The organism is Armatimonadota bacterium (genome assembly GCA_036504095.1).
Classification (GTDB): Bacteria; Armatimonadota; DTGP01; order JAKQQT01; family JAKQQT01; genus DASXUL01.
Window position 1 is genome coordinate 1 of the sequence record DASXVS010000064.1, and the last position, 45,476, is coordinate 45,476.

General features: G+C 62.4%; 35 protein-coding genes and 3 tRNA genes. 30 read left to right on the forward strand and 8 right to left on the reverse strand.

The window, feature by feature from the left end:
• Nucleotides 1–222 precede the first annotated feature (222 nt).
• From VGM51_14680 to VGM51_14690, 3 genes are all read left to right on the forward strand, one after another.
• On the forward strand, nucleotides 223–816 hold the full coding sequence (locus tag VGM51_14680; protein ID HEY3414283.1) for a sigma-70 family RNA polymerase sigma factor: 594 nt from the start codon (nucleotides 223–225) through the stop codon (nucleotides 814–816).
• 70 nt (nucleotides 817–886) lie between these two features.
• Nucleotides 887–1,432, forward strand: a complete 546-nt coding sequence (locus VGM51_14685) for a zf-HC2 domain-containing protein (GenBank protein ID HEY3414284.1) — start codon at nucleotides 887–889, stop codon at nucleotides 1,430–1,432.
• A 10-nt stretch (nucleotides 1,433–1,442) separates the two neighbouring features.
• Complete coding sequence (locus VGM51_14690; GenBank protein HEY3414285.1) at nucleotides 1,443–2,663, forward strand: polymer-forming cytoskeletal protein; 1,221 nt, start codon at nucleotides 1,443–1,445, stop codon at nucleotides 2,661–2,663.
• A 132-nt stretch (nucleotides 2,664–2,795) separates the two neighbouring features.
• Here VGM51_14690 and VGM51_14695 read toward each other — a convergent pair.
• Both VGM51_14695 and murJ read right to left on the reverse strand, forming a co-directional pair.
• Nucleotides 2,796–2,879, reverse strand: a tRNA-Leu gene (locus tag VGM51_14695).
• Nucleotides 2,880–2,952: 73 nt separating this feature from the next.
• Nucleotides 2,953–4,692: a murein biosynthesis integral membrane protein MurJ gene (gene murJ, locus VGM51_14700; GenBank protein ID HEY3414286.1), complete on the reverse strand. Its 1,740-nt coding sequence runs from the start codon at nucleotides 4,690–4,692 to the stop codon at nucleotides 2,953–2,955.
• Nucleotides 4,693–4,872: 180 nt separating this feature from the next.
• Here murJ and rpsT point away from each other — a divergent pair, with 180 nt between their 5' ends.
• Entirely contained in the window at nucleotides 4,873–5,148 is a 276-nt protein-coding gene (gene rpsT / locus VGM51_14705) for a 30S ribosomal protein S20 (GenBank protein ID HEY3414287.1), read from the forward strand.
• 798 nt (nucleotides 5,149–5,946) lie between these two features.
• Here rpsT and VGM51_14710 read toward each other — a convergent pair.
• Both VGM51_14710 and VGM51_14715 read right to left on the reverse strand, forming a co-directional pair.
• On the reverse strand, nucleotides 5,947–6,513 hold the full coding sequence (locus VGM51_14710) for a GNAT family protein (GenBank protein HEY3414288.1): 567 nt from the start codon (nucleotides 6,511–6,513) through the stop codon (nucleotides 5,947–5,949).
• A 7-nt stretch (nucleotides 6,514–6,520) separates the two neighbouring features.
• Nucleotides 6,521–6,985: a DinB family protein gene (locus VGM51_14715; protein HEY3414289.1), complete on the reverse strand. Its 465-nt coding sequence runs from the start codon at nucleotides 6,983–6,985 to the stop codon at nucleotides 6,521–6,523.
• 157 nt (nucleotides 6,986–7,142) lie between these two features.
• Here VGM51_14715 and rplS point away from each other — a divergent pair, with 157 nt between their 5' ends.
• From rplS to VGM51_14795, 16 genes are all read left to right on the forward strand, one after another.
• On the forward strand, nucleotides 7,143–7,505 hold the full coding sequence (gene rplS, locus VGM51_14720; protein ID HEY3414290.1) for a 50S ribosomal protein L19: 363 nt from the start codon (nucleotides 7,143–7,145) through the stop codon (nucleotides 7,503–7,505).
• A 52-nt stretch (nucleotides 7,506–7,557) separates the two neighbouring features.
• Nucleotides 7,558–8,298: a signal peptidase I gene (gene lepB, locus VGM51_14725; GenBank protein HEY3414291.1), complete on the forward strand. Its 741-nt coding sequence runs from the start codon at nucleotides 7,558–7,560 to the stop codon at nucleotides 8,296–8,298.
• A gap of 29 nt (nucleotides 8,299–8,327) precedes the next feature.
• The gene (locus VGM51_14730; protein ID HEY3414292.1) at nucleotides 8,328–9,413 is read left to right on the forward strand and encodes a ribonuclease HII; all 1,086 of its coding nucleotides are present in this window, start codon (nucleotides 8,328–8,330) and stop codon (nucleotides 9,411–9,413) included.
• Nucleotides 9,414–9,645: 232 nt separating this feature from the next.
• On the forward strand, nucleotides 9,646–12,711 hold the full coding sequence (locus tag VGM51_14735) for a type ISP restriction/modification enzyme (protein HEY3414293.1): 3,066 nt from the start codon (nucleotides 9,646–9,648) through the stop codon (nucleotides 12,709–12,711).
• A 315-nt stretch (nucleotides 12,712–13,026) separates the two neighbouring features.
• Nucleotides 13,027–15,186 carry an HD domain-containing phosphohydrolase gene (locus VGM51_14740; protein HEY3414294.1) on the forward strand — a complete coding sequence of 720 codons (2,160 nt, stop codon included), beginning with the start codon at nucleotides 13,027–13,029 and terminating at the stop codon, nucleotides 15,184–15,186.
• A 167-nt stretch (nucleotides 15,187–15,353) separates the two neighbouring features.
• Nucleotides 15,354–16,223, forward strand: coding sequence for a winged helix-turn-helix domain-containing protein (locus VGM51_14745; GenBank protein ID HEY3414295.1), 870 nt, complete (start codon nucleotides 15,354–15,356; stop codon nucleotides 16,221–16,223).
• 238 nt (nucleotides 16,224–16,461) lie between these two features.
• A complete protein-coding gene (locus VGM51_14750) occupies nucleotides 16,462–18,810 on the forward strand; it encodes a DEAD/DEAH box helicase family protein (protein HEY3414296.1) in 2,349 nt (782 codons plus the stop codon).
• A gap of 177 nt (nucleotides 18,811–18,987) precedes the next feature.
• Nucleotides 18,988–20,517 (forward strand): class I SAM-dependent DNA methyltransferase, encoded by a 1,530-nt coding sequence (locus VGM51_14755; protein ID HEY3414297.1) that lies wholly within the window; start codon nucleotides 18,988–18,990, stop codon nucleotides 20,515–20,517.
• Nucleotides 20,518–20,648: 131 nt separating this feature from the next.
• Nucleotides 20,649–21,716: a restriction endonuclease subunit S gene (locus VGM51_14760; GenBank protein HEY3414298.1), complete on the forward strand. Its 1,068-nt coding sequence runs from the start codon at nucleotides 20,649–20,651 to the stop codon at nucleotides 21,714–21,716.
• A gap of 927 nt (nucleotides 21,717–22,643) precedes the next feature.
• Nucleotides 22,644–22,874, forward strand: coding sequence for a preprotein translocase subunit SecE (gene secE, locus VGM51_14765; GenBank protein ID HEY3414299.1), 231 nt, complete (start codon nucleotides 22,644–22,646; stop codon nucleotides 22,872–22,874).
• Nucleotides 22,875–22,887: 13 nt separating this feature from the next.
• Nucleotides 22,888–23,427 (forward strand): transcription termination/antitermination protein NusG, encoded by a 540-nt coding sequence (gene nusG, locus VGM51_14770; protein HEY3414300.1) that lies wholly within the window; start codon nucleotides 22,888–22,890, stop codon nucleotides 23,425–23,427.
• A gap of 145 nt (nucleotides 23,428–23,572) precedes the next feature.
• Nucleotides 23,573–24,001 (forward strand): 50S ribosomal protein L11, encoded by a 429-nt coding sequence (gene rplK / locus VGM51_14775; protein ID HEY3414301.1) that lies wholly within the window; start codon nucleotides 23,573–23,575, stop codon nucleotides 23,999–24,001.
• Between the two features lies 1 nt (nucleotide 24,002).
• Entirely contained in the window at nucleotides 24,003–24,719 is a 717-nt protein-coding gene (gene rplA / locus VGM51_14780; GenBank protein ID HEY3414302.1) for a 50S ribosomal protein L1, read from the forward strand.
• 270 nt (nucleotides 24,720–24,989) lie between these two features.
• Nucleotides 24,990–25,517 carry a 50S ribosomal protein L10 gene (rplJ, locus tag VGM51_14785; protein HEY3414303.1) on the forward strand — a complete coding sequence of 176 codons (528 nt, stop codon included), beginning with the start codon at nucleotides 24,990–24,992 and terminating at the stop codon, nucleotides 25,515–25,517.
• Nucleotides 25,518–25,604: 87 nt separating this feature from the next.
• Nucleotides 25,605–25,979, forward strand: coding sequence for a 50S ribosomal protein L7/L12 (rplL, locus tag VGM51_14790; protein HEY3414304.1), 375 nt, complete (start codon nucleotides 25,605–25,607; stop codon nucleotides 25,977–25,979).
• Nucleotides 25,980–26,224: 245 nt separating this feature from the next.
• On the forward strand, nucleotides 26,225–27,466 hold the full coding sequence (locus VGM51_14795; protein HEY3414305.1) for an ammonium transporter: 1,242 nt from the start codon (nucleotides 26,225–26,227) through the stop codon (nucleotides 27,464–27,466).
• A gap of 91 nt (nucleotides 27,467–27,557) precedes the next feature.
• Here the strand turns inward: VGM51_14795 and VGM51_14800 are convergent, their stop codons facing one another.
• The gene (locus VGM51_14800; GenBank protein ID HEY3414306.1) at nucleotides 27,558–27,971 is read right to left on the reverse strand and encodes a hypothetical protein; all 414 of its coding nucleotides are present in this window, start codon (nucleotides 27,969–27,971) and stop codon (nucleotides 27,558–27,560) included.
• Between the two features lie 229 nt (nucleotides 27,972–28,200).
• Here VGM51_14800 and VGM51_14805 point away from each other — a divergent pair.
• The 7 genes from VGM51_14805 to VGM51_14835 all read left to right on the forward strand — a co-directional run bounded on the left by VGM51_14805 (nucleotide 28,201) and on the right by VGM51_14835 (nucleotide 33,824).
• A tRNA-Arg gene (locus VGM51_14805) sits at nucleotides 28,201–28,275 on the forward strand.
• Nucleotides 28,276–28,357: 82 nt separating this feature from the next.
• Nucleotides 28,358–28,433 (forward strand) — tRNA-Glu (locus VGM51_14810).
• Nucleotides 28,434–28,600: 167 nt separating this feature from the next.
• A complete protein-coding gene (locus tag VGM51_14815; GenBank protein ID HEY3414307.1) occupies nucleotides 28,601–29,506 on the forward strand; it encodes a DUF6599 family protein in 906 nt (301 codons plus the stop codon).
• A gap of 31 nt (nucleotides 29,507–29,537) precedes the next feature.
• Nucleotides 29,538–30,554: a DUF362 domain-containing protein gene (locus VGM51_14820; protein HEY3414308.1), complete on the forward strand. Its 1,017-nt coding sequence runs from the start codon at nucleotides 29,538–29,540 to the stop codon at nucleotides 30,552–30,554.
• Between the two features lie 96 nt (nucleotides 30,555–30,650).
• On the forward strand, nucleotides 30,651–32,480 hold the full coding sequence (locus tag VGM51_14825) for a 4Fe-4S binding protein (protein HEY3414309.1): 1,830 nt from the start codon (nucleotides 30,651–30,653) through the stop codon (nucleotides 32,478–32,480).
• Nucleotides 32,477–32,818: a hypothetical protein gene (locus VGM51_14830; GenBank protein HEY3414310.1), complete on the forward strand. Its 342-nt coding sequence runs from the start codon at nucleotides 32,477–32,479 to the stop codon at nucleotides 32,816–32,818. The genes VGM51_14825 and VGM51_14830 overlap by 4 nt, the downstream gene beginning before the upstream one ends.
• A gap of 10 nt (nucleotides 32,819–32,828) precedes the next feature.
• Nucleotides 32,829–33,824 (forward strand): aldo/keto reductase, encoded by a 996-nt coding sequence (locus VGM51_14835; GenBank protein HEY3414311.1) that lies wholly within the window; start codon nucleotides 32,829–32,831, stop codon nucleotides 33,822–33,824.
• 221 nt (nucleotides 33,825–34,045) lie between these two features.
• Here VGM51_14835 and VGM51_14840 read toward each other — a convergent pair whose 3' ends face one another.
• The 3 genes from VGM51_14840 to VGM51_14850 form a co-directional block, all read right to left on the reverse strand.
• Nucleotides 34,046–36,370, reverse strand: coding sequence for a hypothetical protein (locus VGM51_14840; protein HEY3414312.1), 2,325 nt, complete (start codon nucleotides 36,368–36,370; stop codon nucleotides 34,046–34,048).
• A gap of 102 nt (nucleotides 36,371–36,472) precedes the next feature.
• Entirely contained in the window at nucleotides 36,473–37,213 is a 741-nt protein-coding gene (locus tag VGM51_14845; GenBank protein ID HEY3414313.1) for an HAD-IA family hydrolase, read from the reverse strand.
• 160 nt (nucleotides 37,214–37,373) lie between these two features.
• On the reverse strand, nucleotides 37,374–39,971 hold the full coding sequence (locus VGM51_14850) for an alkaline phosphatase family protein (protein HEY3414314.1): 2,598 nt from the start codon (nucleotides 39,969–39,971) through the stop codon (nucleotides 37,374–37,376).
• A 187-nt stretch (nucleotides 39,972–40,158) separates the two neighbouring features.
• Between VGM51_14850 and VGM51_14855 the strand changes: the two genes are divergently transcribed.
• The 3 genes from VGM51_14855 (at nucleotide 40,159) to ltrA (ending at nucleotide 44,790) form a co-directional block, all read left to right on the forward strand.
• Nucleotides 40,159–41,682 (forward strand): recombinase family protein, encoded by a 1,524-nt coding sequence (locus VGM51_14855; GenBank protein HEY3414315.1) that lies wholly within the window; start codon nucleotides 40,159–40,161, stop codon nucleotides 41,680–41,682.
• 271 nt (nucleotides 41,683–41,953) lie between these two features.
• On the forward strand, nucleotides 41,954–43,240 hold the full coding sequence (locus VGM51_14860) for a hypothetical protein (protein HEY3414316.1): 1,287 nt from the start codon (nucleotides 41,954–41,956) through the stop codon (nucleotides 43,238–43,240).
• Nucleotides 43,241–43,263: 23 nt separating this feature from the next.
• Nucleotides 43,264–44,790: a group II intron reverse transcriptase/maturase gene (ltrA, locus tag VGM51_14865; protein HEY3414317.1), complete on the forward strand. Its 1,527-nt coding sequence runs from the start codon at nucleotides 43,264–43,266 to the stop codon at nucleotides 44,788–44,790.
• Nucleotides 44,791–45,476: the final 686 nt, after the last annotated feature.

A 45,476-nucleotide genomic window follows, 5' to 3' on the forward strand; every position in this document is an offset into this window, starting at 1 on the left:
CCCCCCGCTTATTTGTCAAGGATTTGATATATAAGACTTGCGTAGGTCATTCATCGTGCATGCCGGCAGTGATTCCTCGGCGCGGTACCGCAGGTGCCGCGCACGCCCGCCTTTGCCTACAATTCCATACGTATGGGATGGCGCAACCCCTGACACCCAACTCCCAACTCCCATTTTGAAACCTTCTTCCACAGTGAGGCGTATCGAGCAGTGGAGAGAGACATGACAACGGCGGCGGCCAGGCCGGCCGCGGAGGCGTTGCCCCAGGAAGACGCGATAGTTCGCGCGGCATGTGCCGGCAACCCTCGTGCGTTCAACGGTCTGGTGCAGCTCTATCAGCGACGGCTGTACAACTACACATACCGAATGGTCGGTAATGCGGACGACGCCTGCGACATCACTCAGGAGGCGTTCGTACGGGCATGGCGCAACATCGCTTCGTTCCGCGTGGGCGAGCCGATCGCACCATGGCTTTATCGCATTGCACACAACCTTTGCATCGATCATTTGCGCCGAAAGCCGAACACGCTGTCTCTCGATGTGGAAATGGAAGAAGGAAGGGACCCGGCGGATAAAACCGCTGACCCTGAAAGGTCCGCCCAGGATTGCGAAACGCGCCGCGTCATCAACGCCGCCATCGCGGACCTTCCTGAGAAATACCGCGCTGTGATGTTGCTTCGGCATGGCCGGGGGATGCCGCTCGAAGAGATTGCGGAATCGCTGAGCCTGCCGCTGAATACGGTGAAAGTTCACCTGTTCCGGGCCAGAGAACAAATGAGGACCCGGTTGCAGGGTGTTTTGGAGGTCGGAGAATGATGACGCGTTGGAGCGGAATCAGGCCAACCCGGAGCGTCATCAGATGGCCCGGCAACCTGGAGGTGAAGTCATGACGTGCGATCAGGCAACGTTCATGCTGGAGCGTCGCTGGGATAAGACGCTCACCGGCGAAGAAGAGCGGGCACTGGATTCCCATATCCAGGGCTGCGCGGTGTGCCGCACCGAGGCCGAAGCCATCGCCTTCGCCGATGCCACGTTTCTGCAGCTGCCGGAGTGCAAGCCCCCCATCGATATCGCCGCCGCCGTTTCGAAGCGCATCGCCGGCGAAGCCCCCGCGGAACCCAGACGGGCGTTGTTCTGGGGCGCCGTTTTCGCCATCGCCGCCGTCGCGGCGGCCATATGGCAGTTCGGTATCCCCATCCCCGCGGCCGTGTTCGCCAGCCCGTATTACGCCTCCGCGCACAGCATTTTCGCAACGGCCTCGGAAGCCGTGGTGCAATGGCTCCGGCCAATGATCTCCATCGCGCGATCTCTCAGCCCGGCGGCGCCCGCCATTCTCCCCGTACTGGGGGTGGCGGCGGCCGCTGAGACTGTGGTGCTGGGCCGCTGGCTGGTCCGCCGGACGCCGCAAGGGCAGCTGCCGGGTCGGGTATAGGAGCAAGACGATGAACAAGATGATCACTGTGTTGGCGTTGGGCGTGGCGCTGGGAATGCGCGCTCTGGCCCAGGATCCGGTGGCTCCTCCCGCCGCTCGAACCGATGCGCCGCCCTCCGCGGAACAGATCGACCGGCTCAACAAACAGCTGGAGGAAATGCGCAAACAACTGGACGCCACGCAGGCCCAGATAAAGACGCTGAAAGGCTCGAACGCCACTCCGGAAACATCCACCGTGGCCCCTGAAGCGCCCCCCGCTCCGCCGGCACCGCCGGCCCCCGCAGCCGTGAGGGTGACCAGGGATTCCGTAAGCCGTCTCGGCGGAAGCTACACCGTGGGCGAAGACGAAACCGTAACGGGTGACGCCCGCGTCGTAGGCGGCGAGCTCACCGTGGATGGGATCGTCCGCGGCGATGCTTCGGCGATCGGCGGATCCGTCAGGATCAACGGCGAAGTCGATGGCGACGCAATCGTCACGGGCGGCTCGATGTACCTCGGTCCGGACGCGGTGGTGCGCGGCAAGGTCTCCGTCACCGGGGGCAGCCTGAACCGCGAGGAAGGCTCGCAGATCGGCGGCAGCGTTCGCGTCACCGGCGGCTCAAACGCCGGCGGAGTGCCGGGACCGCGCGGACACCTTCACCCGTTCGAGTCCGACGGTGCCCTTTTCAACGGCCCCTTCCCGCTTCACCTGGCCCTCATGCTTCTCGTCGTGGGCGCATTGTTGTTGACGGCATGCCCCAAGCGGATCGACACCATCGGCCGGGCGTTCATCAACCAACCGATGTACAGCCTGCTCGTAGGCCTGGCGAGCATCCCGCTCGCGATCGTCCTGTTCTTCGTGTCCATCATCACCATCGTTGGACCGGTCCTGGTCACGTTCGCGATGATCGCGGCGTTCATCATGGGAATGGTGGCGATCTCCGTGATGCTGGGCCGGCGGATCGCATTGGGCAAGACCTACAGGAGCCGCCTCTTCCCGCTGATCGTCGGACTGGGAGTCTGGCTGCTCGCCAGCGCCGTCAGCCAATCCATCGGCCCCGCCTTGGCCGTGATGAGCATCGCTACTGCCGTGGCGACCATGATGGCCCTCGGCGCCGCCATCGGAACCGGCTGGGGCAAAACACCGGGCTGGCTGAAGAACCGCATGGAAGGCAACCGCGGCGGCACCCCCTGGGTGGACCCGAACTACACCTACGCCGGAACCCAGGACGCCTACAAAGACATTGCCTGAACCAAAGTAGAACGGGCGTCCCGCCCGTTTCAGACGGCAAGGGCAATCGGCACTCTGGCTAAACGAAGTGGGAGGTTGGAAGTTGGACTAAGCAAATCCAACTTCCAACCTCCCACTTCTCACTTCCAGCTTTGGTGGGCGCGAGAGGACTCGAACCTCCATGCCTTGCGGCACCAGCTCCTAAGGCTGGCGTGTCTGCCATTCCACCACGCACCCGTTCCCCTCTCGATTATACCAAACCGGCGGCGCAACGGGGAAATGGACCCCCCATCCGCATCCCGATCCTGCCCTACGCCGTCGCGCGCCGCCGCCCGAACCGGCCGGCGATCTTGTCGAACATGAACTTCGCCTCATCGACCTTCATGACCCACAGCATCACGGCATAAATCGCCAGGCCGACAGCCGCGCAGATGGTGACGATGGCGATGGTCGGCCCCGTGGTCATCACCGTGGTGGTGTCCGGCCTGTTCGGCGTCAGCAAGTGCGTCAGCAAAAGCCTGAGGCCGTACGCCGGCGCCGCCATGACGGCGGAGGCGAAAGTCACCTTGAGCAGGGAACTCACAATCAACATCCCGTTCATCCCGCCCAGCCGCTTCTGCAGTCGCCAGAAAAGCGCCAGCGCGAACACGGCCGCTGCCACCGTGGTCGATGCGGCCAGCCCGCGGTCCTGAAACCGCTGTACCACCGCGAGATTCATCAATACGAAAAGGAACGTCACAACTGTGCCGGTGCTCATCGGCGTCCACGTGTCCTGCAAGGCATAGAAGCCCCGTGACAGGACCGTTGTTGCGCTCCACGCGGCGATTCCCACGCTGTAACACACCAGCACGCCCGCGGTCCACTGCGTGTCCGCCGCCACGAATTTCCCGTGCTGGTAGATGATCCGGACGATCGGCTCCGCCAGGACGATCATCAGCGCGCTGGCTGGAACCGTCATTGCGGTGATGGCGCGGACGCTCATGTTGATGCTTCGCTTCAGGCCGACCATATCCTTCCGCGCGGCCTGCCCGGCGATGAACGGGAAGATCGCTATCGCCGCCGCCTGCGCCAGGATGCCCAGCGGTAACTGCATCAACCGGTTCGCGTAATCGAGGCTGGCCACGCTGCCATCCTGCAGGTAGGTCGCGAAGAACTTGTTGACCTGCATATCCAGTTGCGGCAGGCTCAAGGTAAAGATGATCGGTACCATCAGCCGCATGAAGGTGTGAACGCCGGGGTCCTTCCAGTCGATAATCGGGCGATAATGCCCGCCGATCCGCCGGACGCCGCTCACCTGAACCGCGATGTTACCCACAAATGCCCCCACGAGCGCGCCCCACGAGAAGCCCGCCGGCCCGAGGCCGTTCGGCCAGCCCATCGCCCGCGTCAGCGGATTGCCGCCGGCCAGCGCCAGCCCGAACGCGATAATGAACGCGTTGTACACCATGCTGCCCAGCGCCGGGCGCGCGAAATGCTTGTGAGCGTACTGGACGGAGATCAGGATCGAGCCAACGAAGAAACATACCTGCGCCGGCAGGACGATGCGCGTGAGCCGCGCCGTCTCCAGCAATTTGTCGGTCTGGTGATGCTTCACCCACCCCTGATTCACCAGAGCCGTGAGCGGGTGGATGAAAATCTCCCCCAATATCACAAACGCCGTGATCGCGAGGAAAACGATGGTGACCGCGTTGCTGAAGAAGTACCAGGCGCGCTTCCGATCGTCCTGTTCAAGATATTCGGTAAATACTGGAACAAATACGGACGCCAGGGCCCCGCTTGATAACAGAATGAACAGGAGATCCGGGACCATGAACGCCTGCTTGTACACGTCGGCCCACGCGCCCTGACCCAGTTGCGCGGCAACCGCGATCTCGCGGCCCATGCCGAGGACGCGGCTGATGAGGGCGGCGACGATCATCAGGGCGCCCGCCCCGGCGACACCCTGGGTGGTCCGTGTAGGGCGGTGTTGATGGGTGGCGACGGCCTCGCCCTCGCTGAATGAGGGGTCCGGTTCGCCTTCGAAGCCTTCGCCACTTGATGGGAGGTCCACTTTGTGCTATAATCTCCGTGTTTTGCGGACCGCGATCCGGCCGCCGTTCCTGATTCTAGCATGATGCTGGAAACAGTTGGGCCGGCGGGTTCCGCATCTTGTTTTTCGGGTCCGAAATTGGGCCGGCCACGCAGGCCGGATTCGGCCCGTACGGGCCGGTAAAGGAAGCTAGAGACACTTATGCCGAATATCAAATCCTCGAAGAAGGACGTAATCCGCTCCCGCGAGCGCCAATTGCGCAACAAATCCGCCAAGAGCGCCATTAAGACGGCGGTCAAGAAGAGCCGCGCCGCCATCGCCGGTGACGACCTCGCCGTCGCCGTGCAGAAAGTACACGACGCCCAGGCGCTGATCAGCAAGACCGCCAGCCGCGGCATCATCCATAAGAACGCGGCCGCGCGCCGCACGTCACGCCTGATGAAGCGCCTCGCCGCAACCCAGAAGGCAGCAGCCTAGCCGATACGGCCGGCAGCACGGTAGGTCCGGCGTCTCTGCCGGACAATTCGTACGGCCGGCAGCCTGCCGGTTCACAGTGGCGCCGGCCTCCGTGCCGGCGATTCCCGGTAGGTCTGGCGTCCCGCCGGATGCCTTCCGCGAAACCCTGAATTGCGAAAAGCCTCCGCACCCGCGGGGGCTTTTCCTCGTCTTCGCCAAGGCGCCGGCCTCCCGCCGGCTTCGCCCCACGTTTGGGCCCCTCGCCCGCAGTCGGCTTCAGCCGACATTGTGGCAGGCAGCCGCCGACTTCAGTCGGCGGGCAACGCCGACCTGCCGCTCTTCCAGCCCTTTCAAGGGCTTTGTGGCCGAAGGCCCATTGCCGAGGGATTCAGCCCTCGGGGCGTCGCAGTCGGCTTCAGCCGATATTGTGGCAGGCAGCCGCCGACTTCAGTCGGTGGGCAACCCCGACCTGCCGCTCTTACAGCCCTTTCAAGGGCTTTGTGGCCGAAGGCCCATTGCCGAGGGATTCATCCCTCGGGGCGTCGCAGTCGGCTTCAGCCGACATCGTGGCAGGCAGCCGCCGACTTCAGTCGGTGGGCAACGCCGACCTGCCGCTCTCCCAGCCCTTTCAAGGGCTTTGTGGCCGAAGGCCCATTGCCGAGGGATTCATCCCTCAGGGCGTCGCAGTCGGCTTCAGCCGACATTGTGGCAGGCAGCCGCCGACTTCAGTCGGCGGGCCGGCGCCGGCTTGCCGCTCTCCCAGCCCTTTCAAGGGCTTTGTGGCCGAAGGCCCCTTGCAGTACGGCTATCCACTGCGCCTCATTGGCAGCCCCACTCGTCGCGCAGGATGCCGCACACCACCACGTCCCACCACTCTCCCTTGATGAGCGCGTGTTCGCGCAGCAGGCCCTCGCGGCGCATGCCGATCTTCTCCATCACCCGCTCCGAAGCCGCGTTGGCGGAATGGCACTCCGCGAAGATACGGTGCAAACCGAGCCTCCGGAAGCCGAAGCCCACCATCGCGCGCCCCGCCTCGGCGGCGTACCCCTGTCCCCACGCGTCGGCCCGAAGCACATAGCCCAGTTCGCCGCGGTAAGTGCTGCTCGTGCCGCAGCCGTCAACCAGCCCGGTTCCGCCCAGCCGCAAACCCACGCCACCGATCAAGGCGCGGTCGCTGATCCGCACGATCGCGAGATCGTAACTCCTCCGGGGCGCCACAAGGGCCGCGCCGGCGGCCCGCGTCAGAAAATCCTCCGTTTCGGCCGGGGTATTCGGGCCGAACGACGTGTACCGCGTTACTTCCGGGTCCGATCCGTACGTGTGAACGGCCTCGAAATCGGTGTGCTGGAACTCGCGAAGCACCAGCCGTTCGGTGGTCAGATGCATCGCCGCCTCAGCCTCGCTCCGCCGCATACCTCTGGCGCAGGTAATTGATCTGCGCGGCGTGATAGACGTCGTGATGGCCCATGGAGTCGTGGTAGATCGCCGCCAGCGTGTAAGGCCGGTCGCTGATGAGCACCGACGTGGCCTCGTCTTGCTCCAGGTGGCGCAGAGCGGCCAGCAGGCGCTCGTGCTGCGCTTCCAGCCACTGCAATCGGCCCGGCCACGAATCGGTATCCGGCTTCACCGCCTTTTCGTCGCCCCACGCGCCGGTCTCCAGCCCCTCGGCGTAAGTTTCCTTCCACGCGGCCACGTGGAATACGATTCCGCTGATGCTGCCGTCGTCACCGGCCCAGTCGTCGTGCTTCGGCCAATGGGGATGGCGAAAGGCCGCGGCCTCATCCGCACCAATGCCGTCAAGCGCTTCCTTCAGCTCGTCCCACGAGGTAACGTAACCCGTTTCGATTTCAGATGGCATCTTCTTCCCTTTCCGATGTGTTTGTTTGGATTATACTCATTGTGCCCCGGCGCGGACTCACGATTCCCTTCGAAGTCCCGCCGCTCGCGATCAGTTTACATGCCGCTGCGGACTGTGCTATATTGCAATGGTTTAACGGGAGGATATGAGCAAACATATGAACGTCATCCAGGAACTGGAGCGGGAAGAATGCGCCCGCCTGAAAGAAAGCGTGCCGGCATTCGGCGCAGGCGATACCGTAAAGGTTTACTATAAGGTCGTCGAAGGCGGCAAAGAGCGCCTCCAGGCGTTTGAGGGCGTTGTCCTCAAACGGCAGGACTGCTCCGTCCGCACAACCTTCACCGTGCGCAAAATCTCGCACGCCCAGGTGGGTGTGGAGCGGACATTCCCGCTCTACTCACCGAAAATCGACCGCATCGAGGTCCTGCGCCGTGGCCGCGTCCGCCGCGCCCGACTCTTCTACCTGCGCGGCCGCACCGGGCGAGCCGCCCGCATCAAGGAACTGCGTACGCCCCGCTAATGCGTCTCGCACTCCACGCGCCGACAGTTTCCATACGGCAGGGGGGCCGCCAGTGACCGATACTATCTTCGACTGGTTGGCCAACCTGCCGTTCGTCACGGTGCTCTTCATCGCCGTCGTCCTCTACGCGCTCGATACCTACATCAAGCGAAGCGGCAGCATCCCGCCTGTCGTGCGCAAAGGTTTCGGAGAACTCGTTGAATCGCTCCTGTTCGCCTGGGTCGTCGTCTTCCTGATCCTGAAGCCGTTCTTCATGCAGGCCTTCTACATCCCATCCGAAAGCATGGTGCCCACGCTCGAAAAACTCGACCGCCTGCTCGTCGCCAAGGTACCGTTCTGGTATCGCGGGCCGGAGCGCGGCGAAATCCTCGTGTTCAAAGCACCGCAAAACGCGGACCAGGACGGCATCCAGCGCGACTTCATCAAACGATGCATCGGCCTTCCCGGCGAAACCCTGCAGGTCCGCGCGAACAACGTTTTCATCAACGGCACGAAACTCGACGAGCCCTACGTCGCCCAGGACTCCAATACCGACTTCGGACCGCCTGCCAGGCCCAATGTCGATAACTTCGGACCGATCGTCATCCCGGCCGGCCACTATTTCATGATGGGCGACAACCGGCGAAACAGTATGGACAGCCGCTACTGGGGACCGCTGGACCGCAACCGCATCGTCGGCAGGGCATGGGTCCGATTCTGGCCGCTGGGTAAGATCGGGATGATGCGCACGCCTCCCTACACCGTTCCCGAAAAGCCGCAGCCCGCCTTGGGCATCCCCGTAGTGATGCACTGAACGCCGGGTCCGGCGGCGGAAGGATGGAAATGCCACGCGAATCTAAATCGCAGCGTTCCCGGATCACCCTCCCGCCGCCCCACTTCGCTTTTGAGCGGGACGCCCTCTCCAATGGCTTTCGCCGCGTGGCCGGCGTGGATGAGGCCGGTCGCGGTCCGCTGGCGGGCCCCGTGGTGGCCGCGTCGGTCATCCTCCCAGAAGGCTTCGATCTCGACGGCGTGAACGACAGCAAAGCGCTTTCGTCCGCCCGCCGGGAGGCGCTTTACGGCTCCCTCGCAGACAGAGTTCCCTGGGCCGTCGGCATCGCCTCGGTCGAGGAGATCGACCGGCTCAACATCCTCAAAGCCACCCACCTGGCGATGCGCCGCGCTCTGGAAGCGCTGCAGCCACGGCCGGATTTCGCCCTCGTGGACGGCCTCGCCGTCAAAGGGCTCCCCATCCCCCATCTTCCCATCGTAAAGGGCGACTGCCGCTGCCTCAGCATCGCCGCCGCCAGCATCATCGCCAAGGTGACGCGGGACCGCCTGATGCGCGACCTCCACGCCTGTTACCCCGCCTATGGCTTTGACCGACACAAGGGCTACGGCACGCCGGAGCATCTGCGTGCCCTGGAAGAACACGGCCCCTGCCCCGCCCACCGCCGCTCCTTCGCCCCAGTTTCGAGTTTCGAGTTTCGAGTCCCAAGTTCCGAGTTATCAGTTTCGAGTTCCGAGTTCCGGGTTCCGAGTCAACCTTCTCGAAACTCGGAACCCGGAACTCGAAACCCAAGGGCCGCTCTCGGGGCCGAGGGTGAGCGTCGCGCGGCGCTCGCACTGCAGGCCGCCGGCTACGAGGTGCTGGAGCGCAACGCCCGTGTCAGTCACGACGAATTGGACATTATCTGCCGCCACGGCGAAGCCTGGGTGTTCGTGGAGGTGAAAACCCGCAGGGGCGATGGCTACGGAGCCCCCGATGAGGCCGTAACCCAGCGCAAACAGGGTAAGCTCACGCGCGCCGCCCTGGCATGGCTCGAGGCGCACGGCATCGAGGACCCCGAATGGCGTTTCGACGTCGTGACCGTCCGCCTCCAGAACGGCGCACCGCCCAGAATCGAGATAATCGTCAACGCATTCTAACGAGAATGATTCTGCATTCTTCATTCTCCAGTTTTCATTTTTCATTGCCCGGCCCCGTCGCCCGCATCCGGCAGCTGTAGCGCCGGCGCCCCGCCGGCATCCGGCGCGAAGCGGCGGCTCCGCCCTGAATGCCGGATGCCGGATGCTCGATGCTGGATGCTGGCCCCATTTGTCATTTTGCTCCTCGCCTCCGCAACCTGATAGCAACCCCAGCCCGAACAGACGAGACCCAATGCGAATCAACATCAACGACCTGGCGTTTGGAACCTATTACACCGCGCTCGAAGACTACCGCGAACGGGGCTTCACCCGCGAACAGACCGTCCGACTCGCCTTCATCACGTTGCTGGAAACCCTCTCCCGCAAGGCCGGCTGGACCCTCGCGCTCGAACACCGCCTTGCCAACGGCAAGATCCCGGACGGAACCCTGTTCGACGAGTTCCGCATCCCACGCGGTTACTGGGAGGCCAAGGACGAAGACGACGATCTTGAAACAGAGATTGCCCGCAAGATCGCGCTCAAGTACCCTACCACTAACATCGTTTTCGAGGATTCCCGCCGCGCCGTGCTTTACCAGAACGGCAAGCGCGTCATGGAAGCGGACCTGTCGCAGAAGCACGAACTCGCCGCTGCCCTTACCCTGTTCTTCACGTGGACCGAAGCGGACATCGAGAACTTCGAAACCGCCGTCGTGGAGTTCAAGGACCGCATCCCGGACCTCGCCCAGGGACTGATGAAGCAGATCGAGGCGGAGCGCGCGGGCGGCAACAAGCAGTTCACGCGCGCCTTCGGGGAGTTTCACGACCTCTGCCGCAGCGCCCTCAACCCCACCATCACCGCCGGGGCTATCGAGGAGATGCTCGTCCAGCACCTCCTCACGGAACGCCTCTTTCGCACGGTGTTCCAGAACCCGGACTTCACGCGCCGAAACGTCATTGCCTCCGAGATCGAGCGCGTCATCGGCGCGCTCACCAGCCGCAGCTTCAACCGGCAGGACTTCCTCGGCAAACTGGACTACTTCTACGTCGCCATCGAGGAGGCCGCGCGCGGACTGGAGGGCTTCGGCGACAAGCAGGGGTTCCTCAATACCGTCTACGAACGCTTCTTCCAGGGCTTTTCGGTCAAACAGGCCGATACCCACGGTATCGTCTACACGCCTCAGGAAATCGTGGATTTTATGTGTGCCAGCGTGGACGAAGTGCTGAAAGAGGAGTTCGGAAAGAGCCTGTCCGACGAGGGTGTCGTCATCCTCGATCCCTGCGTCGGCACCGGCAACTTCATCGTCAACATCCTCAACCGCATCCACGGTCCGGACCTGGCCCGCAAGTACCGCGACGAGTTGTTCTGCAACGAGATAATGCTCCTGCCGTACTACATCGCCAGCCTCAACATCGAACATGCCTACTACGAGCGCACCGGCGAATACGCGCCGTTCGAGGGAATCTGCTTCACCGATACGTTGGACCTTGGCAAGACCCAGCCCACACTGGACTTCTCCGCCGCCAACTCGGCGCGCGTTCTGCGCCAGGAACAGGCCCGGGTGATCGTCCTCATAGGCAACCCGCCCTACAACGTGGGCCAGCAGAACGAGAACGACAACAACAAGAACCGCAAGTACCCCGGAATCGAGGCGCGCATTCGCGAGACCTACGTGAAGGAATCGCACGCCACTAACACGCGCGCGCTCGGCGACCCCTATGTGAAGTTCTTCCGCTGGGCCAAGGACCGGTTGCAGGGGCGCGACGGCGTGGTTTGCTTCGTGAGCAACAACTCCTTCGCCGACGAGATCGCATTTGACGGCATGCGCGCCCACATGGAGCGCGACTTCACCAGCATCTGGCACGTAGACTTGCACGGCAACGTGCGCAAGAACCCGAAGATCAGCGGTACGAGCCACAACGTCTTCGGCATCCAGGTCGGCGTCGGCATCACCGTCGCGGTGAAGAACAGCGCGGCGGAGGGGATGCGCATCCGCTACCACCGCGTGCCGGAGGATTGGCGGCGTACCGAGAAACTGGCGTACCTGGCGCATGCGGGCGACATCCGGGGCGTGGACTGGACGGACGTGACTCCGGACGACCACCACACGTGGCGCACCGAGGGGCTTCACGACGAGTTCGCCGCGTTCCCATCAATGGGCGATAAGGCTGTCAAGAGCGGACAAGACAACACAACGAACACACTATTCCGCCTCTATTCGCGCGGTGCCGAAACAACGCGCGACAGTTGGATGTATGACTTCGATGCCAGGCGCCTTGCCGAAAAGGCAGAGAGAATGTGCGGAGTCTACAACGCGGAAGTCGACCGATGGCGGCGCGAAGGCGGCAAAGGGGTGGACGTAGATAACTTCGTGCTATCCGACGAACGGGTCATCAAGTGGAGCAGTCGCCTCAAGGAGTGTTTGACACAGGGAACGTACGCGGGCTTCGAACCAGGCCATGTCCGCCGCGCTCTGTACCGCCCCTTCACGCGCCAGGCGCTCTACTTTGATCCCGTGATGACTCATCGCCAGGGGCTTTGGCCACGGATCTACCCGAATGCAGCGTCCGATGATCAGAATCGCTCTATTGGCATAACGGACCTAGGCTCAGAGAAGCCATTCATGGTCATGGTCTTCGACCGAATCGCTGACCTCCACTTGGTTGGTGCAGGCGCTAGTACGCAGTCCTTCCCCTTCTACACCTACGACGAGGACGGGACGAACCGGCGGGAGAACATCACGGACTGGGCGCTGGCGGAATACCGGTCGCGCTATGGGCCGGACGTCACGAAGTGGGACATCTTCCACTACCTCTACGGCATCCTGCACAGCCCCGCCTACCGCGAGACGTTCGCGCAAAACCTCAAGCGTGAGCTGCCGCGCATCCCCTACGTCGCAAACGCGGATCTCTTCACCGCCTTCCGGGCAGCCGGCGCCGCGCTCTGCGAACTCCACCTCGATTACGAGTCGCTGGAGCCGTGGCCCCTGAACAAGGTGGACGACAAGGACGTGCCGTTTACGTGGCGCGTGGAAAAGATGGCCCTCAGCAAGGACAAGGATGCGATCCAGGTGAACAAATCGCTTCGGCTCACCGGCGTGCCGGAGGACTGTTTCCGCTACCGTCTGGGCAACCGCAGCGCTCTCGACTGGGTCATCGACCAGTATCAGGTGAAGGCCGACAAGCGCACAGGCATCGTGAGCGACCCCAACCGGCCCGACGATCCCGAGTATATCGTCCGCCTCGTAGGCCAGGTCATCAGAGTGAGCGTGGAGACGGTGAAGATCGTCGAGTCCCTCCCGGCCCCCACAACCTTGTAGGCGCGCCCCTACCCGTTCCCCCTCGCCTCGCGGGCCGTCTGGCCGGAGGGATAGCGCTGCTGAGGATCCGGCCAATGTCAAATGGCCGATGACAAATGGCAGATTCCGCGCCTCCCAGCCCTTTCAAGGGCTTCGCCCGTACGGGCCGGGGACCACGGGGCCCGGAAACCGGCGAGACGCCCCCTCGCCCCCTCGCCCCCACCGGCATAGGTAATTCGGGCTACCAAGGTTAGGCCTAATTGCGGGGAAGTTGGCATGGAATAACTACCTGATACATCCCCCCGCCGCACCTGGGGGGCGAAAGGTGGTCTGCCCATGCGATTCCCGGCGCTGAAGCCGTCAGCCCCGCCGTCTGTGAATGACGTTCGGGGCCCCAATGCCGTCCCAACGACGGCAAAGCCCGACATCCTTGCCGTTACCGCAACCGCCGCCGGCGCATTGCTGCGCGCCGAAAACTCCGCCGCCGTCCTCCACGCCATCCTCACCGCCGCCATCGATCTTGGCGCGCCGCGTCCCCGCGCCGGTTTGTGGCGCGATGAAGAGAACGCCTATGCCATGTGGCAGATGGATGCGAACCGCACCCCTGTTGCCTGCGGCTCCGCGCCCGCGTCGCTCTATGCCGCGGCGGTAGCGCCGCCAAACGATCCCGCCGTGCCCGCGGCGCAGATCCCCATCTCCGCGCCCGGGCGGCGTTGGGGCATTCTCGACGTGGGCGCCCAGATCGAGGACGGCCCGTCGCTCGCGGCCCTCGGCATCATCGCTCTCCAGGCCGCTCTCGCGCTGGAACGCGCCGCCGGAGGAACGGTATCGCACGCCGGCGCGGGCCTGCTGAGCGCCGTGGAAGCATGGTGGAACTCAACAGACTCCGAATCGCTTCTCGCCCGGGCGCTCACGGACGTGGTGCGGATCACGGGGGCCGAGTCCTGCTCGGTCACCCTTCTCGACACCCAGCCGGGAACGGTGAGGTGTCTGTATAGCGAGGACCTTTCCGCCGAAGCACCCCCCACGGCCCTGCCCTGGAAATCGAGCGTAGACGGAAGGCGCAACAAAGACGCGGTTCTCCGCGTCATGCGCACCGGCCAGCCCGTCGCCTTCTGGTGGAACCCGGTCAGCGAGGCCCTCAAGGCCGGGATCATCCCGTCCGGACCGCAGGAAGGCTGCTACCTGGCGCACCCTCTGTCCGCCGCCGGCGCCGTATTCGGCGTGCTGGATATCTACGCGAAGACGCCGCGGGAGTTCGGCCCCAGGCAGGAAGAGGCGCTGGGAAGCGCGGCCCACATGCTTGGCCGCATCCTCGGCCAGCACACCGTCGATGTTCAGAACGACGAGTCGCACCGGCGCCAGGATATTGTCAGCGGACTGGCTATGCGCCTGGCCGCCCTCTCCAGCGTGTCCGAGGTCACATCCGTTGTCACAGACGCCGCCAGGTCCCTCTGGCCGGCCGCGGACCTCATCTACATCATGCTTCCGCAGGCCGAAGGTGGCTTGTGGTCCATCGCCACGCTGAACAGCATGCGCCCCGAAAACCAGCGCCATGGATGGGCCAGGGCCGGCGAGGGCTTTGCCGGCTGGGTTATCCAGAGCCGCCAGTCTCTCGCCGTCAATTCGGCGCACGACGACCCCCGCCGCGGCGCGCTCGACCGCGGCCAGGACGTCAAATCCGGCGCATGGGCCCCGATGAAGCACGGCTCGGCCCTCATGGGGCTCCTCGCGGTGGCCTTCACCGATTCCACCGGCGAACTCCAACCCGCCGACGTGGACCTGATGGAACGCATCGCCGAACAGGGAGCCGTCGCTCTGGAGCGCGTCCGCGATCGACACACCACCCAAACCGCCTTCTGGGACGCCATCGAGGCAATCTCCGGCGCCATTGACGCCCGAGACGGATACACACATGGTCACTCCCGAAACGTCACCGAATACGCGGTTGCCATCGCCCAGCGCCTCGAAATGTCCGCCGTCGAAATCCAGACACTCCGAGCCGCCGCCCTGATGCACGACATCGGCAAAATCGGCATCCCGGACCACATCCTCAACAAGCCCGGAAGCCTCACACCGGATGAACGGACCGTGATGGAATCGCACCCGGAAGTCGGCTACGAAATCCTCATGCGCGCGCCGTCCCTCCAGGGACTGCTGCCCGCCGTCCGGTTCCACCACGAACGCCCCGATGGCAAAGGCTACCCGCAAGGCCTCTCCGGCGATGCCCTGCCCCTCATGGCCCGCATCGTCGCCGTCGCCGACGCGTTCGACGCCATGGCCTCCGACCGCGTCTATCGAAAACGCCTCACCGTCGAAAGAGCCGTCGGCGTCCTCCGCGATGGCGCCGGCACCCAGTGGGACGAATCCTGCGTCACAGCCTTCCTCGCCATCGTCGAAGAGCACGCCACCCCCCGCCTCCAACTCCTGACCGCTGAAGACAGCGGACGCCAGTACCTCCCCTCCATAGGAGGCGACGTCTTCGGCGGAATGTGACCGCAAATGCAGGAGGCAGAAGTCAGAATGCAGACTTCTGCCCCCTGCCTCCCGCCGTCTGCCTCCCGCCTCCCGCCTCCCGCCTCCCGCCTCCTGCCTCCTGCCTCCTCCAAAAAAACTTCAGACAAAACCGCCTCCCCGCGGGCTAGTAAGTAGGAGGCAAATCAATGGTCACAAAGAAAACCCGCGTCCCGGGCCAATCGGCCAAGCGCGGAATGGGCATTCAGAGATACCCCGCAACCGGCGGACGAGGACCCTGCCCTCGATTCGGTGGCGCGGCGGATGACTTCTGGGTCCACCCCGCACTCACAAGCATCCCCAGACTCCGTGTCATCAGCTACCTCGCCAACCACGATGACCTAACCGTCAACGACATCGCCCAAAACCTCAACCTAAGCGAGTCCTCTGTGCGCTACTTCATCGAAAGCTTCCGCTCCTACCACTTCGTCCAGGGCACACCCGTCTACGGCGCAGTACGCCCAGCCCCCATCCCGGGACTGGTCAAAATGCACTGGAACATCACAACAGATGGCCGCAAACACCTCTGGCGATACGCCTGGGTCACTACCCGCGTCTGCGGCGACTACTCCATCACCGACACGTTCGACCCCCAGGCCCCCATCCTCCCCTGGAACGCCCTGCGCGATGACGCCCACTATTCCCTGCTCCGCCCCGTCGCCCTCGCCGCCGCCTCCTACATCCGGTTCTACGGACCGGCCTCCCAACCCGAACTCGAACGCATCAACGGCTTTCGCCAGGGCGCAGCCGATATCCCCATCGCCGCATGGCGCAGACTCGGCTGGATCGATGCCGCCCGCCCCAAATACGACCCCTACTCCCGATTCCACAAAAAAGGCCACCGCCACGCGCCAAGATGGCAGATCACAAGGGCAGGCATAGACGGATTCGAACGCCACGGTGCCGCCCTCGTCTGGGCCGGCTTCTTCTCCGGCTATAAGGACATCGAAAACGACAAAGTCTACCACGACGAAGACCTCGTCCACTACCTCGAGTTCGACTACTACTCGCCCCACTGAATGCCTCACTACGGTACGACCGGCGTCCCGCCGGTTACACCGAATTCAACGCAAAGGCCGCGGAGCAATGAACCACGGAGGCTCACAGAGGAAACAGAGGAGCACGGAGGACGGCATTCCCGCCCTGAATTCTGAATGCTGAATGCTGGATGCCGGATGCTGAATGCTGGATGCTGCTCTCTTGCCTGCTACAATGACATATCAATACAACGGCGTTACAGATCACAAGGCCAATCACATGAGTCTCAACGAAGCCGACACATGCCGTGAACACGTGACCCCCGCCCTGGACGCAGCCGGGTGGCGCAAATCCCCGCACGCCCTCAAGGAGCAGCATAACTTCACCGATGGGCGCATCCATGTGACCGGGAACCGCGCGGTCCGTGGTACCCGCAAAAAGGCGGATTACGTCCTCCAGCACACGCGCGACATCCCGATCGCTGTGGTCGAAGCCAAGGACGAGTCCCACACCCCCGGCGCGGGGCTGCAGCAAGCGAAGGACTACGCGGAAATCCTCGGCCTCAAATTCGCCTACTCAACCAACGGCCACGGCATTGTGGAGTTTGACTACATCACCGGGGCCGAGACCGCTCTGACCGCCTTTCCCACACCTGACGCGCTGTGGGCGCGTCTCACCGGCAACCTTGGCCTCAACATCGCCCAAAGCCAGCGCCTTGCCACACCATCGTACACGGGCGGCGGCTACGAACTCCGGTATTACCAGCAGATCGCCGTTAACCGCGTTATCTCCGCCATTCTCAGCGGGGACCGCCGTGTTCTTCTCACGATGGCCACCGGCACAGGCAAAACGAAGGTTGCGTTCCAGATTTGCTGGCGGCTCTCAAAGGCCAAGTGGAACCGCGCGGGCGATGGACAGGCCCCGCGAATCCTCTACCTCTCAGACCGTACGATGCTCGTCGATGACCCCATGGCCAAGGACTTCCGCCCGTTCGGCGATGGTCGTCTCCGCATCGAGAACGGCGAAGCCAACCTCGCCAGGCAGGTCTACTTCTCAACCTACCAGGCCGTGGCTGAGGACCAGAGTCGCGAAGGCCTTTTCCGCCAGTTCCCGCGCGACTTCTTCGATCTCATCGTCGTGGACGAATGCCATCGCGGAAGCGCGGGTGAAACCAGCCCGTGGAAGGACATCCTTCTCTACTTCGGCAGCGCCGCGCAACTGGGAATGACCGCCACACCGCGCAGGGACGTCAACGCCGATACCTATGACTACTTCGGCATTCCGATCTACACATACAGTCTGCGGCAGGGTATCGACGATGGCTTCCTCGCCCCCTATCGCGTCCTGCGCGTCGTCCCCACGGTAGACGCCACCGGCTGGCGCCCGACCATCGGCCAGATGGACGCGAACGGTCGCCTGATACCGGATCATGAGTACGGCACCCCGGATTTCGGCCCCACGATATCGCACCTTCCGCGAACCGAGGCCATCGCCCGTCACCTGTCCGACTTTCTGACGAAGACGGATCGTTTCGCCAAAACGATGGTCTTCTGCGTCGATCAGGAAGAGGCTGAGACTATGCGGACGGCCCTCGTGAACCTCAACAAGGACATCACCAGTGTTTCCCCGGATTACGTCTGCCGCGTCACGGCGGACGAAGGCGGTATCGGCAAGGGTCACCTCAGCCGCTTCCAGGACGTTGAAACGCAGACGCCGACCATCCTCACCACGTCCCAATTGCTCAGCACCGGCGTGGACGCGCCCACCTGCCGAAACATCGTCATCGCCCGGATGGTCAATTCCATGGTCGAGTTCAAGCAGATCATCGGGCGCGGAACCCGCGTGCGCGAGGACTGCGACAAGCTCTACTTCACCATCCTCGATTACACCGGCAGCGCCACCTCCAACTTCGCCGACCCCGATTTCGACGGCGATCCCGCTGTCTCAGACGAGGAGCAGATGGACGATGAAGGCGTGATAGTGGAAGGGGTGGACCCTCCCGAAAAGCCTGGCGTTACCGTGGGCGTTCCACCGCCTCCGCCTTACGATACCCCGCAGCCGCGCAAGTTCTATGTCAAAGACGGCGAAACGGTGGGTATCGCGACCGAACTACAACTGGACCTGGACAAGGACGGCCGCCGCCTTGCGGTGACTTCCATCACTGATCTGACCGCCCGGACCGTTCGCGAAATGGCCGCGTCCGATGCAGAACTCCGCCGTCGATGGGCGGACAAATCCCAGAGGGACGCCGTTCTCGCCGAACTGAACGAAGCCGGCCTCGATCTGGACGCCTTGGCCGCCGAGTTCCACCAGCCCGATGCCGATCCGCTCGACCTCCTCTGCCACGTCGCCTGGAGCATCCCCGTCCGCACGCGCGGCCAGCGCGCCGCCGCCGCCCGTGCCCACGCCGAGTTCTTCCAGCGGTATTCGCCGCGCGCTCGCGAGGTCTTGCAGTCTATCCTGAAGACATACGAGGAGCACGGCCCACGGGAGTTCGTCCTGCCGGACATCTTTCGAATCCCGCCGCTCTCCGAATACGGCAACCCATCCGAAATCGCCACCCTCTTCGGTGGCCCCAAGCAACTGAAAGAAGCGGTAGACCAACTCCAAGCCATCATATACGAATAACCCTGCCGCCTCCCCCTTCCCGCCGCGCGTAGCGCGGGAATCGGGAAGGAGGCCGGGGGGTTAGGTCGCCTTCGGTTCCCCTCGCCCGCAGGGAGAGGGGGCTAGGGGATGAGGGCTCCCCGGCTCGCCTTCATAATCGATTCTCAATACTCAAATCTCAACACTCAATTCTCTCATATGCGCAAACCCGAAAAACCTCTCACAACCCCCCAACGCCTCGCCTCCGTGGTGAAATCCGCGCGAGATACCATGCGCAAGGATAAGGGCCTCAACGGCGACCTCGACCGCCTGCCGATGCTCACCTGGATCCTCTTCCTCAAGTTCCTCGACGACATGGAGATCGAGCGCGAGGTCGAGGCGCAACTGGCGGGGAAGCCGTTCGATCCTGTCATTGAAGCGCCGTACCGGTGGCGCGATTGGGCCGCCCAGCCTGACGGCATCACCGGTGAGGACCTGCTCCGCTTCGTCAACAACGACACCGCCACCCGCCCGGATGGGACCGACGGTCCGGGCCTGCTGGCCTATCTCCGGTCCTTGCAGGGCGCGAACGGCGAGGATCGGCGCGATGTTGTCGCCAGAGTGTTCCAGGGTGTCCAGAACCGGATGATCAGCGGTCATCTGTTACGCGAGGTCGTCAACAAGGTCACCGGCATCCACTTCGATTCCAGCGAGGAAATCCATACGCTGGGCAACTTGTACGAAACGCTCTTGCGCGAGATGCGGGACGCCGCCGGAGACTCCGGCGAGTTCTACACGCCCCGTCCGGTCATCCGCTTGATGGTGGAGGTTACGGACCCGCGCCTTGGCGAAACCGTACTGGACCCGGCGTGCGGAACCGGCGGCTTCCTCGTGGAGGCGTACAAGCACATCGCGACGCAATGCCATACGGTGGAGGAGCGCATCGCGCTCCAGAAATCAACGCTCTATGGCGGTGAGGCGAAGTCCTTGCCCTACCTGCTGGCGCAGATGAACCTTCTGCTGCACGGCCTGGAGTTCCCGCGCATTGACCCGGAAAACAGCCTGCGATTCCCCCTCACCGAGATGGGTGACCGGGATCGCGTGGACGTCATCCTCACCAATCCGCCATTCGGCGGTGAGGAGGAGGCCGGCGTCCAGAACAACTTCCCCGCCGATATGCGTACCGGCGAAACCGCGCTCCTGTTCCTGCAGCTCATCATGCGCAAACTCAGGCGCCGCCCGAAGCCCGGACGCGCCGCCGTGGTTGTCCCCAACGGCACCCTGTTTGGTGACGGCGTCTGTGCCCGCGTCAAGAAGCAGTTGATAGAGGAGTTCAACCTCCACACCATCGTCCGCCTTCCCAACGGGGTGTTCGCGCCCTACACCAGCATCAACACCAACCTGTTGTTCTTTGACCGTACTGGCCCCACGCAGGATGTCTGGTACTACGAGCAGCCGCTGCCCGAAGGCCGGAAGAACTACACCAAGACCATGCCGCTCGCCTATGAGGATTTCGCCCGCCTCGTCGCATGGTGGAAACACCGCGAAGAGAACGCGCAGGCGTGGAAGGTTTCCGCCGCCGAGATCGCCGCAGCCGGATACAATCTCGACCGCAAGAACCCCAACGGCCCCGCCGACCTGGAACACCTGCCACCCGCCGAACTGGTCGAGAGCATCCTGGCCAAGGAAGCGCGGATTGCGGAGATCATGGCCGAGTTCCGCGCCCTTCTCGCGGAGCCGCCGGTATGAGCGTTTGGCCGGTTGTAGCGTTGGGAAGGGTGCTGTCGCCTGTTTCACGCCCCGTCACACCGCAAGCAGGCACGACGTACAGGCAACTCGGTGTCCGTCTGTGGGGGCAAGGTGCGTACGAGCGCGAGACGATGGATGGCGGCGCCACAGAGTATGCTCGCCTGTTCATCGCACACGAAGACGACATCGTAGTCAACAAGATCTGGGCACGTAATGGCAGCGTCGCTGTGGTTCAACGAAACTTGTCGGGCACGGTCGTATCTAACGAGTTCCCGTTGTTCGAGGCAGAGCGCGAAGCGCTGCTACCCGCTTGGGTCCACTGGATTACCAAGACGAAGCCGTTTTGGGAACAGTGTGACGACAAGGCACGCGGCACAAGTGGCAAGAACCGAATCAGACCGGAGCGTTTCCTTGAAGTCGAAATCCCCCTCCCGCCGCTCGCGGAGCAGCAGCGCATCGTGGCGCGTCTGGAAGCCCTGGCCGCCCAAATCGCCGAAGCCCGTAACCTCCGCAAACAGGCAACGGAAGGGGCGGAGGCGGTGGTTCTATCCCAAGCGCGCGTTGTCCTCGGCAACGCCTCTGCAGTGTCCACAACACTTGCTGGCTATCTGGCATCGGATCGCGACGGTGTACAAACCGGCCCGTTTGGAGCACAACTAGGCGCAGCCGACTTTACGGCCGATGGCGTGCCGATTCTGACAATAGGCAATATTCAGTTCGGAGGTCTCGACATCCGAACGCTCAAGCATGTTAGCCGTGATAAGGCCGACAACCTTCAGCGCTATCGGATTCGTGCGGGTGATTTGCTCTTCGCACGTATGGGTACGGTTGGTCGCTGCTGCCTTGTTCCCGAGGAGTCGGCTGGTTGGCTCATCAACTACCACATCATTCGCGTGGCGGTCAACACGGAGCGTCTGCTGCCGCGTTTTGTTCACTGGTCCATCCGTGCATCGGCCGACATCGCCGAGTATCTAGGCCAAACCACTCGCGGAGCAACACGTCAGGGTGTGAATACGCGCATCGTTACCGCACTGCCTCTTCGTGTGCCGCCCCTCCCCGAGCAGCGCCGGATCGTGGAGTACCTGGACGGTTTGCAGGCGAAGGTGGACGAAGTGAAGGCGTTGCAGGCCCAAACGGCAGCGGAACTGGACGCCCTCCTTCCCAGCATCCTCCAGAGAGCCTTTTCCGGCGGGCTCTAGGGGCGCGTTCCCAGTGCCCGAAGGGGCACTTTGTGCTCGTCGTAGCCCGCGAATTCATTCGCCGGGGGCCAAGGCCCGCGCTACACCTGCAACCCTCCCCATTTGGTCCCCCAGCATTGGGGGGTAGGGGGGCTCCGAAACCCGAAGGGCGGCGAGGACGCCGCCCCTACCGTGAAACCCCTGTTCCGGTTCCCCCGCCACCGCAGCGCGGGGGAGGGGGTCAGGGGGAGGGGGCCGGAAACCGGCGAGACGCCGGCCCTACCGTGACTGGGGCGAGGTGGCCACTGGGTGAAGGCTCCGTCCACTTTGCATTCTTCACTCTTCATTTTGCATTCTTCATTACCCGCCACGCCCCGGCAACCACCCCCAGCCCCCGTACGGGGGAGCCGGACCCGGCCTCCGGCTCCCTCGCCCGCAGGGAGAGGGCGGGGGGTGAGGGCTCCGGATGCGAGCCAGACGCCCGCGCTCCCTCCGCCATTCATCGTTCATCACTCATCGTTCATCGCTTCCCCTCCGGCTCCCTCGCCCGTAGGGAGAGGGCGGGGGGTGAGGGCTCCAAAGGGCGGCGAGGACGCCGCCCCTACCAAACTGGAGATTGGAAGATGGAAGTTGGAGGTTGGACTTGGTTGCACCTGATCCAACCTCCGTCTTCCACCATCCAACTTCCGTTTTGCGAGGCGCCCGCGCTACATCCCCTCCGGCCTGGATGCTGGATGCCGGATGCTGGATGCTGAATCCTGAATCCTGAATCCTGAATCCTGAATCCTGAACCCTGAATCCTGACTCCTGAATCCTGATTCTTGACCACTGCCCCCAACCCGTGATATACTCCAAACAGAACCCCCGCCGCAAAAGCGCGCCGGGGGTTACCTTTTGCGTCACCCAACCACCCAGGGCCTCTGGCCCCCGAAAGTGAGATTGCCTCAGATGGCAGAAAACAAACCGGCCATTCCGGGCGCGTCCGCTATGAAAGGCGGAGCCGCCGAGTTCCTCAAAGACTCCTGGATCGAGGTCACCAAAAAAACTACATGGCCCACACGTCCCGAACTCGCCCGCTCCACCATGGTTGTCCTCGGCGCCATCGGCGCCGTAACCGTCTATCTTGCCGTGTGGGACTATGGCATGACCTGGCTCACCAGGGCCATATTCACACACTAGGCGAGGAAACGTAATGGCAACACCACAAGGCGTGCAATGGTACGCAATCCATACGTACTCAGGGCATGAAAATAAGGTGGCGATGAACATTCAGCGCCGCGCGGAATCGCTCGGCCTCGGAAACCTCATCAAACGAACCTACATCCCCATCGAAGAGGAAATGAAGGTCGTCAACGGCAAGCCCCGCACCATCAAAAAAAAGGTCTTCCCCGGATACGTACTCATCGAAATGGTCCTCGATGATATGACCTGGCACCTCGTCAAAAACACCACCGGCGTCACCGGCTTCATCTCCAACGGAAACCGACCCGTAGCCCTCCAACAGCACGAGGTCCAGCAGATCATCCGCGAACTCACCGAAGGCCCCCAGAAACCCAAGGTCGAGCTCCAAAAGGGCGATATCGTACGCGTCCTCCAAGGCCCGTTCGCCGAATTCACCGGCAAAATCGACGAAGTCAACCTGGACCGCCAGAAGCTCCGCGTCCTCATCGAACTCTTCGGCCGCGATACACCCGTCGAACTCGAGTTCACCCAGGTCGAAAAATCAACATAATACGGTAGTGTCGGCGTCCACGCCGACACACTGCCGGTAGGTTGGGCCTCCGTGCCCGACGCCCGACATCGCCGCATCCGGACCACGCGGACCGGCGAACCAAACAACCGTGGAAGGCCCCAAAAAGGCCGAGAAAGGACACCCGATGGCCAAGAAGGTTATGGGAGTCATTAAATTACAATGCCCGGCCGGCAAGGCAACGCCTGCGCCGCCAGTTGGTCCCGCCCTGGGCCAGTACGGCATTAACATCATGGAGTTCGTTAAGACCTATAACGAACGAACCGCCGCCCAGATCGGCACCGTCATCCCCGTCGAAATCACCGTCTACGAAGATCGCTCGTTCTCCTTCATCACAAAAACCCCGCCCGCCGCGGAACTCCTGAAAAAGGCCGCCGGCGTGGACAAGGGAAGCGGCGACAACAAGAAAACCAAGGCCGGCTCCATCACGCGTGACCAGGTCCTCGAAATCGCTCGGCTGAAAATGCCGGACCTCAATGCCAACGATGAAGATGCCGCCGCCAAAGTCATCGAGGGAACCGCCCGCAGCATGGGCATTACGGTGACAGGAGCCTGAAATGCCTAAACACGGAAAACGATTCACAGCCCTCATGAAGACGGTCGAGAAGGGCAAGTATTACCCGCTCCGCGAAGCGCTCGAACTCGTGTGCAAGAACGCCACCGCCAAGTTCGCGGAGACCATTGAAGTCGCCGTTGAACTGGGTGTCGATCCCCGCCACGGCGACCAGATGGTCCGCGGCACCACTTCCCTCCCCTTCGGCACGGGCAAACAGCGCCGCGTAGCAGTATTCGCCAAGGGTGACGCCGCCAAGGCCGCAGAAGAAGCCGGAGCCGACGTAGTAGGCGACGACGACCTCGTAAAACGCATCCAGGAAGGGTGGCGTGAGTTCGACGTCCTGGTTGCCGCGCCGGACATGATGAAATCCGTCGGCCAACTGGGCCGCCTCCTCGGACCGCGCATGCCCAGTCCAAAAGCCGGAACCGTTACGCCAAACGTTGGCCAGATCGTCAAGGACATCAAGTCCGCCTCGCGCGTTGAGTATCGCGTCGAGAAGGCCGGTATCATACATCTGGCGATCGGAAAGGCAACCTTTCCGGTCGAACAACTCGAAGCCAATTTCGCGGCATTGATGGTCGCCCTGCACAAGGCTCGGCCAACGGCGGCCAAGGGTCGGTATTTCAAAGACGTCACGCTCAGCAGCACTATGGGCCCCGGCGTGCCGGTGGAAATCGCGCAGGCCCAGACGTTGGCGGAAGGCAAGAAAATCGCCTAACCTAAGGAATGCCAGCCGACGGCGGGTTTCCTGGCCACTGACTCGCGGCCCTGTTACAATTTCATACGGCATCTCACCCCGGAGACAGCGGGAGCCCGTCAGGGCTTAATCTCCCGCCGAGGGCAAACGGATGGCCTGGGATATCACGCGGTTCCGCGTGTCGTCTGCGGCCCCCGCCCTCGCTCCGAGGGCGGGGGCCATTTTCGTGAGGATACGGGACTCAAACCCGCATCCCAAGTCCAACATCCCAAAAACGGGGAGGTGATTTAAATACCTACAGAACAGAAAGCCAAGGTACTCGAGGCAACAAGAGAACGCCTGAAACGGACATCCGCCTATGTGGTGATGGACTACCGCGGTCTCACGGTGGCTCAGATCTCCGTGCTGCGCCGCGAAATGCGCAAAGCCGGAGGCGAGCTCCACGTCCTGAAGAACACGCTGTTTCGCATGGCTGCCGCGGATACAAACACGGCGGTCGACGACACGGTGTTGCACGGCCCCACCGCCGTTGCGTTCGCGTATGACGACCCCATCGGCCCCGCGAAGGTGTTGGCGGAGTTTATCAAGACCCATCCGCACATCGCTATCAAGGGCGGCGCCGTCGGAAGTCACACCCTGACACCGGACCAGGTGAAAGCGCTTGCGAAGATCCCGCCGAAGCCGGTCGTCCTCTCAATGCTCGCTGGAACCCTCCAGGCTCCGATGAGCCAGATGGCCGCAGGACTCAACGCCCTCAACACCAAGATGGCGCAGTTGCTCCAGGCCTTCGCCGAAAAGCAGGCCGGCGCAACCGCATAAGCATTCAGTTGGGCATCGTGTCCAACGCATACATGGGCGCATCCATAGGCGCCTGACAGAGTTAGCAAGGAAAATTAACAAATGGCTATGACAAACGAACAGATTCTGGACGCGATCGCAGAGATCAGCGTTCTCCAGTTGAGCGAGTTGGTGAAGGCGTTCGAAGAGAAATTCGGCGTCACCGCCGCCGCCCCGGCCGCCATGATGATGGCCGCTCCCGCCGGCGAGGCCGCACCGGTTGAAGAAGAGAAGACCACCTTCGACGTCGTACTCACAAGCGTCGGCAGCCAGAAGATCCAGGTCATCAAGGTCGTTCGCGAACTGACCGCCCTGGGCCTCAAAGAAGCCAAGGAACTCGTCGACAACGCGCCGAAGGCCATCAAGGAAGGCGTCCAGAAGGACGAAGCCGACAAGATGAAGGCCGCCCTCGAAGAGCAGGGCGCCAGCGTCGAACTCAAGTAATCGTAACGGAACACTAACCGGGAAACTGGGAAACGAGGTTACTACCGCAACCGGCAGTACCCTCGCTTTCCAGTTTTCTGGTTTCTCAGCCCCTTCGTTTCCCACCGTCATCTCCAGGCGGTGCGAAACATCCCAGAAACAAATCGTTTACGCGCCGGCAACAACTCCGAAACAGGGGCGAAACCGGCGGCCCTTACACTGTTAACTGGGCGGCGCCCGGCCGCCCGGAGTGGGAAGGGATGGAGATGACCAATCCAGGAATCAGCGCCGGGGATACCGCATTCGTGCTGGTGTGCGCGGGGCTTGTGATGCTGATGACGCCAGGTCTGGCGTTCTTCTACGCCGGTATGGTGCGCAGCAAGAACGCGTTGGCGACGATCATGCAGTCATTCGCCGCGCTGGCAGTGATCTCGATACAGTGGGTGGTTATCGGTTACAGCCTTGCTTTCGGCCCTGATCACGGGGGCTTGATCGGCGATCTGTCCTGGCTGGGCCTTCGGGGCGTGGGCATGGCGCCCGACCCCAAGTACGCTTCCACGATCCCGCACACGGCATTCATGCTCTACCAGATGATGTTCGCCGTCATCACGCCTGCGCTCATCACCGGCGCTTTCGCGGAGCGCAAGAAGTTCAGCACATTTCTGGTCTTCATGGTCCTGTGGGCGACATTTGTGTATGACCCCGTGGCGCACTGGGTGTGGGCGTCGGGTGGCTGGCTGAACAAGATGGGCGCGCTGGATTTCGCGGGCGGGACTGTTGTTCACATCAGTAGCGGAGTTACCGCGCTCGTCGCGGCTATTGTGATGGGGCATCGCCACGGCTATCAGCGCGAGGAAATGCGGCCCCACAACATGACCTTGACACTGCTTGGCACCGGGCTCCTCTGGTTTGGGTGGTTTGGGTTCAACGGCGGCAGCGCGCTGGGCGCCAATGGACTGGCAGCCAATGCGATCCTGGTTACCCACGTATCGGCCGCCGCTGGGGCGCTGGGATGGATGGGCGTAGAATGCTGGCGTCGCAGGCAGTGCACCGCCCTCGGCGCGGCCTCCGGCGCGGTTGCCGGTCTGGTTGGCATCACACCGGCGGCCGGATTCGTTGGCCCGATGGCCGCAATCGCGATCGGGCTGCTCGTCAGTATCGTATGCTATATCGCCGTGGCGGCCAAAGCGAAGCTGGGTTACGACGATTCGCTGGACACGTTCGGGGTCCACGGCGTTGGCGGGACGATCGGGGCGCTCGCTACGGGGGTTTTCGCCTCGGCGGCTATCCAGGCGGGCAAGACAGGACTCCTGGAAGGTAATGCGCGCCAGCTTGGCGTGCAGGCAGTCGGCGTACTGGCGGTGGTTGTGTATTCGGTAGTGGTGTCATTCGTGCTGTTGAAAATCCTGGACGCGGTTATGGGGCTTCGCGTAACGCGCGAAGACGAAATACTGGGATTGGACCTGAGCCAGCACGGCGAAGAGGCGTACGATCTGTCCTCCTCGTGACCCTACCATTGCCATCCTCCGCAAGGCGGACAATCTCCACGACTACACGCGCGCACACGCGGCGAAACGCCGCCTTGTTCGTCCGCAGGTGTTACCTCTTCCGTGCCACGTGCCGAGCGGGCTTTGGCGCGGGCCTCTTCGCAGCGGGCTTCTGATCGGCGACGGATGCTTTCACGTAACTGCCGCTCTCGGAGATGAGCCGATCGCCCTTAATCTCATACGCGGCAAAGCCGAACTCACCCGCGACCTCAACGTAATTGCCGCTCACTTCATACGATACTACGACGGTGTTATAGCGCCTGCTGCCGCCCGCGTCAGCTTTCAGAGTTCGCGAGGCGCAACGCCCATTCGTCTGAAAGTCGAGATACAGGTCCCTGTGGACCTTGCTGACACCGTTAGTCGTCGTGTAGAGATAGTATTTGCCGGACACGCCGGCCGCCTTCGCCACGGTCGGAAGCACCGTCAACGACAAGAGAGCCATCAACGCGAACAGAGTATATCTCATCAGAGTCACCTCCCAGCCAGGCTGATACGTGGCCACGATTTCACCGGATTCAGCTAATTATTCCGCGGAATGGATATATCCGGTACGGGTCTTTTCAACCTGAGCGCGCGCCGTTCGGGTTGAGCGCCTGCGCGAGGCATTCAGGAGCAAGGACGGAGGGCCATGCCTGCTTAAATGGCGCCCGTTCTTGCCCTTCGCGAGGTTGCGTGGTATACTGTGTAAGGCGTTCGCCCTCGTAGCTCAGAGGATAGAGTACCGGCCTCCGAAGCCGGGTGCGGGGGTTCGAGTCCCTCCGAGGGCACCAGAGCGGAAACGATGGATCATGAGCGAAGCACGAGGAGTCCCGGATTCATCGTTCTGAATTCATCATTCATCGTTTAATACGTGGGGCGTTGGAGTAGCGGTTAACTCGTCACTCTTTCACAGTGAAGATCACGGGTTCGAATCCCGTACGCCCTACCATACGCGGCGGCCCGCCCGGGTCGCCGCTTCTTCGTTTTGTCACGCTCCTTACATCCCGCGCCCCGTTTGAACTACCATAAATGCAGCAACGTTCTCACCCTATCTCGCACGCTTAACGAACAGGCCCCGACGGTTGACATTTCGGGGCGAACCTGGAGGCAATTGTCATGTTCCATACTCGCGCAACGGTAATGTCGTGCGCCCTGCTCCTCGCCGCATCGGCTTGCTCCCTTGCCGCCGGCCCGCAAACCGTCCTCCCCTCCGGTACAACCGTCAAGGGCTGGAAGCAGATGGGCGGCGTCAAGGTTTTCAATAACAAGACCATTTTCGACCTGGTTGACGGCGAAGGCGACGCAATCCTGGCATACTCATTCCGGGGCTGCGCTCACGGGGAATACGGACCCGCCAAATCGGCGCAACCGGCGATCACAATCGACGTCTATGACATGGGGGATCCGCTGAACGCGTACGGCCTGTTCAGCAGCAGCGACCGTAGCAGCGGCAAGGCCACGGCGCTGGGTTCCGAAGGCGTCAAGATCGGCCAGAGCGGTCTGAATTTCTGGAAAGGGCGATATTTGGTCCGAACGACGCTCATCGGTCGCGGCGCGGCTTTCCCGAGCAATCAGACGGCCCAGACGGCCTATGCCAAGGCGACGGCGGCGAAGATCACGGGCCCAGGCGGACCTCCGGCCCTCTTGAAGGCCCTCCCTGGTGGCCGCCAGCCACACAGCGAACGGTATACGAGAAAAAACGTTTCGGGCCAGGCATTTCTCAACAACGCTGTAGGCGCACGGTATCCATCACAGGGGTTCGGGGCCGAACTGTATATTTCCGATTGCGGCAGCCCGGCGGCCGCGAAAGCCTCATTCGATGCGTATCGGTCGTACGAGAAGGCCGGCAAGGGGCTCGTCCCCGTGAAAGGCATCGGCGACGCGGCGTTCAGCGTGTCCGACCGCTTCGCCAAGAACGTGGTCGTTGCGCGCAAAGGAAAGTACGTTGTGTGGATTCTGCGAGCGAAGGACGTTAAAGGCGCAACAATGCTGGTGAAGAAGGCTGTCGCCGGTCTGCGATAACCCAGCGCGGTGGTTTGGAGTCAGGTAGTCCATGGCGGATAAAGGCAAACTCTCACGCAGGAAGTTCCTGGAGATCGCGGGCGGCGCGGCCGTTCTGGGCGGGCTTTACAGTATCACGTTTCAGGACGAAAGCGCTCCGGCAAAGCCGCGTCTCCGGCCCGCGCCGGCGCCCGCCGGCGCGGACATCGTGGCGGTTGAAGGCGCGCCCACCGATTATGCCGCCATCACGGAGCGCGCCATCAACGAGATGGGCGGCATCGAGCGGTTTGTCAAGAAGGGTGATCGCGTCGCGCTGAGCCCGAACATGGGCTGGATGCGGACCCCGGAACAGGCCGCCGCGACGCACCCCGACGTGCTGCGCAAAGTAGTGGAAATGTGTGAGCGCGCCGGTGCATCACGCATCACCTGCATCGACTACACCCTGGATGACTGGCAGATGGCGTTCGACATTTGCGGCGCGAATGCGGCCGTCAAGGGCACGAAGGCGACCCTCCTCTCCCCCACCGACGAGGGGATGTACCGCGAAGTCGATGTCGCTTCGTTTGTGCCCGCGAAGACCTCCGAAGGGGCTCCGTACGACTGCGTTCACCGCGCTAACCGCCTCGTGCAGAAGGTCCCGCGCGAAATTCTGGAGGCCGATTCATTCATCGTGATGCCGATCGTGAAGGACCACGAGGCGGCGACCATCACCATCTCCATGAAGAAGTTGATGGGAAACATCTGGAACCGGAAGGACTACCACCGGTACGGCCTGCACCCCTGCATCGCGGAACTCAATATGGCATTGCGACCGACGCTCATCCTGGCGGATGCGACGCGCGTGCTGCAGACGCGCGGGCCGAAGGGTCCGGGCGAAGTGACCATCCCGAACCAGGTTGTCGCGGGCGTGGACCCTGTGGCCGTGGACGCTTACTGCACACGGTTTCTGACGGTCAAGCAGATCACACCGGACCAGGTTCAACACCTGATGCTCGCCGCGCAGATGGGCCGCGGCCAGATCGACATGGACAAGCTGAAGATCAAGGAGATCTCCGGCGCAAACGCGTAGGCGGACGCCGGGAAATGGCGGGGAATCGGCGGCAAAGCGGATATGATAGAAGCGGCACCAGAGAAGACGGGCCTTTCGAAGGCGGATAAGCGGAAGATGGCCAGCGAACCCGGGAACGCCGGGGCGCGCTGGATCATAGCGCTCCGCCGCGCAACGCAGGTTATCACGTTCGCGGCGTTCGTACTCCTGTTCTTCGGCACAACGGAGCCGTCCGTGCAGCGAGCGAGCGTGCCGCGCGGGTTCTTCATGTCTCTCGACTTTCTGAACACGCTGAAGAACGCCATAGCGTCGCACCACGTTGCCGTCTACGCCCTGGGGCCCGGACTGCTGATCCTGCTCCTCACACTGTGGGGCGGGCGCATCTTCTGCGGATGGTTGTGTCCGCTCGGAACCTCCATCGATATCGCGGACCGACTTCTGTTTCGCAAGGGCCGCCTGTTCTACAACCCGAAGCGAACCGAGACACGTCGCTACCGCAACTGGAAATACCTTTACCTGCTGATCGGCCTTGGCGCCATCGTGTTTGGCGTTGACCTGCTGACGTTCGGCGACCCTCTTTCTCTCATTACACGCACGTTCGCGCTCTGCTTCTATTGCCCGTTCGCCTATGTATGGAACGGGGCTATTGGTCTGGGCGACCACCTGGGCATCCTTCGCGCTGTGGCGCGGATAACCGGCGTGGATATGAATTCGTGGCGGCTGGTCCCCCTGGCCTTCTTCAACGCCTGGCCGGCACTGCTGATGTTCATCGGCGTCATCGGGCTCTCCGCGTACCAGGAACGGTTCTGGTGTCGCAATCTGTGTCCGTACGGCGCATTGCTCGCGCTGCTTTCCCGCTTCGCCGTCCTGCGTCACTACGTGAGCAAGGAAGGCTGCATCCACTGCCGGAAATGCGAGGGGCTGAGCCGGATGGGCGCGTATGAGAATCTGGATAAGCGCGTTCAGGACCCTATCGAGCACAATATCGGCGAGTGCATTCAGTGCTTCCGGTGCGAGACGATCTGCCCGCCGGACGTCATCCAGATTCAGGCCAGGATGCCGGGCCGGTCGCCGGACGCAGTGAAGCCGGAGCCGCAGGCGGACATCGATATGGGACGGCGTCGTGTGCTGGCCGCGATCGGCGTTGGGATGCTGTGGGGCGCCACCGCGCGAGCAAATGCCGGCAACTACCTCGGCAAGATGCGGCGCTATGCCAAGAACAACCGTGCCATCCGCCCGCCGGGCGCCCTGCCGGAACGCCAGTTCCTGTCAGCATGCACACGATGCGCAGAGTGTATGAAGGTCTGCCCGACAAACGGCCTGCAGCCCGCGCTCCTGGAGACCGGTCCTGAAGGTTTCTGGACGCCCCTTCTGACCCCAGCAATCGGCCCGTGCGCGGAGAAATGCACCGCTTGCGGCGATGTGTGCCCCACCCACGCGATCCGGCCCTTCAGCTGGCAGGACAAGCGCTTCAAGCTGAAGCTGGGCCTGGCGAACGTTAACCAGAGCACCTGCATCGCCTGGAACGGGGGCCGCGATTGCGTGGTGTGCGCGGAAGTATGCCCCTATTCGGCGGTCGTGTTCCGCGACAAGATGGACGACGGCCTCGCCAAAGACGATACCCGGCCTATCACCGATCCCGGTAACCGCGGCAAGACGAAGCGCGTTCCGACAGTCGATGAGAAGTTGTGCACCGGGTGCGGGATATGCGAGTATCACTGCCCCGTTCTGCCGGAGCATTCTATCGTTGTCTACACCATGCAGGAGGACCGCGATTTTCGACCGGCGCAGGAAGGTCCGCTCGACGGGTTCGTTCGCCCGCACTGGCAGTCGCGAAAATCGGCCGGCAAGGATACGGAATACGAAGCGACCAGGGAAGAATACAAACGGCGGCAGGATGCGGCGAGCCCCGGTGGACCTTCGTCTTCTACTGGTGGCCCGCTTTGACAGCGCCACGAGGTTGGGCCTGGGCGCTATTTCCCGTGGATGACGCGGAGACACTCTGGACCGACGCCGTAGTCCGGAACGCGATCCAGTTGGTGGATGAAGCCGGGCAAAGCGCTGACTATGCTCCAATCGGCCCGGTGATCCACTGGGCACACATATTTAAGAGCGAGCAGGGAACGGACGGGGGTTGGCCGGCGGCGGTGAATGCGCGGACCGGTGAACCCATCGGCGCGGTGCGGACTACCGCGCCGGCAGAACTCATGGCGCGTCTGGACGCGCTTCTGGAATCTACCGAATACGCGGCTTGCATCGAAGCGGCCGCCCAGGCAAACCTCTAAGGAGAATCTGATGGAAGACGACAAACGGATCATCACCCCGAACACTGAGGACCTCAAAACGCTGAACCGGCGCGATTTCGTGCGCATCCTGACGACCGCGACCATCGGCGCCGGCGCCTTCGCCGCGGCGTTCAAGGGCTTCGCGCTCTCGCCCTCACAACGGGCCGAAGCGGCGGAGACCATGGCCGACCGGATCGGAAAACTGCCGAAACGCCAGTTCTGTGGACGCATGAAAGACGTCAAGACTGCTCCTATCATCATCTGCCAGGACTGGCGGCCCGAGTTGTACGCGGCGGGGCTGGCGGCCGGACTGAATATGGTTCACAAGGCGGGATACTGGAAGACGATGCCGCCGGAGTTCGCCAAACTGCCGCGCGAATCGTACTACACGGACATAACGGTTGATTCGACGCCGCGGAACCCGGACGATGAAGAAGGCGCATACCGCCAGGTGAACGAATCGCTGAAACAGAACGGGCTGAAGTATTACGACGTATTCAAGGCACACTTCGGGTGGCGCAGCGTGCAGTCGATGAAGGACCAGCGCGGGACCTACCGGGCATTCCAGCGCCTCAAGAAGGAAGGCAAGGTCCGATACTTCGGCGTGAGCCAGCACGACTACCTTCCCTATCCCGAGATCATCAGCGCTCAAATCGACGATGGCGTTATCGACACGATCCAGATGTTCTTCACGTACGGAGCGCCACAGGCGACCGTTGACGTCCTCGAGAAAGCACGCAAGGCCGGCATTGGCGTCGTCGCCATGAAAGTGATGGGCGGCGCCGTCAAGATGCGGGCCGACACCGCGTATCAGGCGCAGCTCAAGGCATCCGGCAAGGTCGGGCGCGCACTGTATCGCCACGTGCTGACGCTGAAGGGCAAGGACAAGAAGCCGATCTTCGCGGGCTGCGTGACGAACGTGGGCAACTTCGATCAGTTCGAAGAGAACATCGGAGCTGGCGCTGATAAAATCGCGCGCGCCGACGGCTTCTTCTTCGACGTCTAAGGGCAGGATTCAGGATCGGGGAACAGGATGCGGCTAGGCCCGCACCGGCGTCCCAGATTCCGTGCTGGACCTGAAGGTCCGCGTCGAACCGAAACTTTGGCCTGAGCCGAAGACAACGCAATACACGCTAGCCATCGATACACGTCATCCTGAGCGCAGCGAAGGATCTCAACATAACGTTGAGATCCTTCGCTGCGCTCAGGATGCCTGGCTATCAGCAATCACCTTGCGAGGGTGACAGTGCTTTTCGTCGCATGCTCTGTGCGTTCATCCCGGAAGGTGATCGCAAACGGTTCCGCATTCCTTCGCTGGATGCCGCCGAGGTGCTTTATCTCCATCGCTTCGTGGCGCACGGTGAGTGCGAAGCGCTGGCCCAGGTGGATGAACTGGAATCGGACTTCCGTCCACTGCTCCGGCAGTTTCGGGAAATCGCGGATGACCAGAGCGTCCAGGCCCCGCTCGATGCGGCAGAAGCCGTGGACCAGCGCCTGCCACGCTCCCCCGAGGCCCGCGGCGTGGATGCCGAGGTTCCAGTGCGGGCCGTAGGAATCCAGGTCCACGTGCGACGTGCGGATGAAGTACTCGTACGCCCAGTCCATCATCCCCAGTTCGGCGGCGACCAGCGAATAGGCCATCGCGCTCAGGCTGGAATCGTGGGCCGTGCGCTTCTCGTAGTACTCCCAGTTGGCGCGCTTGACCTCCTCGCTGAACTGGTCGCGCAGCAGGTAGAGCATCATCACAACGTCGGCCTGTTTGATGATCTGCGTGCTCTGGAACGGTCCCAGCGGGCCGCCGGGATGGAGGTCGGGGTGCGCCAGCCGCGCGCGGGCTACGTCCACCGCGCAGTCTTCAAGCCCGAAATAGCCGGCGAACTGCTCGATGACGCCATCAACGTCGGGCTGTGGGATGTAGAGAGCGTCGCGGATGGTGCGCCAGAGATCCCCCTCACCCCCTAACCCCCTCTCCCCGGGGGAGAGGGGGGATTGTCTCCCCACTCCCCCGGGGAGAGGGGCTGGGGTTGAGGGCGGAAGGAGCTCCGCGAACTTGATCGCCACGTCCAGCGCGAAGCGGGCTAGGGCGTTGGTGTAGGCGTCGTCATCGACGGCTTCGTGGTACTCGTCCGGGCCGAGGACGCCGCGCAGATGGTACGAGCCGTCCGGGTCCCTCTCGGCGCGGCTGGCGAAGAAGTTGGCGACCTCCACGGCGATCTCCAGACCGCGCTCGCGGATGAAATCCAGGTCGCCGGTCGCAAGGTAGTACTGCCAGAGGGCGTAGACGATGTCCGCGCTGATGTGGATCTGCTGGTCGGAGAACGGAGCGCGCATGGGGCGGCCCGTGAACGGGTTAGTGAAGACGTACAGGGCGCACTGGTCGTCGCCGGTCTCCTGGCTCTGCCACGCGTAGAACGCGCCGTCGAAGCCGTAGTTGTTGGCCTTGCGGCGCGCGCCGTTGAGCGTGTGGTAGCGGTAGCCCAGCGCGTTCCGCACGGGCGCGGGTTGGGACGCCATCAGCATCGGCAGGCAGAAGATCTCGCAGTCCCAGAAGATGCTGCCATAGTAGTCCTGCCCCTGGAGCCCGCGGGCGGGAATGCTCACGCGGTCGCTCCACCACGGCGACGCCGCCAGCAGATGGAAAACGGAGAACCGGATGCCCAACTGCGCCTCATCGTCACCCTCAATGACCACATCGGAGTTGTCCCAGAGTTCGGCCCAACGCGCTACGTGCTCTGCTTTCAGGTCGTCGTAGCCCTGCTCCCTCGCCCACGTGGCCATCTCGCGCGCGCCGTGGAGTGGGCGTCCCACGGTGAAACGGCTGTCCGCAAATGCTGCCATGATCTCGAGGCCAAGTGTCCGCTCAGGGCGCAGACACGCGACAATCGTCCTTTGGGCACTCATCCGCTGGTGTTTTGCTCGTGAACGGATGGCTTTCCGCGCCCAAAGCGATGTGGCCACCGCGATCTCGTATCCGGGATCGGTCGTCTCGATAGAGGCGGACAGGCCGTTCAGATAGGCGCTGGGAATGAAGCGAGCTGTGTGATCGGCCCACCGATTGTTGACATCAGCACGGATTTCCGAGGTGACCTTAACGTCACAACTCTGCTCCACCGTGATGAAGTACATCAGTCCCGCCACGTTCGGCGTGACCGTGCTCAGGAAGCGTTCGGTGTCGATGGTGACAACCTTGCCGGCGGGGCTTTTCCAGCGGACGTGGCGGCGGAGGATGCCTTCACGCATGTCCAACTCGCGCCAGTAGTCCAGCACCTCGCCGGTCGTCATATCGAACCGTTCGCCGTCCACGTCCATCGTGATGTAGTGCCAGTCAGGGATGTTGACGATCTCGCGCTCGGTCAGCTTGCCCTTCGGCGTGTCGTAGATGCCGTTGATATAGTTGCCCACTATGCCGGGCACCGTGGGATCGGCCTCCTCGAACGCGCCGCGGCTGCCCATGTAACCATTCGCCAGCGCAAAAACCGTGGCGCGGGAGGTCTCTTCTTCGGGCTTCCATTCCGTCTCACGAAGCCGCCAACCGTCGAATTCGTAATCCATAGGTTCTAATCTACCACAGAGGAAAGGAGGACACAGAGGAGCACGGAGTGAGAGAAATGCAATTCCTCTGTGTACCTCCGTGTACTCAGTGTCCTCCGTGGTTCAGATGTCGTTTGGGTTCAATGCACCCAGTGTTGTGACCACAAGGTCGGCGCCGGCGGCTTTGAGGAGTTCTTCATCGTTGTGGCGGGCGAGGCCGATCGCTTTCATGCCTCCTGCTTTCGCTGCCTTCACACCGCTGGGCGCGTCCTCGATGACGACGCAGTCGGCCGGGTCCGCGCCGGCTTCCTCGGCGGCGGTCAGGAACAGCTTCGGGTGCGGTTTGCCCGGATGGATGTCGCGACCGCTCACGTTGGCGGCGAGGACGTCCAACAGCGTGGTCTCGCAGGTCACACCGTCCAGCGGGCGGCCGTGGAGGTATGGCTCCACGTGGACGCGCGCCATCATCGCGTTGGCATTCTTCGAAGAGGAGGCCGCGGCGACCTTGCCGCCGGCCTCCATCACGCGCAGAAGGAACCCCACCGCATCGGCGTAAGCTCGGAACTCGCCGCGATCGATGAGATCTGCTATCATCGCCTGTTTGCGCCGGCACAGCAGCGCGACGTGCGCATCGTCCATCGGAAGCCCGAACGCGGCCAGCATCGCGCGCGCGCCGTCATTGCGGGGCTTGCCGGCGACCACGAACTGGTAGAAGCCAGAGGTGTAATCCTCCGGATGATAGGCCGAGGCGGCCCCCTCCTCCGCCCAGTCCGTCTCCACGAGGGTCTTCAGGGTCTCGCCCCAGGCCTGCTCGTGCGGAGAGTCCACCAGCACGCCATCCACATCAAAGATAAAGGTTTTCACGCTCCAATTGTGTGGCGTTAGGGCATGGGGCAGGCAAGAAACCCCTGCGACTGAAGTCACGGCTACAAACGCACAAAGTGCCCGTCCGGGCACTGTATCGGAATCGCCGAAGGGCGACTTTGTGCTCATGTTGCCCGCGAATTCATTCGCCGGGTGGAGTTCAATCCTCGTCCACGTTCGGATGGAATTTCGCCCACGGGAACGGCTCGTCAGGTCGCAGCGAATGCCAGACTGCGCGGGCGACGATCGTGGCATCGGCGCGATCCACCCCGGACCAGTCCAGCTTGTGCGACGCAAGAGCCAGCCTCCGGGCCTCACCGTTGAGCGCTGTGGTGGACGGGTTCATCTCGTCGATCGGGACGTTGGTCGGGACGGCGGTATACGGACTGTATTCCGGCTTCGCCGTGAAGCAGGCGGACATCGGGGTGGCGGTCCGGTCAAACCGGTTCATCGCGGGCAGACCCAGCACGAGGCCCATCGTCCGGATCAGCGAGGTGTGGTTGTACACTTCGCTCACCACTTTGCCGCGCCTGGTATATGCCGACGCGCAGAATGCCACGGTGCGATGCCCGTCCACATGGTCAAGACCGAACTGCGAATCGTCCTCGATCACGAGTATCAGCGTGTCCTTCCAGAAGCGGGACTTGCTGATGCCCTCCACGATTCGGCCGAGCGCAAGGTCGTTGTCCGCCACCGAGGCGCGGGGCGTGGGGTAGCCGGGGTCCGTGCCGTTGGTGTGGTTGCACGGCAGCAGCAGGATGGACAAGTCCGGCATCTTGCCTGTGGCCTGCCAACCGGACAGGTCCTTCAGGTAGAGGTCGGCCCTCCACTGGTCCGGCGGAATGACCGGCCACCCGATGTACTTCGGATGGAGCAGCGGCTTGAGGGCGGCATTGTCCGTGTCCGCGGTGACCTTGTACCGGTTTCCGCCGGCCTTGTAGTCTGCGTAGAACTGGCGGAACGTCGGCTCCTTTCCGGTGGAGGGGTCCACAACGCGAGGCTTGTTCACGAACTCGCCGTAAACGCGTACGCTGCGATGCTTCTTCACTGCCGAGGTCCAGAGGAACCCCGCCGGCGAGTAGGCCAGGGGATCGCCGCCATCGTACGGATAGCTCCGGGCATACGCGGAGTAGTTCTGCTCCATGTAAGCGTTGGCGACCGCCGATCCGGTCCACTGATGGCCGTCGGCGGAGTTGGTGCCGCTCGTGTACGTGTTGTCCAGCAGGACGAACTGGCGGGCGATGGCGTGTTCGTTCGGGGTGGTCCTTTCCGGGAAGAGACAGAGCGCTTTATCGCCATTACCCTCCGGCATGTCGCCGAGGTCCAGGTCGTAGGTGTGGTTCTCTTTGATGATGTAAACCACGTGCTTGAAGACCGAGGGCTCACCGACACGTTCCGGGACGGGGCGTGGCTTGATCCCCTTTCGGGCCGGCAATTCGAATCTACCCCAGCGGTTGTTCTCGGCCACCTTGCGCGTCTGCAGTGCAAGGTCCCGCCAATCGGAGCGCGCGATAAACTGAACGGTCCCTACGGTGCTATGGACGTTGTAGCCTCCCACCGGGCTGGCGAGTCGTGAACCGAACCCCTTCGTGCTGGCGACGAACAGGCGTCCCCCATGTTCCCCCAGCGCGATCGGGAACCACCCAGTAGGAAGGTATCCGGTGATACTCCTGGTGGCTGTGGAGACGATGGCCACGGCATTGGCGCCGCCACACGCCACATAGAGGGAATTGCCATCCGCGGAAAGCGCAAGGCTGGTGGGCATCTGTCCGAACCCGGGATCTTCGGGTTGCCGCATGGAGATCGTTCCGGCGATTCGCCGGAGCCGGATGTCTACGATCGAGATCGAGTCGCCGTCCGAATTCGCGACGTACGCCTTGCTTCCATCTCTGGTGAACACGGCGGCCGATGGCTGTCGGCCGGCATCCACACTCGTGGCCTTGAGCGTGTGTGTGTCGATGAACGTAAGGCTGCCACCCAAGGCGGAGTCCGTGGTGGGGTCAACCCGGACCTGGGTCTGGGCGGACGGCGCGGATGGCTCATTGGAGCGGGCCGCGCGGCCGCCACGATTCGCGACCAACAGCGTCCGTCCGTTCGGCGAGAGCGCGATCCGGTACGGGGCAACGCCCACGGGAATCTTCGCGATCGTCTTCCACGTGGAAGTATTCACGACCAGGAGAGCATTCCGGATGCCGAGTGCAGCATACAGACGCTTGCCGTCCGGGGAGAGGGCGAGGCCGGTAACCTGCGGGTTACCCGTCGGCGCCGGCAACGGAACGAGATCGGTCCCGTTGGGCGAATTGGTCCGTGCCCCCGGCGAGCCGGAGACCGGCGCCTCAACCACCTCCGCCAGCTTGAACGTGCCCGTCTTCTTCCAAGCGCCCTTCTCGATGGAAATGCGGTTTACCTGGCCCTCGTCGCCGGTCGCGTACAGCGAAGCGCTATTCGGCGCCCAGGCCAGGCCCAGAGGTCCCGTGCTGAGCGGTACGGTGCTCGTCAGTTGTCCGAGGGGCGTGTACAACAGTACAGCGTTCTGCGTCAGGACCGCCACAACCTTGCCGTTCGGCGACACCGCGACGTCCTTGGGACGCGCTCCGTTCACTCGCCGGACGGTTCCCAGGGGCGTAACCACCTGGTTGCTCGGCACAAGGGCTGATTCGCCTTTACGTTCGCCGACAGTGTTTCGGACCGACGGCGCGGCAAGTGCGGGGAGTCCGGCAAGGTATAACGCCAGCGTTAGCGCGTTCACTCGAATCATCGTCTCTCTCCTCAACCACTCAATGAAGCTGACATCGCCGCACGGAAACCGTCCGGCCAGTAATCCACCTTGGTCATTGTAGTGTGGCTTCGGAGTCGGATTTTGGATCCCGGCTTCCTACCCTTTGACACCGCTATAATGGTTCTAGATACAAATACTGCTTAGGCGACTTCTTGGGGGCATCACTATGCGAGTCTACGTATATTGTCGCGTTTCGACGGATGAACAGTCCACGGACGACCACTACAGCCTGGGCAATCAGGAGCAGCGCGCCCGGGATTATGCCAAGGCGAAAGGATGGCAGGTCTCCTGGGTGCGTAAGGACGTGGCTTCAGGCAAAAATACCAATCGCCCCGGATTCCAGGCACTTGACGCCGCCGTTAAGATAGGTGAGGTCGATGTTGTCGTCGTGTACCGTCTGGACCGCCTTTCTCGAAACGTCCGCGACATCTATGATTTTCTTGACGAGCTACAGAGGCGTGACATCGCCTTCGCCAGCATCACAGAAGGCTTCGATACGACGACCGCAATGGGCCGTGCTATGCTTGGTGTCGCGGCTGTCTTCGCCCAACTCACGCGGGAGATGATTGCCGAGAACGTCAAGGATGGCTTACTGCGACGGGCCGAGTCGGGAAAATGGAATGGACCTAAGTGGAACCCTCCTTACGGCTACACCTACGTGCTAGGAGGAACAATAGAGCCGATTCCTGAACAAGCGGAGCTAGTTCGAAGTATCTTCAGGTGGTTCAGTGAGGACAAGTGGGGCACGAGCAAGATCGCACGGTACTTGAATAACCAGGGGGTCAAACGCGAGTCGGCTAAGCCAAATTCGGGCCAGTGGATCCAAAACAAGATTTGGGAAATGCTGCAGAATCCCGTGTACGTCGGGAAAGTCGTAGCCGGCGATCGGCTGGTGGATGGCATCCACGAACCGCTCATTGATCAGGATACCTGGGACGCGACGGCAGCAGTGTCTACCGCCAGAAAGCTTCAGTCTCCACGGTTGAAGGCATCCCCTCACCTTCTCTCGGGCCTGGTGCGTTGCGGAACCTGTGACCGCCTCCTCGCCGCCCAGAAATGCAACTATTCGAACAGACAGGGCGATGTATCATTCGTCGGCTTCCGGCATTCGCGAAACGAGTTTTCGGGTCCAAGACATTGTCCGGGCGTCTACCACCGTGGCGATACCTTGGAGCTCGCGGTGATATCGGACCTTCTAGCGCTAGCAAAGGGCGAGAACGTGAGAGAGATGGCGCTGAAGGCTGCGAAGGAGCGATTGGCGACTGAATCTGGCCCGCTCAGGGACGAGGCTCAGCGCCTCTCGTCCCAACTCTCCGAGTTCGATCACCGGTTCGAAAGCTGGGCGCGACTCCTGGACGACGGCGCGATCGACGAATCGCAGTTTCGCCTCCGCAACGCGGCGCTCCTAAAGGACAAAGTGAAAGCCTCCAAACGGTTCGAGGAGATCGAGGCTGCGCTCGGGGCTGAAGAGAGACTGGAAATCGATCTTGCAGAGGTTGACGCAGTATGGCGTGATCTGCCGGTAGCGTGGGAGCACCTGGAATTTGAACAGAAGCGTGAAATCCTACGCTTGCTGATCGAGAAAGTACTGGTGTACCCGGATCGTGTGGAGTTGCAGCCTTACCATTTGCCGCCGCGTCGGCTGGAAACGCGGCGGTCACGGCGAGAGTTCATAAGAAAGGTCACTTAATTATCGGTATCGGCATCGCCGCAGCGAACGAGGTTGACTCTCCCTTCAGTCCAGTCGGCCGTTCTCACCGCCACGCGGGCATGAACCGTGAGGGGCATTGTGATCATGCTTGCTGGGAACAGACGCAAATCCGCTGCGGTGCCTTTTGCCTCCTCGCATTGTGATATGATGGTGGCAGACAGACGCGCTGTCTTCGTGACCACGCCCGCATCCATCGTTGGGAGGTTCTGCCCGTGAAATCGCACCACCGTTTGCTGACGGCCCTGGCGGTATGCTTCTGCCTCTCTATCCATCCCGCGAAAGCAGCCGGGACGCCGGCGGGGGAGCGGGTTGTCTCGCGGGGGCGGTTGCCGTGAATTACGACCTCAGGAGCGGTCGAGCCGTCTTCCTGAAGAACACCGCAGCACCCGAGGCGCGGGCCGATGCGGTCTACCAGAAAGCCCTCGCTTCCCGCGTGTCACCGACCACCCCCCTCCCCGTGCCGCCGCTTCCGGCCGGGTTCGATGCGACCAAAGTGAGCAGCGCCTTCCTCGCGGAGCACGGGGCGGTCTTTGCCCTGAAAGACCCGCTGCAATCTCTGATTCCCGTTCCTCCGGCGGCTGACGACCTCGGGATGGTTCACGTGGCGTTCAACCAGGTCCACGGAGGTGTGCCGGTGTATGCGTCGCAGGCGGTCGTGCACCTGACCGGCGACGGAAAGGTGAGCAGTGTGAGCGCGAGCGTGATGCCGGACCTCACCGTGAGCACACTGGCTACCGTGACTCGCGACGAGGCGAGCGCACATGCGTTGACGGCATTTCAAGCACAGTTCCCGCTATCAACTCCGTCTGTCGTTTCCGTAAAGCCGTATGTGTTCTGCCCGGGCTTTATTCGCAACGACGCGGACAGCACGGCCTACTTGGTCTGGGAGGTACGCATCGTCGGCAAGCGCTCCGCGTGCGAGGAGTGCCCGCCGATCGCCGACGAGAACCCCTTCTTGGACGCTCACGGTGACGGTGCGCTGGTGTTCCAGCTCTCCAACTCGCGGCAGGATTCCTACCGCAAGATCTACGACTGCTCCATCTACTACCTAACAGATCCGAATGCGTGTTGGTCGGAGAAGGTCATTCCACGATATCTCGGATACACGTTCGGAAGGCGCGAAGGCGCTCCGGCTCGCGGTCAGAATCCCGTCCCGGGTAATAACGGCGCAACGGATGTGGACATTTTGTATGACTTGATTGGCGGTCTGAATCAGATGTACGTCGAGGAGACCGGACGCAATGGCCCAAACGGCAAGGGTGGAGCAGGGGATGGTACTGATTTCCCTTTCAACTACATCGCGAGCTTTGCGTTTCACGAAACTGGGTTTCCAGGAGAATGCCGAAATGGCGCCGGTGCTTGGTTCTTCCCGGGTCGAACTGAATACTGCATGGGAAATGTGGTTCCGGACATGGTAGGACACGAGGCCTCCCACGCCGTGTCGTACTATCGCTGGGACACAGCCGGCAACTTGAACAGCCTCGCAAATTGGGGCGACTCCGGCGCGCTCAACGAGAGCTTTTCCGATATCTGCTGACCCACTCGTTTTCGGCCAAAGCTTTGGCCGTGAAACGGGTGACGAATAACGACGGTAAGAACACCCCCGGCGTGGACCAGATCCTCTGGAAAACGCCGGAACGGAAAGCAGGGGCAATATCCGCGCTCAGGCAAAGGGGCTACAGTTCCCAACCGCTGCGGCGCGTGTATATCCCAAAGGAAAACGGGAAGAAACGCCCTCTGGGAATCCCGACGATGCGGGACAGAGCCATGCAGGCACTCTACCTGCTCGCGCTCGATCCCGTGGCGGAGGTGACCGCCGATCCGAACTCATACGGGTTTCGGAAGGAGCGGTCCTGCGCGGACGCTATCGAACAGTGTTTCAAGACGCTGTGCCGTAAGTCGTTTGCGCAGTGGGTGCTGGAAGGCGACATTCGAAGCTGTTTCGACCGGATCAGCCACGAGTGGCTGTTGGCCAATGTCCCGATGGACAAGGCCATCTTGCGCAAGTGGCTGGCGGCGGGCTACATGGAAGAAGGGGTCTTCTACGAAACTGAGGAGGGAACGCCGCAAGGCGGCGTGATCTCGCCGGTGCTGGCAAACTTCGCCCTCGATGGATTGGAGCGGCTGCTTTCGCAGGCGTTCCCGTACAAGTCGGGGCGGGTGATCCGGCCCAAGGTTCATCTGGTTCGGTATGCGGACGACTTCATCATTACCGGTAGCAGTAAGGAGCTGCTGGAGGATGAGGTCCGCCCTCTCGTGGAGAGCTTTCTGCGGGAGCGGGGGCTGGAACTCTCAGTTGAGAAGACCAGCGTCACGCACATAGAAGACGGCTTCGACTTCCTCGGACAGAACGTCCGCAAGTACAACGGCAAACTGCTGATCAAGCCGTGCCGGAAGAACGTACAGACGTTTCTCACTAAGATCCGCAGGATCGTCAAAGCGAATCGATCGGCCACGGCGTACGCTCTGGTCTCCCAACTCAACCCGCTGATCCGGGGTTGGGCGAACTACCACCGTCACGTCGTGAGCAAGGAGATATTCTCTCGTGTGGACACCGCGATCTTCCGATCCCTCTGGCAGTGGGCGAAGAAACGCCACCCCAACAAGGGGCACCGCTGGGTCAAGGAGAAATACTTCGGGACCGTCGGCGGCTCGAACTGGCGCTTCTTCGGCGAACAGCGCGATGAGGGCGGCACCACAACAATCCAATGGCTACGCCGCGCCTCCTCGACGCGCATAACACGGCACCTGAAGGTCAAGGCTGAGGCGAATCCTAACGACCTGGCGTTTGAAGTCTACTTCGAGGAGCGCGAGAGCGCTCAATTGGGAGACGACACGCTGGGAAAGCGGAGACTTTGGCGGCTCTGGAACGAGCAGGACGGCTTATGCCCCGTCTGCGGGCAACGGTTCACCCGAAAACGCGGGTGGCGCTTGCACTATCTGGTCCCCCGAGTGCTGGGAGGACCGAACCGGAGTAACAATTGGGTGCTGGTTCATCCCGACGGCCACCGGGAGGTTCACGACCGTCGACTCTTCGTGGCGAAACCGCGTCCGCATAAGGGCGTTCAAGAGGCTCGAGCCGTGTGACGGGAAACTGTCAAGCACGGTTCCTTGAGGGGGGAGCGACGGCAACGTTTCTCCCCCACTCGACCTAAGGGATTTCGTTCGCTTCCGGTAACGTGAGCGGGCGCAACTCGCCGTGCATCACAACCGCCTCCACCTGGGCGGAACAGTTAAGTCCCTGTGGATTGAAGTGACCGTTTCTCTCTACCTGAGCACCAAACGTACGTTTTCGTTCCAATGATTGCCAGACTTCCACGTCGGCTACCTGGACGATCTTGCGCTCCCAGAGCTTGATGTCACAGAATTGTGCAAGATTAACACCCACCACCGCTACGCCACGCCAAATTTGCTGGTCCCATCGAGTATAATAGTCTCGGGATTCATAAGTCGATTAACGCGCTCTGGGCCAACGATTACCCAAAGCAAATGCTGATCGAATCTGGATGCCTTCTCCGACTGACAACGTTGCCGGCCGAGAACAAGTTACGTTTCATTTTGTCCCTGCCCGTGCGGGTGGTGATGGAACTTCAGATACTTGTGTGGTAGGTGACGCAAGGCCGCGCCGACCCAATGGCGACGCCTGCCCTGCGCTGATTCTGTGCGCGGTGAATATCAGGTAGGTGTCGGACCCCACGGTGTGGTCGGGCCTCAATCACGCTTGCGGACGGCCTTGGGTTTCTACATCTCTTCCCCGTGTGTTCTCGCGCGCG

Coding starts and splice junctions, on each gene's coding strand:
- VGM51_14750 (HEY3414296.1), top strand. CDS start 16,462: ATGAGTCTCAACGAAGCCGACACATGCCGTGAACACGTGACCCCCGCC.
- VGM51_14800 (HEY3414306.1), bottom strand. CDS start 27,971: ATGAGATATACTCTGTTCGCGTTGATGGCTCTCTTGTCGTTGACGGTG.
- VGM51_14760 (HEY3414298.1), top strand. CDS start 20,649: ATGGATGGCGGCGCCACAGAGTATGCTCGCCTGTTCATCGCACACGAA.
- VGM51_14735 (HEY3414293.1), top strand. CDS start 9,646: ATGCGAATCAACATCAACGACCTGGCGTTTGGAACCTATTACACCGCG.
- VGM51_14740 (HEY3414294.1), top strand. CDS start 13,027: ATGCGATTCCCGGCGCTGAAGCCGTCAGCCCCGCCGTCTGTGAATGAC.
- VGM51_14815 (HEY3414307.1), top strand. CDS start 28,601: ATGTTCCATACTCGCGCAACGGTAATGTCGTGCGCCCTGCTCCTCGCC.
- VGM51_14850 (HEY3414314.1), bottom strand. CDS start 39,971: ATGATTCGAGTGAACGCGCTAACGCTGGCGTTATACCTTGCCGGACTC.
- VGM51_14860 (HEY3414316.1), top strand. CDS start 41,954: ATGCTTCTGCCTCTCTATCCATCCCGCGAAAGCAGCCGGGACGCCGGC.
- VGM51_14755 (HEY3414297.1), top strand. CDS start 18,988: ATGCGCAAACCCGAAAAACCTCTCACAACCCCCCAACGCCTCGCCTCC.
- VGM51_14795 (HEY3414305.1), top strand. CDS start 26,225: ATGACCAATCCAGGAATCAGCGCCGGGGATACCGCATTCGTGCTGGTG.
- rplL (HEY3414304.1), top strand. CDS start 25,605: ATGACAAACGAACAGATTCTGGACGCGATCGCAGAGATCAGCGTTCTC.
- VGM51_14730 (HEY3414292.1), top strand. CDS start 8,328: ATGCCACGCGAATCTAAATCGCAGCGTTCCCGGATCACCCTCCCGCCG.
- rplS (HEY3414290.1), top strand. CDS start 7,143: ATGAACGTCATCCAGGAACTGGAGCGGGAAGAATGCGCCCGCCTGAAA.
- VGM51_14685 (HEY3414284.1), top strand. CDS start 887: ATGACGTGCGATCAGGCAACGTTCATGCTGGAGCGTCGCTGGGATAAG.
- VGM51_14680 (HEY3414283.1), top strand. CDS start 223: ATGACAACGGCGGCGGCCAGGCCGGCCGCGGAGGCGTTGCCCCAGGAA.
- VGM51_14840 (HEY3414312.1), bottom strand. CDS start 36,370: ATGGATTACGAATTCGACGGTTGGCGGCTTCGTGAGACGGAATGGAAG.
- VGM51_14820 (HEY3414308.1), top strand. CDS start 29,538: ATGGCGGATAAAGGCAAACTCTCACGCAGGAAGTTCCTGGAGATCGCG.
- VGM51_14690 (HEY3414285.1), top strand. CDS start 1,443: ATGAACAAGATGATCACTGTGTTGGCGTTGGGCGTGGCGCTGGGAATG.
- nusG (HEY3414300.1), top strand. CDS start 22,888: ATGGCAACACCACAAGGCGTGCAATGGTACGCAATCCATACGTACTCA.
- VGM51_14835 (HEY3414311.1), top strand. CDS start 32,829: ATGGAAGACGACAAACGGATCATCACCCCGAACACTGAGGACCTCAAA.
- rplA (HEY3414302.1), top strand. CDS start 24,003: ATGCCTAAACACGGAAAACGATTCACAGCCCTCATGAAGACGGTCGAG.
- secE (HEY3414299.1), top strand. CDS start 22,644: ATGGCAGAAAACAAACCGGCCATTCCGGGCGCGTCCGCTATGAAAGGC.
- VGM51_14855 (HEY3414315.1), top strand. CDS start 40,159: ATGCGAGTCTACGTATATTGTCGCGTTTCGACGGATGAACAGTCCACG.
- rplK (HEY3414301.1), top strand. CDS start 23,573: ATGGCCAAGAAGGTTATGGGAGTCATTAAATTACAATGCCCGGCCGGC.
- VGM51_14745 (HEY3414295.1), top strand. CDS start 15,354: ATGGTCACAAAGAAAACCCGCGTCCCGGGCCAATCGGCCAAGCGCGGA.
- VGM51_14715 (HEY3414289.1), bottom strand. CDS start 6,985: ATGCCATCTGAAATCGAAACGGGTTACGTTACCTCGTGGGACGAGCTG.
- VGM51_14710 (HEY3414288.1), bottom strand. CDS start 6,513: ATGCATCTGACCACCGAACGGCTGGTGCTTCGCGAGTTCCAGCACACC.
- VGM51_14825 (HEY3414309.1), top strand. CDS start 30,651: ATGGCCAGCGAACCCGGGAACGCCGGGGCGCGCTGGATCATAGCGCTC.
- rpsT (HEY3414287.1), top strand. CDS start 4,873: ATGCCGAATATCAAATCCTCGAAGAAGGACGTAATCCGCTCCCGCGAG.